We start from the raw sequence: 55286 nt of genomic DNA, 5'->3' as shown, positions 1-55286 counted from the left end.
CGCTCATAGAAGCTCTTGCCGAGACCCAGGCCGCGCTGTTCCGGATCGACGACGACGCGATCTATGTAAAGAAAATCGTCGTAATTATCCTGGAACCACAGATAGTTAGCACTGTCATAGCTGGTTCCCGGCCGGAACGCGATCAGGCCGCCGGCCGGCTCGCCGCCGGCCAATACTGTCCATGCCAAGGCTGCCTCGGCCAACATCGCTTCCAGATCATCGGCTTTGAGCGCGTTGACATGCGGCACGGCGTCGTTGTTGAGCGGCAGGAACCAACCGGCGTCCGCCATCGTCATCTCGCGTAGGCTCACGCTTTAGCCACCGAGCGCACGTGCGACGGCATCGAAGCAGCGCATGGAATCGAGGGAAACATTGTCGTCGGTCGGCAGGGGCTGTGACGAAAAGACCGCGATAACAGTCGACGCCTTCGGGTCGATGTAGAGCCACTGACCGAAGACACCGATGCCAGTATAGGCGCCGTGGTCGTTGCCGATGATCCACCACTTGTTGCGGTAACCGCCGGCCGGCATGGTCTCCGCATACTCGCCGGCGGCCCAGGCGGCCCCGTCGTGGTTGTTCACCGTGTCCTCGATCCAGGCGCTGGGCACGATCTGGCGCCCGTTGCCGTGGCCGCCCTCCAGCAGCATCTGACCAAAGCGCGCGAGGTCGCGCAGGGTGACGCAGATACCGCCGGCGGTGCGCTGGCCGCCCAACCGGTCGACCGTGATGTAGGCGTCGAACTCCGCGCCCATGGGCTGCCAGATCATGTCGGAGAACATGGCATGGAACGGGCGGCCGCCGACCCGCTCCAGGATCCAGCCGAGCAGGTCGGTGCAGGGCGAGACATAGTGGAACGCAGCGCCATGATCGCCCTTCTTCTTGACGCTGGGCAACCAGCTCCTGAGATCGCCATCAGCGGTTTCGGGCGTCACCGGTTTCCAGCCGGAGACCTCGCGGTACTCGGTGATGGCGCCCGCGTTGGCCAGATAGTCCTCGTCGAAATCGGCGCCGACGGTCATGTCCAGGATGTGCTGGAGCGTGCAGTCTTCAAACGCCGAACCCTTGACCTCCGGCATGAAATCGATGACCGGCTCGGCCGGGTCGAGCAGGCCGCGCGCCACGAACATGCCGGCCAGCGTCGCGGTCAACGACTTCGACACCGACATCAGAATGTGCGGGCGGTGTTCGGTAAAGCCGCCATAGTAACGCTCGGTAACGACGTTGCCGCGGTGAAGCACGAGCAGGCCGTCGACCTGGGTCGAGGCGACAAACCGCCTGAGGTCGGACGCCGCGCCCGTGTGGTCGGTGAACGCGATGTCCATCAGATCCACCGGCTGGCGGCCGAGTTCCCAGGTCGGGCCCGCGCCGCGCCATATGTTGGCGGTCGGGATCAGCTCGCGCACATGCTGGAACGCCCAGCGGTTGTAGGGTGGCGTCCGCCAGTTATCCAACGTCACCTGGCCTGCTTCCGGTGCCGGAAACTCCGCCATCAGGGGCGTTCCTGTCATTTTTCTTTTCCCTTCCTTAGAGACACAGTGATCCCTGCATGTACTTGACCGCCGATGACGTCAACCAGACGCGATCGCCGTGCAGCGCACAAGGAAGCGTCGCGCCGCGCGGCGAAGGCTGGCGCGCCATGAGCTCGGTCTTGTTCAATCGCTCGGCCCAATACGGAACCAGAGAACAGTGGGCCGACCCGGTAAAGCCCGTGTCTTCGCCCTCGCCATGCTTGACCGCGAACCAACGCGAGACAAAGTCGGCGTCATCGTCCGGCGCTGTCACGATGACGGCGCGTAGTGGCAAGTCCGCGAGCTCTTCGTTATCCGGCACAAAATCTGTCACGTCGCGCGCTGAGGGCAAGACAGCGATGAGGTCAAGCGCGCCGAGCACCTCTGTCGGCCGGGTTCCGAAGACATCGACGTTCGACTCCGGCAGCGTGATGGGGGCTGGAACCAACGCCGGTAGGTCCAGAACATATTGGCTATCCTGCCGCCTGACACGAGCCTCGCCTGCCTCGGCGTGGAACACGATCTCGTCGGAACTGTCGCCAAGCTCTTCGGCGGCGACATAGCCCGCGGCCAGCGTGCCGTGTCCACACCACCCCTCGATCTCTGTCTTCGGTGCGAACCACCGGATGTCGTAGCGCCCATTGCCGCCGACAAAAAACGCCGCGGTCAGTCCGTTCTCCGCCGCGATCGACTGCATCACCGTATCGTCAAGCCACGCATCCAACGGCACGACGAGCGCCGGATTGCCGCGAAACAGTTCCGACGTAAACGCATTGACCTGAAAGAACGGCCGCACGGCGCTATCGGTTCCTACGATCCGGCAAACGAGTCGCCGATCGCATAGAAGGCGCGCATCAGGTCACCCCACAAGGCGTCTTCCCCGGAACCGCCGGGGAAACAGCTCAGCTTGGCCATGACCAGTTCGGCCACCGGGTCGACAAACACCGTCTGACCGAAGGCACCAAGCGTGAAGAACGGCTTATGAGGATGCTGACGGTTTGTGTACCACTGGGACCGGTAGTGATGTCCGGGGAACGGGCCGGCCATCGTGCCCTTGTCCCAGGCATCGGCGTCGCCATTCTCGCGCATATCCTTGATCCAGGCCTCCGGCACGACACGCCGGCCGTCAACGATGCCGCCCAGGCGGTGCAGCTCGCCGAACCGCGCGAGATCACGCAGCGTCACATTCAGGCCGCCTTCGGTCTGTGAGCGTCCCTGGCGGTCGACCGCCAGGTCAGCATCGAACTCCGCCCCCATCGGCTGCCAGATTAAGCGCGACAAAAGATCGGCGAACGGCTCGCCGGCAACCGCCTCCAACACCCAACCAAGCACGACCGAGTTGGCGGAGACATAGTGGAACGCGCCGCCATGGGGCGGTTCGGCGCGAATAATACGCATGAAATCCAGAAGATTGTCCGGCGCGTCCGGCCTGATCGGCGGACGCCAACCGCTGGCGGCATCCAGATAGGCGAAGTCGCTCTCGGGGTTGTCATAGTCCTCGGAAAAGTCGAGACCGACCCGCATGTCGAGAAGATGGCGCACGGTCGCACCGTCATAGGCCGTCCCGTCGAGCTTCGGCAGCACGTCGGTGACGCGCGCTTGCGTATCCAGCAAGCCCTGATCGGCCAAAACGCCGGCCAGCGAACCGGTGAACGATTTGGTCGTCGACATCAAGATATGGGTGTCCTGGGGCCGCATGCCGTTGCCGTACGCCTCGGCGACAATGACGCCGCGATGCAGCGCGATGAACCCGTCGAGATGGTCGCCACTCAGCATGTCGGCGACCGTTCGCGTACCGCCATCACCGGCCTGGTAGGCTATCGCGCCAATGTCGCGCGGCTCATTCATCAGCGCCCAAACCGGGCCTGGCCCGCGCCAAACCTTGGCCGTCGGTTGGCGTTCGCGCACGTGATGAAACCCCCAGGCGCTGTGTGGCGGGTCCTGGAAGTTGGTCGCGGTGACCGCGTTCGGATCAGTCGGAGAGGGCATGGGCGATCGCCTTGAACGCACGTTCCATGTCATCGAAGAACTTGTCGTCTGCTGGCGCGGGATGGCTGGAATGGCGCGCGATGACCACGCTCGCGGCCGGATCAACGAACAGCATCTGGCCGTGGATGCCGATGCCGAGATAGGGCCGGTGGGCGTCGTTCAGATCCGTGTACCACTTCGACCGATAGTGACAACCAGGCATGAACTCCGCGAAATTGCCGCGGTCCCACGCTGCGGCATCACCGTTCTCGCGGAAGTCGCGGATCCAGGATTCAGGCACAATGCGCCTGCCGTTCAACACACCGTTTCGAAGATGCAGCAAGCCAAAGCGCGCGAGGTCGCGGGTCGTCACGCACAACCCGCCATCGGTCTGCGGCGCGCCAAGCCGGTCGAGCGTGATATAGGCATCGGCCTCCGCCCCCATGGGCTGCCAGATCTCGCGCGACAGCAGGGTCGCGAAGTCTTGGCCGGAGACGCGCTCTAGGATCCAACCGAGCAGGTCCGTGTTCGTGGACACATAGTGGAACGCGGCACCGTGCTCACCGGCCGGACGCATGGTCGCAATGTAGTCGCGAAGATTGTCGGGCGCGCCCTCGCGCGACGGTCGCCATCCCGCCGCGACATCCAACAGTGCGACATCGCTGTTCGGGTTCTCGTAATCCTCGTCGTATTCCATGCCCACGCTCATATCGAGAACGTGGCGCACCTTGGCGCCGTCATAGGCCGACCCCGCGACCTCCGGGATGATGTCGGTGACGGTATCATCGGGCGATACCAGACCGCGTTCGACAAGGATGCCGGTTAGCGAACCGGCAAATGACTTGGTCACCGACATCAGGAGATGGGGTTCGTGTGCCTGAACGCCATCGCCATACCGCTCGGTCACCATGGCGCCTTCGTGCAGCACGACAAAACCGTCCGTATAGCCGGTGTCGAGATGCTGTTTGACGGTCTGCGTCTTTCCGTCGCGATCCTGAAACGCGATATCGTCAAAACAGGTTGGGGCAGCCGGCAAGTCGGTCACCGCCCCATCGCCACGCCAGACGTTGGCCGTCGGCAGCAGCCGTCTCAGGTTCCTGAAGGCCCACCGGTTGAAAGGACCTTCCTGCATGTTGGCGATCGTCACCTGTTCGCCGGCGCCGGCGGGAAACCGCCGCATCAGCGAAAGCTCGTTACCCATGATCTCCCCCACTAAGCTTATCGGCGCAAGCTAGCAGGCGCCTTAACGGACCAGAAGGGCTTTGAGCGGGTCGGGCCGAATCATCGACGTGATGGCCAGGCGCTCGACAGCCGGCGCGCTTTGCCAGAGGCTATCCGCGACACCGTGCGCGACAGCCTCCTGAGCCTCGTCGTCGGCCATGTTGATGACCGGCACGATGCGCGCCGATGTCGTGGCACCGATGGTCGCGACCTGATGGCCCAGGGCGTCAGCAAGATGGGTCTGGGTGATGACATCACCAACCGTCGCGCCCGACAGCCCCGCAAAGATCTCCGGATGATGCACCGTCTCCTCATCCAGTGTCCGCCCGACGACGTGGACCGAGGCGAACAGCAGGACGGTTGTCGTGCCCGGAACCAGGATGGGCTCGCCCGGTTTATGCCCCTTGGCCAGGCGCATGCGCGCGCCATCGACCTTGACATAAGTCGCGTCGAATTCGCCGGTCTTGTGGATGGCCGCAATCGTCTCGGGCGCGATACCCTCCAGACGGAACGAGCGGGTCTTCGGCCCGGCGTAACCGACGATCCGCTTGCCGGCGAACGTCGCCAAAGCGGTCTCGACATCAGTACCCTCATCAAGCGGTATCAGGTCGTCGGACTCGCGCTTCAGGCGAAACGGAACCTTGATCGTGTTGGTCAGGCCCACGCGGCCGTCATGAAGCGCGGCCAGATGAACCATGCTCGTCTTCTTGCCGCCGGCGCCCGCGAAACAGACGATACCCTCGCGCGCCTGCAACTGGTCGAGCAGGTCGTTGTCACCCGTCATGGCCGGCGGGTTCCCTTTTCTTTCTCAGAGTTCACGATCAGCCGCCGGCCATGCGCGGCAGCAGAAAGATCTCGTTGTCCGGCGTCAGCGGGTGATAGGTCGCTTCGCGCTGAAGCCGGCCATCGACCGACACGGTGACGCCTTTCTCCAGCACCGGCTTCAGGGCAGGACAGAGTTCGCCGAGGTTGCGCAACATCTCGATGACGTTGCGCCCCTCGACGTGGAACTCGGTCTGACCGCCGGCCTGGCCGGCAAGGGAGCCGCCCAGCTTGACCAGCAGCATGCTTTAGTCCGCGGCCTGCCGCATCTTGTTGTTAAGCGCGGCCAGGATCTTCGGCGGCGACATCGGCAAGGTCGTCGCCCGCACGCCCATGGCGGCCGACACCGCGTTGGCGACGGCGGCCAGCGGCGGCACGATCGACGTCTCGCCGACGCCGCGCACGCCATAGGGATGGCCGGGGTTCGGCACCTCGACGATCACCGTGTCGATCATCGGCACGTCCGAACAGACGGGGATGCGGTAATCCAGGAAACCCGGATTCTGCAGCCGGCCATCCTCGCCATAGATGTACTCCTCGTTCAGCACCCAGCCGATGCCCTGAACGGCGCCGCCCTGGAACTGACCCTCGACATAGGACGGATGCACCGCCTTGCCGGCGTCCTGGACAACCAGATAGCGCAGCACTTCCGTGGCGCCGGTTTCCGGATCGACCTCGACATCGACCACGTGGGTGGCGAAGCTGGGGCCCGCGCCGTCGGCGTTGACCTCGTAGTGTCCGGCGACGGGGCCACCGGTCGCGGCGGCCTGTTCGGCCAGATCCGCCAGCGTCAGGGGATCGAAGTTGCCGGCATTGGCGCCGGCAGGACGCGCGGCACCGTTCTCCCAGTCCACCGCCTCCTCCGGGATGCCCCAGATGGTCGCCGCGCGGGCGCATAGCTTCGCCTTCAGATCGCGGGTCGCGTAGATGGTGGCGAGACCACTGGCGAACGTCACCCGGCTTCCGTCGGTCACGTCGTTGTAACCCAGCGACGACGTGTCGGCGATGATGGTGCGCACCTGATCATAGGGGATGCCGAGTTCCTCGGCCGCCATCAGGCACATGGAGGCGCGGCTGCCGCCGATATCCGGCGTGCCGACCGCAAGACCCAGGGTGCCGTCGATGTTGAGGTTGATCGTCGTGCAGGTCTGGCCGGCGAAGTTGAACCAGAACCCGCTGGCGACGCCGCGGCCCTGGTTCTTGCCCAGCTTCACCTTGTAGTTCTTGTGCTTCTTCGCCGCTTCCAGCGTCTCAACCAGACCGACCGGACCGAAGGTCGGACCATAGGATGACACCGTGCCTTCCTTGGCCGCGTTCTTCAGTCGGATGTCGATGGCATCCATGCCCAGCTTTTCCGCCAACTCGCCGACGCAGCCCTCGACCGCAAACGCGGACATGGGCGCGCCGGGCGCACGATAGGCCGCCTGTTTGGGCCGGTTGGTGACGACGTCGTAACCGACGATCTTGACGTCCTTCAGGTCATAACAGGCAAAGGCGGTCATCGCGCCCATTTCGACCGGCGAACCGGGGAAAGCGCCACCCTGATACTTCAGGATAGCCTCGGCGGCGGTGAACGTGCCGTCGCGCTTGGCGCCAATCCGGACCTTCATGCTGGCCGACGATGTCGGGCCGGTCGCCCGGAACACCTCGTCGCGGCTCATCACCACCTTGACCGGCCGGCCAGCTTTGCGCGACAGCGCAAGCGCCACCGGCTCGATGAAGACGGTCGTCTTGCCGCCGAAACCGCCGCCGATCTCCGATGCGGTGACACGCAACCTGGAGACGTCCAGGCCCAACAGGCTGGCGCAGGTATCGCGCACCATGAAGTGACCTTGCGTGCAAACCCAAAGCTCGGCCCAGCCGTCGCTGCTGACGTTGGCCAGGCAGGCATGCGGTTCGATGTAACCCTGGTGGGTCGCTTCGGTCTTGAACTCGTGCTCAACAATGACGTCGGCTTCACGGAACCCCTTCTTCGGATCACCATGACCGAACTGATAGCGGCCTGCGATGTTGGAGGGGCGTTTGCCGGGCGGCAGCGTCTTCTCGTTCTTGCCCTTCACATGGTCTGCCGTTTCCAGCATGTCCTGGTGATAGTCGTGCTCGATATGCTTGTGCAGCACCGGCGCGTCCGGCTTCATCGCCTCGTCGACATCGGTGACGTGGGGCAGAACCTTGTAATCGATCTCGATCAGCTTCAGCGCCTTGCGCGCCACCGACATATCGACCGCGGCGACGGCGGCCACCGCATGACCGTCGTAGAGCGCTTTGCCGCGCGCCATGACATTGACCAGGATGTCCATGTCGCAGCCCGGCTGCGCTTTCAGATCCTTCGACGTGATGACCGCCTTGACGCCGGCAAGAGCCTCCGCCTTCGACGTGTCGATCTTGCGGATCCTGGCATGGGCGTGAGGGCTTCTGAGGATCGCGCCCACCAGCATGCCGGGCGCCGACATGTCGGCGCCGAACCGCGCGCGTCCGGTGACCTTGTCCATGCCGTCGGGCCGGACCGGGCGGGTGCCAACAGTCTTAAATTCGGTCGGCACGATCGTTTTGTTCTCGGAATCAAGCGGCATTGCGATGTCCCTTCCTCATGTCTTTGGCGGCGTCCATGACCGCGCGAACGATTTTGTCATAACCGGTGCAGCGGCAAAGGTTGCCGGCCAGCCAATAGCGAACCTCGGTCTCGGTGGGGTTCGGGTTGTTTTCCAACAGGTTCTTGGCGGCGATCAGGAAACCCGGCGTGCAGATGCCGCACTGCAACGCGGCATGATCGAGAAACTTCTGCTGCAGGGGATGTAGATCTTCGCCGTCGGCCATGCCTTCGATCGTTTCGATCTCATGGCCGCCAGCTTCGGCTCCGAGCACCAGACAGGAGCAGACGAGGCGACCGTCCAGCGTGACCGAACAGGCGCCACAGTCGCCGGTGCCGCAGCCTTCCTTGCTGCCGGTCATGCCAAGCCGGTCGCGTAGCACATCGAGCAGCGATTCGTCAGGACGGCAGACAAAGTCGACCTCGTCGCCGTTGATCATTGTGGAAACGTGAACTGAGCTCATGACTTAACCCTTTGCCCGCTTGAGTGCGATGGCAGCGGCGCGTCGCGCAAGCACGCCGGCCACCTTGATGCGAAACTCCTTGGTGCCGCGCTTGTCGTCGATCGGCTTGGCGGCGGCCGCGCAGATGGCGGCAAGTTCGTCCAGCGCCGCCTTGTCGACCTTGGTGCCGATCAGCGCGTCGGCCGCATCGTCGACCACCAAAGCCCGCGCCGCGACGGCACCCAACGAGACCCGCGCATCCGAACACACGCCCTTGGTGTTCAGCGTCAGGCTGACGCCGGCACCAACCACGGCGATATCCATTTCCGTTCTCGGGATAAACCGCAGATAGGCCTCGCCCGTGCGCCGCTTCGGCTTGGGCAGGAAGACGGACGCAACAAACTCGCCCTTCTTCAGCGATGTCTTGCCGGGCGCGATCGCGATGTCCTCGACCGCTACGTTGCGTGCGCGCTTCGGTCCGACGACGCGGGCAACGGCGCGCGCAGCGATCATCGCCGGCACACTATCGGCGGCCGGCGAGGCGTTGCACAGGTTGCCGACCATGGTGGCGCGCCCCTGGATCTGGGTCGAGCCAATCAACTCGGTCGCCTCGACGACGCCGGGCCACAGTTCCTTGACCTTGGGATGCTCGCCAAGCTCGGCGCCCGACACCGCCGCGCCAATTCGGTAGCCGTCCTTCTCCTTGGTGATGTCGAACATGCCGGGGATGTTCTTGATGTCGACGATCAGATCCGGCTCAAGCATGCCGGAGCGCATCTGCACCAGAAGATCCGTGCCGCCCGCAAGAATGCGCGAAGTGCCCCTCGCTTTCGATAGCAGGCCGACCGCGGCCTTGATCGTTTGTGGTGATTCGTAGCGCATGCTGTCCTTCTCAGAGTGCTGTCCATCCATGTTGGCCCGACGCTCGCCCGGTGCAATCGCCATGGAACCACATCGCCACGCGACCAGCGGAACCTATTCCGCTATTGGGCAAAAAGCCGCCGCCCGATCAGGTCCCTGCACACCGCGCCATGCGACGCCGCAGGTGCGTTTAACCCTGGCGCCAGACGACGAGCATCGTGAACCGTTCTGCCGATGGAATGAAATGTAGAGGGCGAAACGAAAGTCGGTCAATTCCGCATTGGAAGCAGCGACGTGCAAAATCCCGCAAGACACGCATCGGATCAGCGCAATCGGGGGATGTGACCGGCCTGACGATGCCCCGCCGGCGCCTACTTTCAACGCCCTAGCAGACGAAGGCAATCGGTGTGCAACTTACTCATCCCAAACGATTTTCTCCAGTCGAGGACGGTAGCGACAGATGCTGAATTGACTATTCGAGCGGGCCGCTTTGGCTTTCGACCACCTGCGAAACCCGCTTCTGCTCCTGCGGCGGCTCATTGTGGAGCCCGATTTTCTTTGGCAGGGCATTCCGAAACTCGCGAACTACGGCCAGACCGCCAGTTCCATGGCCAGCCACGACCTGCCCATGTTCCTGCTTCCCGCCGTGGTCCCGCGTGAGACAGTTGGCGCGATCTTTTCTTAGCCTGGGGCTGCTGACGCGACTGGTGAGACTGGAATTCACGATGTTCGACCTGGTGTCCAACATCACCTAGAGCGCCGGCGACTGGTCGCTGGACGCCCTGCGCAAGCGCCGGCAGTCTGCCTAACGCGCCGTCAGCTGTTTTCGTTGTAGATCGCCAGCGCCCGCGGCATGGCGGCTTCCAGCTCGGCAATCCGGTTGCCGGTCGAAGGATGGGTCGACAGGAACTCCGGCACGCCCGGTCCGCCATACGCCTGCATGTTCCTCCACAGGTCCACCGCCGCGCGCGGGTCATAGCCGGCGCGTGCCATGTAGATCAGCCCAATCTCGTCGGCCTCGGCCTCCTGTTCGCGGCTGAACGGTAGGATGACGCCGAGCGTCGCGGTCTGGACCAGAAGCTCGATGTTCTCCGCCGCATACTCCGATGTCGCGCCGGCCGCATCCAGACCGTATTGGAGCGCCATCTGCTGGGACATGCGCTCGGCAGAGTGGCGGGCGGTGGCATGGGCGATTTCATGGCCGATGACGGCAGCAAGCTGAGCGTCGTTTTCGGCGACCTGGAACATGCCGGTGTGCACCGCGACCTTGCCACCGGGTAGGGCGAAAGCGTTGGGTTCTGGATCCTCGATGACAACGAACTCCCAGTCGTAGCCGGAAAACCCGGTCACCGCCGCGATCCGCTTGCCAATCCGCTGCACCGTGTCATTCATCTGCGGGTCGCGTGAGATCGTGCTCTGAGCGAGAATCTCCTGGAACGCTTGCGCACCCAACTCATTGGCCTCGCTATCGGAGACGACGATGAACTGCTGGCGTCCGGTGACCGGTGCGGACTGACAGGCGGCAAGCAACAGGACGGCGGCGATGACGCAGGCGACGTGGCGCATTGATGATGAAACAGCAGGCATGGTGCTCCCTCGTCTACCTAAAGAAATCGGCCGGTGTCTGCGCCCCGTAACGACAACGACATCGGTTTCGACTAGTCTTGGGCCATGACATCACATCCGAAGCTAGCACCGACGCTTTACGACGACATTAAGGCGCTTTTGGGGGATCGCGTCAGCACTGCCGAAGCCGTGCGCGAACAGCACGGCCATGACGAGGGCTGGCATCCGACCGAAGCCCCGGCCGCCGTTTGCTTCCCGGAGAACGCCGAGGAAGTGGCCGAAATCGTCAAGCTGTGCGCCGCCAGCGGCACGCCTGTCGTGCCCTTTGGCACCGGCACTTCGCTGGAAGGCCATGTTCAGGCCGTCAAAGGCGGCGTCTCGATCGACATGATGGCGATGAACCGCGTGCTGGAGGTCAACGCCGAGGATCTGGACTGCCGGGTCGAACCGGGCGTGACCCGCAAGCAGCTCAACGAACACCTGCGCGATAGCGGTCTCTTCTTTCCCATCGACCCCGGCGCCGATGCCTCGCTTGGCGGCATGACCGCGACCCGTGCCTCGGGCACCAACGCGGTGCGCTACGGCACCATGCGCGAGAATGTCCTGTCGCTGAATGTGGTCTTGGCCGACGGCCGCCTGATCCGGACCGCCAGGCGCGCGCGCAAATCGTCGGCGGGCTATGACCTGACCCGACTGTTCGTCGGGTCCGAGGGAACGCTTGGCATCATCACCGAGATCACCTTGCGGCTTCACGGTATTCCCGAGGCAATCAGCGCCGCGGTCGTAAGCTTCGACACCATCGAAGGCGCCGTCGACGCCGTGATCGCGACTATTCAGATGGGCATTCCCGTCGCGCGCATCGAACTGCTGGACGAAGTCCAGCTAGACGCCATCAACCGTTACTCTGGCCTCGACTACAAGGTGGCGCCGACACTGTTCCTGGAGTTCCACGGCACCGAGGCGGGTGTCACCGAGCAGGCCGAACGGTTCGGCGACATCGCGCACGAGTTCGACGGCGGTGATTTTCAGTGGACGGCGCATCAGGAGGACCGCAACAAACTGTGGCAGGCCCGTCACGACGCGGTCTATGCCGACAAGGCGCTACGGCCGGGCTGCTCGTTTTGGGCGACCGATGTTTGTGTGCCGATTTCCAAACTGGCCGCCTGTATCGTCGAGACCAAGGCGGATCTTGCCGAGAGCTTTTTGATCGCGCCGCTCGTCGGCCATGTCGGCGACGGCAACTTTCATCTGGCCTTTCTGCTCGATCCCGACGATCCCAAGGAGCTGGCCGAGGCAGAGCGGCTCAACGAACGCTTGGTCATGCGCGCGTTGGCGATGGGCGGCACCTCGACTGGCGAACACGGCATCGGGCTCGGCAAGATGAAGTACCTGCAGGCCGAACACGGTGAAGCCGTGGCCGTCATGCGCCAGCTCAAGCAAGCGCTCGATCCTCAGAACATCATGAACCCCGGGAAGATCATCCCGGCCTAGGGGCGAGGGAGACCTACGCCTTGCTGCAGGAGCCGCCGCCGAGGACGCAGAACTTGGCGCAGTGGGGGTGGTTAAGCTTCACCGAGCGCTTGGCATCGGCCAACGTCGCGCCCAGTTCGAAGTCCGGCTCGTAGGCCAGCAAGGTGCAGGCGACGACCGCTGGCTGTTCGGCACCCTTGCGCTTCACCACCATGCGCGAGCTCGAGCACATCATGTCATCGGGGTGGACGCCCAGAATGCCCCAGCAGGCTTCGGTGATTTCCGGCACTTCGGCGGCAAGGTCCATTTCCGGGAACAGGACCATGGCCGCGGGATCGTCGGCGTCGACCGGGATGCCGTTCTCGGCAAACAGCTTACGGAAGCCGTCGCGCAGACGGGCTTCTTCCTCACCCCACATGGTGCGGCCGGCGACGTGAATGCTGAACCCGTTGCGCGCCAGCCAGATCAGCCCGTTCAACGTTGTCTGCCACGCACGCGCACCGCGCTCCAGCTCGTGAAGATCCTGGGTGTAGTGGTCGACCGAAACCCGCACGATGAGGCGATCGCCGAAGCGTTCCTTTAGCGCCAGCAGCTCGTCGGCACATTTCATCATGGGGCGCATGGCGTTGGTCAGGATCAGGGCCCGGAAGCCGCGCACGAGCGCATCCTCGACCATGGTCATGAACTGCGGGTTCATGAATGGCTCGCCGCCGGTGAAACCGATCTCCTCGGTCGCCAGGCCGTCTCGTTCGATCTCGTCGTAGTAGGCGGCGACCTCGTCGGCGGTGATGTAAACCAACCGGTCGTTGCGCGGGCTCGATTCGATGTAGCAGCCGGCACAGGCCAAGTTGCACAGCGTGCCCGTGTTGATCCAAAGGGTCTGGAGTTGGTTGAGAGCGACATGCGCCCTGCGCTCGCCCTTGGCGGTGATATCGGGATCGGTGAACTTCGCGCCGGGCGGCGGGACGACGTCTAAGACGGACATAAAAGCTCCCAAAACGATAAACCGATCCCACGGGCGAACGTGGCGACGGCTGACCGGCCGGTCAATGCGCCGCGCTGCCTGCTCACGAACAATCTATCGACCGATGAAGCCACGTAACCACCGCCTCTACGTTGTGCTGGACGCTATTCGTGCTGTCCAGTCTCAGAATGGGACAGGTCTGTTCGGCAAGCCAGCGTTCGTGCGCGATGCGGTTCCGCCCGACCGTCTCGGCCTCTTCATAGGCCGCCGCCCAGGCGAGAAAATCGACGGACTCCTGATATTGGGCGCCGTTCGGCTCCAGGGCTGCCGCGCCATAACGCTCCTCCTCGCGGGCTCTCAGGCGCGCCATTCGAACGTCGCTGGGCAGACTGAGGAAAATCACCAGATCGAAGCCGGGCGGCTCCAGTCTGCTCCAGCCCATGATCGAGCCCGACAAGACCCAAGCTGGCGCCGCGCCCAATGCCGCCAACAGTGAGTCGGTTCGTTCCTGCGTGTCCCGCTTCGTCTGAAACGGCGGATCGGTCTTGACCCAGAAGAAGTCGTCGCTGTCGAGATGCGCCCACCCCAGCCGTTCGCCAAGCGCGCGGCCAAGTGTCGTCGTCCCGGATCCCGACGCACCGGTGATGTGGATTTTGCGCATGTTGTCCTAGAGGCCGCCTGCCGGTCGTCCATAGCACAGTCCCGACGGCGAAGCGCCACTAGCACGGCGTAGCCGCTACCTCAGTGAAGGGAACCGCCAGCCAACGAAAGCTGCGGCTGCCAGGTTCCTTCCGCTGGCGTTCTCGCGCGATAGGGCAGATGCAGGTCGTGGCGCAACATCATGTAAGCCAGACGGCTGCCTGCCTCGACAAGGCCATCGGAGGCCTCCGGCGCGACCATCCAGGCGGCAAGGTTCCGGGTCAATTCACCCTGACGATGCTGACAGGACGCGACCAAGTTCACCAACCACGCCTCGTCAGCGCCCAGGCATGGGCAGCAGGGGTGGTGGTGTTGGATCTGGCGGCGGGCGTGGAGCTGCAATGCGCGGATCAGCTTGGCCAGGTTGGCCAAGGCGACAGGGCCATCCGGCTGTTCCATGCGGCCATCGAACTCACGCCAGACGGCGTTCCAGTGAGAGCCGTCGTTTTCAGTCAGGCCAAGAACCCAGCGGCGAAACGACCAAACCAGAAAGCGTTCGCCAAGAACGAGCTCCGCCATCAACTCTGGCCAGCCTGTCTCGATATCCTCTTGCGGCATGGGCTGCACGTGATCATTCCCCAATTTTCTTATGGCCTTCCGACCACCATACTGAGAATAATTCGCATTCGCAATACTCAGAAAAAGGCTATCTGAAGGCGCCCTCGCAAAACAGATGGCCAGGCCATGACGGGCCGGCGACAATTGAAACAGAAACGACGAGGCGGGGAAAACACTATGGCAGCGGTCGAAGGTGGGTTGGCGGCGGAGATGGACAAGAAGACGGCGCCGCCGCCGTTTGAGCGGTTGCCCACGGACACGCCGGACAGAGCGTCGCTGGAGCACGTTCTGTCCGACCAGATGATCGCCATGCGCGACGGCGTGCGCCTGGCAACTGACGTCTACCTGCCCGAAGGCGACGGCCCGTTTCCGGCGGTGCTGACCCGCATGCCCTACGGCAAGACCGAACCCTATTGCTACATGCCGATCATCGGCGCCTACTTCGCGTCCAAGGGCTACGCCTATGTCGCCCAGGACGTGCGCGGCAAGTGGGCATCGGAAGGCACGTTCGATCCCAATGTCGGCGGGGTCGAGGTCAACGACGCCTATGACACCATCGACTGGATTGCCGGCCAGACCTGGTCGACCGGCAAGGTCGGCATGTGGGGCGAATCCTATTTCGGCTTCACCAGCTACGCGGGCGGCGTCAGCGGTCATCCAGCACTTGTCGCCATAGCGCCCGGCGACATCACCATGAACCGCTGCACGGCGACGTTCCGCAATGGCTGCCTGCAGATGAACACGGTCGGCATGTGGGCGATCTCCATGATGGCGCGCGAGTACCAGGACCTCTCAAAGATCGATCCCTGGCATCTGCCGCTGGCCGAGATGGCCAATGCCGCCGGCATCCCCAGTAGCTATTTCGATCAGGTCATCGCCAACCCGGTGCCCTCGCCGTTCTGGCAGGAACGCAGCCTGCTGGCCGGTTATGAGACCATCCGCATCCCGGTACTGCACTGGGACGGCTGGTACGACAACTATCTGGGTCCGATGCTGGCGGACTGGCGCAGGCTGGCCGACGCCAACGCGCCAGCGGGTCACAACCACGTCCTGATCGGTCCGTGGGATCACGAGTGCAGCGCCGACAAGTTGGGCCGCGCCGGCCTGATGCCGGTGCCCGCGTCAGCCTTTCCTCACCGATGGGATCACGTCGTCGCGTTCTTCGACCACTACCTGATGGGGCTCGACAACGGCTTCGGCAAGAACGGTCCGATCCACTATTTCACCTTGGGCGCCGACACCTGGCGCGATGCCGAGGACTGGCCGCTACAGGGAACGGACTACCAGGCCTGGTATCTGCATAGCGCGGGACAAGCGAACACGGCCGATGGCGACGGCACCTTGACACCGGAGCCGCCCGGCGACGAACCAGCCGACCGCTTTGTCTACGACCCCGACAATCCGATCGCGGCGAGCCTCGAGTGGGATTGCTGGTCGCTCGCCGGCGCTATGGGCGACCGGCGTCCGATCGAGGCGCGCGACGATGTGTTGGTCTACACGAGCGCGCCGCTTGACGAACCGATGGAACTGACCGGTCCCGTCACCGCGACGCTGCACGCAGCGTCCAGCGCGACCGACACGGACTTCACCGTCGTGCTCTGCGACGTCTTTCCTGATGGCAGCGTCAACATGATCCAGGACGGCATCTTGCGCACCGGCTTCCGCGACCCCGATAAAGCACCGCAACCGATTGACCCTAGCGAGGATTATGCGCTGCCCATCGATCTGTGGGCGACCAGCTATCAGCTGGGGAAAGGCCACCGCCTGCGCGTCGAGATCTCCAGCAGCGACTTCAACCGCTACGACCGCAACCCCAACACGGGCGGCACCTATGGTCACAGCGCGACCACCATCAAGGCCGAGCAGACAATCCATCATGACGGCGCGCGGCCGTCGCACATCGTCCTTCCGGTAATCCATCGCTAGGCGCGGCGTGATGGACACCACCATGGTCGCGATGCGCGACGGCGTCGATCTGGCGACGGATGTTCACCTGCCTGACGGCGACGGTCCGTTTCCCGCCGTTCTGTCGCGGGTGCCCTATGGCAAGGCGACGTCGTTCGGGACCATGCCCGATCTGATCGATCGCCTGCATGACGCCGGCTATGCCTTTGTGGTGCAGGACGTGCGCGGCAAGTGGGGCTCCGGCGGCACCTTCGACGCCAGCGACATTGACGCCGAGGCCAAGGACGGATTCGACACCGTGCAGTGGATCGCCGATCAGCCGTGGTCGAACGGTCGTGTCGGCATGTGGGGCAATTCCTACTACGGCTATACCTGCTTTGCCGCGGCTTCGCTCAAACCACCCGCGCTGGTCTGCATCGCGCCGGGCAATCAGGGTTTCGACCGCTACAACTGGAGCTACCGTTCGGGCTGTCTGAAGCTCGCCAGCGAGGGGATCTGGGGCATCTACATGCTGGGCCGGATCGCGGCTGACACCGACGTACTCGATCTGCGCCACCTGCCGCTTGCCGAGATGGCCGAGCAGGCCGGTCTTCCCTGCAGCTACTTCGACGATGTCATCGCGCACCCCGAACGCGCCATGCGCTATTGGACCGCGCGCAACCGGCTGGACGCCATGCTGGCGATCGACATACCCGTCCTGCATTGGACGGGCTGGTACGACAACTTCACCGGGCCCATGCTGGAAGAGTGGCAATGGCTGCGCGACGCCGACCCGTCGGCCCGCCGCAACCACCTGATGATCGGGCCGTGGGATCACTACTGCACCTCCGACACGACACAGCGGGTCGGCCTCAACCGGCTCGGAGAAGGCAACCGCGAGCATCGCTGGCAGGTCTTTCTTGGCTTCTTCGATCGTTATCTGAAAGAACAAGAGAACGGTTTCGGCGCAGCGGGTCTGGTTCACTACTTCACTCTCGCCGACAACGGATGGCGCGATGCCGATACCTGGCCGCCCGAGGGCTGCGCACTGCAGACCTGGTACCTCCACAGCGCCGGCTCGGCCGGGGACAGTTTGGACGACGGCCGTCTGGACCGCGACGCGCCGGATGACGAGCCAGCCGACCACTGCACCTACGACCCCGCCGACCCGGTCGCGTGGAGCGAAGGGACAGATGCGTGGCGCGTCTGCCAGGCAATGGACGATCGTCAGTCGATCGAGGCGCGGCCCGACGTCCTGACCTTTACCAGCGAACCGCTGAACGAACCGTCCGAGATCACCGGCCCGCTCAAAGCCACCCTCCATATCGAGAGCGACGCGCCCGACACTGACTTTATGGTCGCCCTCGTTGACGTCTTCCCGGACGGCCGGGTCAACCTGATCCAGGATGGCATCCAGCGCGCCGCATTGCGCGATCAAGATGCGGGCCGCCAGCTTCTCGAACCCGGTAAGGTCTACGTCATTGATGTCGACATGTGGTCCGTCAGCTACGAGGTTCCCGCCGGGCACTGCCTGCGGATCGAGATCTCAAGCAGCGATTTCCCGCGCTATGACAGGAACCCCAACACGGATGCGCCATTCGCTCACAGCGCGACGACGCGAAAGGCGCAACAGACGATTCACCACGACGCGGCCAGGCCTTCGCATATCGTGCTGCCGGTGATCTCGCGCTGAACGTCAGGTCTTGGGCACCGGCCGGTTGCCGGGGTGATTTTCGACGTCGGGATCGTCGGCTATCCAACCGACCGCGCTGTCGGTCCATATATCCATGACGAGATTCAGGTCCGCCTTGTCATCCAGCGTGCCCGCCTTGATCACGATCATCTCCGGCGTTTCCTTGCGCTGGGAGAACAGCGGCGACCCGCAATCGCCGCAGAACGTACGGATCAGCGTCCGCCCGCTGTCGACGACCTTGGCATAGGTCTTCGGCTCGCCGCCGGTCACCTCAACGTTCGCCGCTTTGACCACAACGTTGTGGGACGCACCGGCACCCGCGGCCTTCTGACAGTCCGTGCAGTGGCACGCGATGATACCGCCCAGCTGCTGGTTCACCGCGTAGGTCACGACGCCACACAAACAGCTGCCGGTCACAGGTTCACCCATTGCCCTAGTCCTTTCCCGCCGGCGGCGTCACGCCGCCGCTGTTGTCGTTGGTGACGATCCCGCCAAATCTTAGCGCGCCTGGGATGCCATGCGATCGGCAATAGCCAGGATCCGGTACATCTCGCGCAAGACCGGTTTCTCGATCAGCTTGCCGTCGACCACGACAAGGCCCGTATCGGCTTCCTCGAATGCCGTTGTGATTCGCCTGGCGCGCTCGACCGCCGCCGCGTCCGGCGTGAAGATGTCATTGAGCGCGGCGATCTGTTTGGGGTGGATCGCACCCTTGCCGCTGAAGCCGAGGTCGCGCGCCAGCGCGGCCTCCCGCGCCATGCCGTCGGGGTCTTCAAGGTCCAGAAACGGCACGTCGACCACATCCAGTCCCGCATGGGCAGCGGCGTGCACGACGCGCGAGCGGGCATAGAGCAGCGGCCGCCATGCGTTCTTGCAGCGCAGTTCCGCCGCCATGTCGACGCCGCCGAAAAACAACGCCTCGATCCGTGGGCTGGCGCGCGCGATGTCGTGCACGACCTCCAGGCCGGCATTGGTCTCGATGATGACGTGCAATCGCGTCTCATGGCCACGTTCGGTCAGGAGGTCGTCCAGCCATATGACCTCGTCCGGTGTCATGACCTTGGGCAGCATGAGTGACGGCGGTGGCGTGTCGGTGGCGAGCACCGCTTCGACATCCGCCAGGCCAAAGGCCGAGCGCACGCTGTTGATGCGCACGATGCGTTCGACGCCGTCATCGGCCTGGGGCTCGGCGAACAGCGCAAGCGCCCTCGCGCGTGCTGCGTCCTTGTCTTTCGGCGCGATACCGTCTTCCAGCTCGACGCAGACAATGTCGGCGCCCGAGGCAAGCGCCTTGGGGAACATGTCGGGCCTCAGGCCCGGCGAGAAGATAAAGCTGCGGCGCGGTTTGATCATGCACCCCTCGGCGTCAAGACAACGATGCGCATTGTCGCCGAAACCGGGTCGGCAGCAAGGTCATGTGCCGAACCATCAACATCGAGAAGGGAAAGCAAGGAGGATCTGGTGGAGCTGAGGGGATTCGAACCCCTGACCTTCGCATTGCGAACGCGACGCTCTCCCAACTGAGCTACAGCCCCGTTCCGGCCAGATCCGTCGAAGTGGCGACCATGTAAGAGCCGGTCCCCATGCTGTCAAGCGCGACGGCGGGCGCCTATGGCGCAGCGGCCATCGGCGTCCACGCGGCGCGGCGGCGTGCCAGTCGGGCCTCCGCATCCTCCGCATCGTAGACGCGCGGGGTCTCGGCGGTCGGAAAGGCGGCCTCATCAGCCAGCATGCGGATGTTGACGATGCCGTAGGCCTTGTCGCCTTCGTTCATGACCGCCGCGACGTAACAGCCGCAGTCCGGACAGACCAGGAAGTCGGTAACGCCGAGGCCAAAACGATAGGCCTTGGCTTCGCGCCCGGCCTCGGCCGTGACGGCCATAAAACCCTCAGGGTCGGATATCGCACGGGCGCCGTGGCGGCGGCAGAACGCGCATTGGCAGGTCCGCACTTCAAGGGAGGCCGGTGCTTTGTTGGTCTCGAACCGGACGCTGATCCGGCCACAATGGCAGGACCCTTCGAAGCTGCGCCGCATCTGTGTCATGGTCTTGTCCCTCGTGCTTGTCGTCCCAATCTCTCGGCCACGCCAAAGGGCTGACCGGCGGCGGCGCTTGCACTAGAATTGTCGCATAGGTCCGTCTAACGCGCGACGAGCATTGGATTCTCGGTCTTCAACTTCTGTTACTTGAGGTCATATGGGCGCTGTACATTGGCTAATCGACGAAATCCTGTTCATCTACATGTTGATATTGATCGCTCATGTCATCATGAGCTGGCTGGTGGCGTTCAAAATGGTGAACACCCAGAATCAAATCATTTATCAGATCGGGACCGCGCTTTATCGCATGACGGAGCCGGTCCTGGGGCCCATCCGCCGTTTCCTCCCCAACATGGGCGGCATCGACCTATCACCCCTTGTCGTTCTGATTTTGATCATCTTCATCAGAAAGCTGCTTAACGAGCTCTTCGTCTCGATCACTTGACGCCTTGCCGGCCTCACCTCTTAAGGCGGTCCAGAACGGCGCCCGGCTGGTTGTCAGACTGCAGCCCAAGGCGGCGCGCGCCGGCATTGACGGCATTGGCCTTGACGCCGGGGGTCGTGCCTTTTTAAGAGTGCGCGTTACCGAACCGCCGGAAGGCGGCAAGGCCAACCGCGCCCTGGTCAAACTCCTGGCCAAGGCCATCAAACTGCCGCCCTCCGATCTCGCCATCGTGGGCGGCCAGAAGGACCGCAACAAGGTCGTCGCCATCGACGGCGATCCGACCACCATCAAACACCTGACAACCTGGCTGGGGACATTCCATGAGTGAGGCAAAGATTATCGACGGCAAGGCCTTCGCCGCCGGCGTACGCGAAAAGGTCGGCCGCCAGGTTGCCGCCCTGACCAAGGCCCACGGTATCAAACCCGGCCTGGCGGTTGTTCTGGTCGGCGAGGATCCGGCTAGTCAGGTCTACGTCCGCAGCAAGGGCAAGGCGACGACCGAAGCGGGCATGGAAAGCTTCGAGTTCCGCATGCCCGATACCGCAAGCCACGACGAGGTCCTGGCTAAGGTCGAGGAACTGAACGCCGACGACCGGGTTAATGCCATCCTAGTACAGCTTCCCCTGCCCGATCAGGTCGACGAGGCCGCCATTATCAACGCGATCAACCCGGCCAAAGACGTCGATGGTTTCCATGTCATCAACACCGGCCTGCTGTCGACCGGTCAGGACGCCATGGTGCCGTGCACGCCGCTGGGCTGTCAGATGATGCTGCGCGCCGAGTTGGGTGATCAGCTCTCTGGAGCGAACGCCGTCGTGCTGGGACGCTCCAACATCGTCGGCAAGCCGATGGCGCAGCTTCTGTTGCAGGACAACTGCACCGTCACCATCGCCCATTCGCGCACCCGCGATCTGCCGGACGTGGTGCGCGGCGCCGACGTTCTGGTCGCCGCCGTCGGCCGGCCGGAAATGGTGAAGGGCGACTGGATCAAACCGGGCGCCACGGTCATTGATGTCGGCATCAACCGCATCGAGCGTGACGGCAAGATGAAGCTGGTCGGCGATGTCGACTTCGCCGAGGCGGTCAAGGTCGCCGGCGCCATCACGCCGGTCCCCGGCGGCGTCGGGCCGATGACCATCGCCTGCCTTCTGGTCAACACCCTGACCGCCGCTTGCCGCCAGCATGGCGTCGACGTGCCGGAAGGCTGAAACCGGCCCATAAGCCGTGGCAGGAGCGCGAAACACACCCATATGAGATAGAAGGCGTTCGTTGGCTCGATCCTGCCAGAGAGCGGCTCCTTGCGCGGGCTTACTGGGTGAAGCAATGACGCAGACCATGCTCATGCTGATCGTTGCGGCGATCGCATTTGTCGGCAGCCATTTCCTGTTGTCGGGCACGCCGCTTCGCGGGGTGCTGTCGCGCTCCTTGACCGAAGCCGGTTATCTCGGTTTCTTCTCCGGCCTTGCCCTGGCCACCATGATCTGGTTCGTCTGGGCCTATGCTGATGCGCCTTACGAGGGGCTCTGGGTCGCCGGTCCGTGGCTGAAGATGTTGACCTGGGTCATCATGATACCGGCCGTCCTGTTCGCTATCTTGGGCTTCGCCACACCCAACCCGACAGCGGTTCAGGCCGAGCGCTTGTTCTCCGAACCCGATACGGTCACCGGCATTCTTCGCGTCACCCGCCACCCCGTCTTCTGGGGCATCGGGCTATGGGCCATCGCCCACTTCATCTCGAACGGCGATGTCGCCTCGCTGATCTTCTTCGGTGCGCTCGCGCTCCTGGCCTATGCCGGCGCAGCGAGCCAGGAAGCGCGCAAGCGCCAGCAGCTAGGGCGGACCTGGGACGGCTTCGAACAGACGACCAGTTTCATACCCTTTGCCGCCATCATCGCCGGGCGCAACAAGTTCGTCTGGCGCGAGATCGGCCTGTGGCGCGTTCTCCTGGCTGTCATCGCCTATGTCGCGTTGATCAAGTTCCATGAACTTGTCATCGGCGTCGACCCGATCCCGCATTGAACCCATGCTGACGATCTGGGGCCGGCGCAGCGCGTTCAACGTCCAGAAGGTTCTGTGGCTGATCGGCGAGCTTGAACTGGACCACCACCATATCGACGCCGGCGGCGCGGCGGGCGGCCTGGACGCGCCGGACTTCCTGGCGATGAATCCGACCGGGCGCATCCCGGTGATCGACGACGACGGCACGGTCGTTTGGGAATCCCACACGATCCTTCGTTACCTGGCCGCACGCCATGGCCCCGACCGCTTTTGGCCGACCGACCCGGCGCGCCGGTCCGAGATCGAGCGATGGATGGACTGGGGCCACACCCGGCTAGAGCCCGACTTCATGGATCTCTTCTGGGGTTACTACCGCACGCCCGAAGACCGTCGCGATGCCAACTTCATCGCCGACGCCATGGCGCGGTGCACAGCCTGCTTTCGCCTGCTCGACGGTCAGCTAACGCACAGCGCCTACCTTGCCGGTGATCGCCTGACGTTGGCCGACATCCCCGCCGCGACATCGCTTTACCGCTACTTCGAACTGGATATCGATCGGCCCGACCTTCCCGCCGTCGAGGCCTGGTATGCCCGCCTTCGCGAGCGCCCGGCGTTTCGCCAGCACATCATGCTCGACTTCGCCGATCTTAAGGGCCGGCTCGACTATTGATCCGATTGCGTTGGCGCCGGTCAGCCCTGGCGGCGTCGGTCGAGGCGCAGGCGCAGCGCGTTGAGTTTGATGAAACCCTCGGCGTCGCGCTGGTCGTAGACCGCGTCTTCCTCGAACGTCACGTGCTCAAGGCTGTAGAGCGAGTTCGGCGAGGCGCGCCCGACCACGGTCGCGCTTCCCTTGTAGAGTTTGAGACGCACGGTTCCGGAAACACCTTCCTGGCTCTTGTCGATCAGCGCCTGCAACATGCGGCGTTCGGGCGAGAACCAGAAGCCGTTATAGATCAGCTCCGCATAGCGCGGCATCACCTCGTCTTTGAGGTGCGCCGCACCGCGGTCGAGTGTGATCGACTCCATCGCGCGATGTGCGACCGCCAGCACCGTGCCCCCCGGCGTCTCGTAGACGCCCCGGCTCTTCATGCCGACGAACCGGTTCTCGACCATGTCGAGCCGGCCGATGCCGTGCGCGCCGCCCAGCTCGTTAAGTCGCGTCAAAAGGGACGCCGGCGACAGCGGCTCGCCATCGACGGAAACCGGATCGCCGGCCTCAAAACCGATCTCGACGATCTGCGGCGAGTCCGGCGCATCCTCCGGCGCGACCGTTCGTGAATAGACGTACTCCGGCGCCTCGTCGGCCGGGTCCTCCAGCACCTTTCCTTCGGCAGAGATGTGCAGCAGGTTGGCGTCGACGGAGAACGGCGCCTCGCCGCGCTTGTCCTTGGGGATCGGGATCTGATGTTTCTCGGCGAACTCGATCAGGCGCGTGCGTGAGGTCAGATCCCAGGTGCGCCACGGAGCGATGACGCGGATGTCGGGGTTAAGGGCGTAGTAACTGAGTTCGAAACGAACTTGGTCGTTGCCCTTGCCGGTCGCGCCATGGGCGACCGCGTCGGCGCCGGTTTCAGCGGCGATCTCGATCTGACGTTTGGCGATCAGCGGTCGTGCGATCGAGGTGCCGAGCAGATAGACGCCTTCATAAACCGCGTTGGCGCGGAACATCGGGAACACGTAGTCGCGCACAAACTCCTCGCGCAGGTCTTCGACGAAGATCTCCTTGATCCCCATCATCTCGGCCTTCTGGCGTGCCGGCTCGACCTCCTCGCCCTGCCCGAGGTCGGCAGTGAACGTCACGACCTCGCAGTCATAGGTGTCCTGCAGCCAACGCAGAATGACCGATGTGTCGAGACCGCCGGAGTAGGCGAGTACAACTTTGTTAACCTTTTCCATGGCCGTCCTTCCGCCCAAAACGCCAGGGTGTCTGATCGTGCCGCCATGACCCTGGCATAGTATTTCCCATTTAAATCAACGTGTTAATGCCCGGGATCGGTCTTTTATCCAGACTGCGCACCCGGCGCGGCTGTTTAAGGGAAGCGCTTCGTGACCGCAAGCACAGTGGACTGGCACAGCGCTTGCTCAACTCATCACCAGGGACGGCCGATGGCGCGATCGGTTGTCAGGGTAAGTCAGGTTTAGGGACCAGTATGTACCAGATTGAGACAATGACCGAGGCACAGGCGCGCAAAACGGCCCGGCGCTATATCGCCATCATCGGTTCCACGTTGGCGATCGCGACTATTGCCTCCGTCTCCATCGCACAATCGGTGGCCGGCGACAGCCAGCCACAAACCGAGGCGTTCCGCATCCTCCACAACAGCGAGGACGGCGTTTGGCGCCTGAACGAGACGACCGGTGAGGTCACCGTATGCACCGCCGAGAATGACGGGACACTGAGCTGCGCAGTGTCTCACGGGCTACCCCCCGTTGAGAATCTCCCGTCTACCACCTGATCCCCAATCTGCGGTATCGGCGGTGTTAGAAGGGCCGGGGATCCTCAGGGGTTCCCGGCCCTTTGCTTTTCTCCATAGGGAACACGTCCCGTCCTGACGCGCGGGGCTTGCCGTGAGCGAGCGTCTGGCCGAAATTGGCACAGATGGCTCAACCAGCGGACCAATCCGACCACACGAAACCGGCGCGCCAGGGGGTCCTGCTGGCGGTGTGGCGCCCTGTCTGGCGCGCCATCACCAACTTCTTTGCCCACGAGGCACCATCGTCGGCTGGCTACATGGCCTTCAGCGCGCTCCTGGCGATGTTTCCTTTCATTGTCTTTCTGGTCTCCCTGTCAGGCGTCATCGGGCAGACCGAACAGGTGCGCGAGTTTGTCGACTACGCCTTCGAATACCTGCCTGACGAGGTCGGACAGGCGCTCTATCCGGTGATCTCAAGCATCATTCAGCAGCCGCCGCGCGAAGGCATTTTGACCATCAGTATTCTCGGCACGCTGTGGGTTTCATCATCGGGTGTGGAGGCGCTGCGCACAGCCATGGACCGAGCCTATGGCGCGCCCGACCGCCGACCATTCTGGTGGCGCCGCCTGCAGGGGCTCGCCTTTGTCGTAGTCGGCGCCATGGCCATTCTGGTCGTCATGATCACCATCGTGATCGGGCCGCTGATCTGGCAAGCCGTCAACTACCTCTTCGAAATCCCTGAGGATCTGTTCGGCCTCTACAACACCGTGCGCTATGCGACGGGCGCGCTTGGCCTGTTCATCGTGATCTGCGTGCTCTACCGGTTCTTGCCGAACGTGCGGCAAAGGTGGTTTCACGTTTTGCCGGGCGCGTTCTTTGCCTGTGTGTCCTGGCTCGTTATCGCGACGCTTTACTCGCTCTACCTCAGCAATGTCGGCAACTACTCGGTGACCTATGGCAGCCTGGGCGGTGTCATCGGGGCGCTGATGTTCTTCTTCGTCAGCGCCATGGTCTTCATTTTCGGCGCCGAGCTGAACGCGTCGATCATGCAGGCGTTGCGCGACAGGGCAGCCAAGGAATCGTGACCGCCAATCTGCCGGTGCGCCGTTCGGCCCGCGTCATCCTGCTGGATGGCGCCGCGAACACGCTGCTGCTGCGCTATGTCGACGACAGCTACTATGTCGACCCCAACGACCCGGATCTGGTCGACTACTGGGTGACGCCGGGCGGCGGCGTGGAAGGCGACGAAAGTCTGGAGCAAGCCGCCAGCAGAGAGCTGTTCGAAGAAACCGGGTTCGCGGACATCGCGATGCGCGGTCCGGTCCTGCGCCGCCGCTACGAGTTGCTCATCGACGGTGTCCACACCGCTTGCATCGAACACCTGTTCATCGCGCGGCATCACGAGGTCGAGCCGGCGTTTGACATTTCGCGCCAGCATGCTGACGAGCTTGAATTGTTGCGCGACGTCAGGTGGTGGTCGCGTGACACGTTGGCGGCGACCAGCGACGTTATTCTGCCGACCTGCCTGGCGCAGACGATCGAGGGCTGGCTCAACGGATCGCTGGGCCCGACACCGCGCGACGTCGCCTAGAGCGGTTTCAGTCCTTTTCCTTCATGGCAAAGATATCGATCTCGATAACCATCGAGGGATAGGCGAGTGCCGGTAGCGGGATACCGGTAGTCGCAGGTCCGGGATCGGAGAAGTACGACGCGCGGACCGGCAGGTTGGCGTGCAGCGCATCGGGCCCGCAATCGCCCTGATAAAACGCCAGCACCTTGCAGACGTCGTCATAGTCCGCGCCCAGCTCGTTCAGGATCGTGCCGATATGCACCATCGCCTGATGGGTCTGGGCCGTCAGGTCGTCGGGATGGACCGCTTCGCCCTTCTTGTTGAGCGACACCTGACCACCCAGGAAGATCATCTCCTCGCACTTGAGCCCATGTTTGTAGGGCAGGTGGACGTGCCAGTCCCACAGACTGTCGGGCCACACGTGTTTGCGCGGCAGGTGGCTGCCGTCCTCGCCCAGCATGGCGACGACGCCGATCTTGATTTTGACGTCGCCGTTGGCGTGGCGCGGCACCGGAATGCCGGTCGCGGCGGGGCCGGGCTCGTTGAAGTGGCCGGCGCAGGCGAGCGCCGCCGGTTCAAAGTCGTCGATGCCGACGTTGCCGGCATACCAGCGGCTGATCTTGACGACGTCGTCATAGCCGGCGCCAAACGCGCCGAGCGCCTCGCCAACCTGTTTCATGACCTGTTTGGTCTGGGCGACGATATCGCCTGTGGCCATCACCGCGCCCGTCTCGTCGACAGGCGCCTGGGCGCTGACAAAGATCATCTTGCCGCAGCGAACGGCGCGCGCGAAGGGCGCCGGCAAGGCGCCCGGGCCCTCGTCCGGCGCGTAAGTGCGCGGCAGCTTGGCGCCGTCCTTGCCCAGCATGGCATAGCCTTCGATCTCAACACGCATCCCCGCATAACCGAGATAGGGAACCGGTACTGCGGAGACCGCCGGCTTGGCGCCTTCGGGCAAGGTGTCGCCGACCATCTTGAGAAAGGCGGTCTCATCGACAGAGCCGTCGTTGACGTAGAAACAATGCAGGGTGACGAGGTCGGCGAGATCGGCACCGAGGTCGCGAAGCACCCGGTCGAAGTAAGCCATGACCTCTTTCGTCTGGGTTGCCAGATCATCAGCGTGCCTGACCGCCCCTTCCGACGTCAGGTCGACCTGGCCGCCGACCCAGATCATCTCGCCGCAACGCACCCCGTGCTTGTGACAGATCGTGATCGGCCAGTTCCAGTGATCGTCCGGCCACACGTGCTGCTTCTCCATGATGTCCCCCGAGTTTTTGATCGCACGCAGCATGGCGTTGACCGAAATGTCTGGCAAGGCGCGCACCGGCGGACCGCCGCACGGTCATGTGAAGCGGCTTCACATGACGGCGGCAAATCCCCCCAATTGGATTAATCGGCAGGTTCGCACAGATGCCGCGATCGTCAGGAATCGCGGAAATGCTGGCGTTCTCGACGCGGGATCGTGATCTGAAAAGACTTCACATGAGACCGGCGAATTAACCTTTTATCAGGCCGCCAGGTTAGCCGCGCCGCGCACGCTTTCCATCAGCGCATCCGCGAGCTTCTCGGTCGCCTCGGTGCGTGCGCCCGGCGCGCGCTTCAAGCCGACGTCGACCGGCGGCATGGCAGGAAACCCTTCCGCCTCCGTCAACACCCGCATCTCCGGTGTCACCGAACTCTCGGCAACGGCCGCGACCGCCAGACCGGTGCCGACGAAGACCGCGAGGCCCGTGTAACTGCGGCTGGAATAGGCGATGCGATAGGGCCTGCCCACGCTGTCGAGCGCGGCAAGCGCGTGGGAACGCATCTGACAGCCCGGCTCCGTCAACGCCAAGGGCACTGGGTCGACGTCATGCACCAGATGCTTGGCCGAGACGACCCAGGCCATCGGTTCGCGATGGATCAGCTCGCCGGGATCCTCGACCACGGCACAGCTGATCAACGCCAGATCGAGCTCGTCGCGGCGCAACATTTGATCCAGCACGATGCTGTTTTCGGTGCTGACCTCGACCTCGACCATCGGATACTCGTTGGCGAAACGCACGAGAACGGTGGGCAGAAAACGCGCGACATAATCATCGGGCACGCCGAGCCTGACGCCACCCGTCAACTCCGGTCCGGCGAACCGCGCCACCGCCTCATCGTTCAGGCGGATCAGGCGCCGCGCGTAGCCGACCAGTGTCTCGCCGTCGCTGGTCAACACCATCTGGCGGCCGTTGCGGGAAAACAGGGTCTTGCCGACCGCCTCTTCCAGGCGCCGGATCTGCATGCTGACCGCCGACTGGGTGCGATGCACCTGCTCTGCCGCCCGCGTCACGCTGCCGGAGTCCACGATGGCCAGGAAGCTCCTGAGGAGATCCGTATCCAGGTTGTTCATGGCGCCACGCCTCTATCAACATTCTTGATAGATAGTATCTATTCAATTCGTTGGATTGATCAAGGTAGATGCCCCACTTCTAGCCCACGACATGAGGCCGGAAGTGGAGAAAGGCTATGCGAATCCTGACCTTAAGCGACCATGGCCAGAGCGAAAGACGCGGCGGCGGTATCACCGCCTCGATCGGCCAGCGGCTCCTGCGTTGGCATGAGCTGTCCCGTCAGCGGCGCCAGCTTGCCCGCCTTGACGAACGCACTCTGCGCGATATCGGCATCACCCATTACGATGCCCGCCAGGAAGCGCGCCGCTGGTTCTGGGACGACCCGCTGGCTTAAGTTGCCGCGGCCGCCTCGTGCAGCAGGTCGCTTTTGCGTTTCTTGACCGTGTCGGATTTCAGCTGGCCGCAGGCCGCGAGAATATCGCGGCCGCGCGGCCGGCGCACGGGAGCCGACAGACCGCCGTCGTTGACGATGCGAGAAAACGCGTGAATGCGGTTGTTCGATGAGCACTCGTAGGGCGCGCCGGGCCACGGATTGAACGGGATCAGATTGACCTTGGCCGGAATGCCCTTCAGCAGACGGACCAGCGCGCGAGCGTCGGCGTCGCTGTCGTTGACGTCCTTCAGCATGACGTATTCGAAGGTGATGCGCCGCGCGTTGTTGGCACCCGGATAACGCCGGCACGCATCGAGCAGTTCCGCGATCGGGTACTTCTTGTTAAGCGGCACCAGTTGCGTGCGGATGTCGTCGGTCACCGCGTGCAGCGAGACGGCGAGATCGACGCGCAGTTCGTCGCCGCAACGCTGCATCATCGGGACGACGCCCGACGTCGACAGCGTGATGCGCCGGCGCGACAGCGAGATACCCTCCTCGTCCATGACGATCTGCAGCGCCTGTTTGACGTTCTCGAAGTTATAGAGCGGCTCGCCCATGCCCATCATGACGATGTTGGAGAGCTGGCGCGCATCACCGGTCGGCGACGGCCATTCGCCCAGGCTGTCGCGGGCCAGCATGAACTGGCCGACGATCTCGCCGGGCGTCAGGTTGCGCACCAGGCGTTGGGTGCCGGTGTGGCAGAACGTGCAGGTCAGCGTGCAGCCGACCTGGGACGACATGCAGAGCGCGCCGCGATCGTCTTCCGGGATATGCACGCTCTCCACCAGATGACCGTCGGCTACCTTCAAAAGCCATTTCTGGGTCCGGTCCTCGGACACTTGATGGCGCGCCACATGAGGTCTATCAAGGCAGTAGTGCTCGGCCAGGCGCGCGCGCAGCGGCTTGGAAAGCGTCGTCATCTCGGCGAAATCGGTCACGCCGCGAAAGTAGATCCAATGCCATAACTGCTTGACGCGAAACGATTTTTCGCCGAACGCCGCCATCTCGTCGGCGAGCTCGGCGCGCGACAATCCGATCAGGTTCTTGCGTTCGCTCAAGTTATGGCCCGCGTCTTCCATGACGCGACATATAGAGATGATCGCGGCTTAAGCCAAATGCCTGTGAATCAGCACCAGACGCAATGAAGCATCCCGGCCGGAGAGCCGGGATGCGAGCGCATTGGTTCCTTGCTGGGCCTAACCCGTGCAGGCCGTCGTGATCGCCTCGTAGGCTTTGGTGAAGCCGGAGAGCGAATAGGTGTCCTTGGTCTCCGTGCCGCGCCACGACACGCCGCGCACCTCCATGCGACTGCCCGCCTTCATGGCCGCGACCAGCGAGGCGTCGTCGGCCTCGACCCGGGTCCACGCGGTATCGCCCTGGGTGAACAGGCTATAGGTGTTACTGCCGATCTTGATCGAGACGTCGGAGTTTTCCTTGAAGTTGTAGCCGATGATGATGCTAACCACGCCCTTGGTGCCGGGACTGCGGTGCGTCACCAGGGCCCAGATGTCACCGCGCTCGGTATAGTTGCCTTCATCCGTCGTCGGCTGGCTGCCGATGTAACAGACCTTCTCGCTGCCGGCCTGGTAGGTGTAGGCGACCCAATCGTTAAAGACGCCGATGGCGCGCGGCTCCTGTGCCCGCGCGACGGCGGCCGCCGTCACCATCGCCGCCAAAACCACCACCAGAATAAGTCCACGTTGCTGCATCGTGTCCAACCCGTTTGTCGATATCCCCTGGAGAGTAGTCTTACCAGCATGTCCGAAACAGGGCAAAGCTAAGGCGCTTTGCCGTATTTGTGGTGTGTCGAGCCCAAGGGCTCGACGCCAGGCACCACCGGCCCTCTCCCCCTCCCGACCACCCACGAGGATGCTGCCATGGGTGGTCGGGAGGGGGAGAGGGCCGGCCACGCCGCGCGCCATTAAGCGCACAAAACTACCGATCGCGCCGTGGCGGGCGTTTGCGCGAAATCGGATCGCCGTGCACGTGGTGTGGCAGGGGTTCGGCCGGCATGATCGGCGAGACCGGGCGGTGGGCGAAACGGCCCAGCGCACGCATACGGTCGTACATGACGATGGCGCCGGCGGTCGCGACATTGATGCAGAAGCTGGTCGGGATGCGCACCACATGTTCGCAGCGTTCCAGCATGGCCGGCGACAGGCTGCCCCGCTCCGGCCCCAGCACATAGGCCGCGCCGTGGGGGTGATGGAAGCTGGGCAGGTCGACTGCGTCGGCGGTCAGTTCGACGCCAACCAGCTGGCAACCCTCCGGCAGGCGCATGTCGTCGATGCCGGCATAGGTATAGACGGGCAGGCTGCGCTGGCTGGCGGAGGTATCGCTGGGAAACTCCATGCGCGGATCAGGCGCGACCAGAAACAGGAAGCTCGCGCCGAAGCCATGGGCCGAGCGAAACAGGTTGCCCACGTTGCCGGCTTTGCTGATACCTTCGACGCCAACACCAAAGAATCCGCGCATAATCCCGGACCCTGACGTAGAAACCGACCCGAAGGCAAGTACCCATGGCGCACGAGACGCCGATCCTTGTCGAAGTGACCCGTGGTGGCATGGTCGAAAGCCACCACCGCGGCTCGATCGTTGTTGTTGATAGCCGCGGCAACGTGAAGCTGGCACTGGGCGACGTGGAACGCCTCATCTATCCGCGTTCGGCAATCAAGCCGATCCAGTCGGCGCTCGTCATGGCCGAAAGCGGCGCCGCCCAGGCCTTCGACGTCAGCGACGAGGAGCTGGCGCTTGCCTGCGCCAGTCATGATGGCGAGACGGTTCATGTCGTCGCCGTGCGCGAATGGTTGCTGCGTCTGGGTCTCTCGGTGACCGACCTCGAATGCGGCACCCACGATCCCTACGACGTCGACGCGATGCACGATCTCTATCGCGCCCAGGGAAGCGCCGGGCCAGAGCACAACAACTGCTCGGGCAAACACACAGGCTTGCTGACGATCTGCCGCCACAAGGATGTCGCGCCCACGGGCTACCTGGATATCGACCATCCGGCCCAGGCCGAGGTGTGCGCCACCAAGGCGGCCATGTGCGATGTCGATCTTGCCAACGCCAATATCGCCATCGACGGTTGCGGCGTGCCAACCATCGCCATGCCGCTCCATGCACTCGCGCTTGGCATGGCGCGCCTGGCCGACCCGAGCGGTTTGTCGGATGCGCGCGCCGATGCCTGCCGCGCCGTCGTCAGGGCGATAGCCGACCACCCGGTCATGGTCGCTGGCACCAAACGGTTCTGCACCGCGTTGCTGCGTGCCGGACGCGGGCGTTTCGTCAGCAAGACCGGCGCCGAAGGCGTTTACTGCGCGGCGTGGCCGGAACATGGTCTGGGTGTCGCCATCAAAATCGACGACGGCGATGCCGAAGGGCGTGCCAGGGCGATCACCATCGCCCACGTCCTGCGCCAGCTCGGCGCGCTCGACGATCAGGGCTGGCAGACCTTGAAGGGCCTTGGCCAGTCGACCCTGCGCAACTGGGCGGGTACCGGCGTCGGCGCCCTTCGACCCACCGAGGCGCTGAGCGAGCTCGGTTTGTCTTAGGCGGCTGCCGCCAGCGTCGTTGTCGACAACTGTTTCAGTGGGCGCATGGCGGCCTTGATCCGTTTCTCGAGTTCAGGGATCCGGTTGAGCGGTGTGACGATGCGGTCGGTACGGCCGATCGCCTTGACCGCGCGGGCCAGCGGCGCCACCGCCTTCTTCAACGGCGCGAGCTTGGCGGCGAGTGGGTTAAGTGCGCGCTCCAGCTTGTCGACCAGGCGCTTCAAACCGACGGCCTTCAGGATCTCGTTGACGATGGGGTCGATGACCTTGTGCATGACCCACTTGACCGCGTCGAGCGCCCAGCGCACGGGCTGCAGCGCCTTGCGCAGTTCCCGCAAGGGGCCTTCCAGCGGCCGCAGTTTCTCCGTGACGTCTCTTGCGGCTTTGAGCGCCGGGTCGATGGGTTTCATGGCGGTCGCGACGCCTTCGAGCGCGCCACTGACGACATCCAGGTTCTTTTGCAGGCCGGATTTCGCGTTCGCGATAGCCTTGATGTCGGGCGCCAGGGACAGGTTCATGGTGGCGCAGGCCGATTCAACCTCCGGCGGCGGCGCTTCGCCGAACCGCCGTTCAAGCTCGGTGACGATCGCCAGCCAGCCCTGCAGCAGCGCTTGCGCGCGGTCCAGCGACATCTTCGCCTTGTTGACCGGCGGCAGGATCTTGGCGACCGCCTTCTGCGCGGGCTTGCTGCTTTTGTCCATCTTGTCGGCGGTGCGTTTGATCTTCTCCGCGGTCGACTTCACCTTGCGCATGATCGTGCCGATGCGGCTCGCCAGTGTGCCGATCACCGGAAAGGGCGTCAGGACGACGGCCGAGTTGGCGAGCGTATCGGCCTTGGTGATCAGCCCCTTCATCGCGCGCGACAGTTGTCCGGGTTTGGCCAGCACCGACTTGGCCGTCTTGGTCGCCATATGCGTCCGGTTCACCGGCACCTGAACCTCGGCGACATCGTTCGACAGCCCGGTCAGGCCGACACGAAGTTTGGCCAGCTCGCTCATGATTTCCCCAATCCTATGATAGCTGCGTGACGAAGCGCCCTAAGAGCGGATGAGACTAACCGCTCAGCCGAGCCGTTACACCTGAAGTTCGGCGATGCTCTCGAACAGTTTCAACGCTTCCGGGTTGGCGAGCGCTTCGGTGTTCTTGACCTGGCGGCCGTGGACGATGTCGCGCACGGCTAGTTCGCTGATCTTGTTGGAACGGGTGCGCGGAATGTCGGCGACGGCGATCACCTTGGCTGGCGTGTGGCGCGGCGAGGCGTTGTCGCGGATCTTCTTGCGGATCGCCGCGACCAGATCGTTGGTCAATTCGTGACCGGGACGCATAACGACAAAGAGAACCACGCGCACGTCATCGTCCCAATCCTGACCGATGCAAAGAGCATCGAGCACCTCGTCGAACTGTTCGACCTGCCGGTAGATCTCCGCCGTGCCGATCCTGACACCGCCGGGGTTCAACACCGCGTCGGACCGGCCATAGACGATGACGCCGCCATGCTCGGTGATCTCCGCCCAGTCGCCGTGTCGCCAGACGTTGTCGTAAACGTCGAAGTAAGCGGCGTGGTACTTGGCGCCGTCGGGATCGTTCCAGAAGCCGATCGGCATCGACGGGAACGCGGCCGAACAGACGAGTTCGCCCTTTTCGCCGGTCGGCAGCGCCTTGCCGTCGTCGCCATAGACCTCGACCTTCATGGCGAGGCCGCGGCATTGCAGCTCGCCCTTGAAGACCGGACCGGTCGGGTTGCCCAAGGTGAAGCAGGAGATGATGTCGGTGCCGCCGGAGATGGACGAGAGCTGTACGTCCGTTTTGATATCGCGGTAAACGTAATCGAAGCTCTCGTGCGCCAGCGGCGAACCGGTCGACAACACCGCGCGCACGGCGGAGAGATCGTGGCTCTCGCGCGGTTTGACGCCGGCCTTCTCGATCGCGGAGAGGTACTTCGCCGAAACGCCGACGACGTTGATGCGTTCTTCTTCGGCGAACTGCCACAGGATGTCCGGCCCGGGGTGCGCGGGGTTGCCTTCGAACAGCATGACGGTCGCTTCGCAGGCCAGGCTCGAGACGAGCCAGTTCCACATCATCCAGCCGCATGTCGAAAAGTAGAAGATGCGCTCGCCCGGCTTGAGGTCGGTATGCAGGCGCAGCTCCTTCACGTGCTGCAGCAGCGTGCCGCCGTGACCGTGCACGATGCACTTGGGCGCGCCGGTGGTGCCCGACGAATACATGATGAAGAGCGGGTGATCGAACGGCACCTGGGCGAAGTCGATATCGCCGGCGGGCACGTCCGCCGTTGCCTCGGCCCAAGACGTCGCGTTGTCGAGCTCGCTCAGATCCGGTGAGTCGTTGACATAGGGCACGACGAGGATGTCGCCGACGCTTCCCAAGCCGGCGGCGATCTCCTTCACCCGCGCCAGGCTGTCGAAAGTCTTGCCGCCGTAGAAGTAGCCGTCGGCGGTGACCAGGAGCTTCGGTTCGATCTGGCCGAACCGGTCGAGCACGCCGCGCACGCCGAAATCCGGCGAGCATGAAGACCATGCCGCGCCCAGGCTGGCGGCAGCCAGCATGGCGGCGATGGTCTCCGGCAGATTGGGCATGAAACCGGCGACCCGGTCGCCCTCGCCGATGCCCCTGGCCGCCATCCAGGTCCTAAGTGCGGCGACGGTGTCGTAGAGCTCGGCATAGGTCATGGCGCTGCGCGTGCCGTTCTCGCGCCAGCACACAATCGCCTCGTTCCGGTCGCGCCGGCGCAGCAGGTTCTCGGCATAGTTCAGGCGCGCGCCGGTGAACCATCTGGCGCCCGGCATCTTGTCGCCGTCGACCAGCACCTGGTCCCAGGTCTTGGACGCGCGGATGTCGCAGAAGCGCCATAGGGTCTCCCAGAACGCCGCCCGGTTCTCCACCGACCATGACCACAGCGCGGCATAATCTGGCAGCGTGACGCCGTGGGTCTCTGCCACGACGTTGCGGAAGGCCGTCATGTTGGTGGCCGCCGCGCGGGCGGGATCCGGGGTCCAAAGAGGTTCAGTCATCGTGATAAAACCCGTGCCTGTTCGCCTTGACCTCCTATCACACATGGCTGCGTCCACGGAACCGCACTGGTCCTCGCCCCGGCGGGCGCCTAAGCTTGTGGCTCGATGCGTTTCCCGCGCGCTCTCACAATCTCGCCCTCACCACCGGTCAAGGCCGCCGGGCTGCTGATCTTCGCCTGCGTCTTCTTCGCCTCGATGAATGCGATCATCCGCCATGTCTCGACCGAAGTGGACCCGCTGGAGATCGTGTTCTTCCGCAACTTCTTCGGTTTCCTCGCCATGATGCCGTGGCTGATCAGCCATGGTCTGGGCGCCATGAAGACCGAGCGGTTCGGCATGATCCTGTTGCGCTCGTTCTGGGGCTTCCTGGCCATGGCGACGTGGTTCTCGGCACTCGCCGTCGTGCCGCTGGCCAACGCCGTTGCACTCAGTTTCACCGCGCCGCTGTTCGCCGCCATCGCCGCGGTGGTGATCCTCAAAGAGGTCATCCGCGTGCGGCGCATCACCGCGCTGGTCATCGGCTTCCTGGGCACGCTGGTGATCCTGCGGCCCGGCGTCGACACCATCGGCGAGGGCGAGCTGCTGGTCATCGCCTCGGCCGTGACCATGGCGCTCTCCATCGTCACCATGAAAATGCTGACCCGCACCGAGGACTCGGCCAGCCTGGTCGCCTGGCAGACACTCTTGATCACGCCGATCTCCCTGATACCGGCGCTCTTTGTCTGGAGCTGGCCAAGTCCGGAGATGTGGATCTGGCTGATCGTGCTCGGCATCTTCGCCAGCATCGCCCATGTCGCCTTCACCCACGCCTTTTCCATGGCCGACACGACCTACCTGATGCCGTTCGACTACACGCGCCTGCCCTTCGTTGCGCTGTTGGGTTGGATCGTGTTTGGCGAGGTTACGGATATCTGGACCTGGGTGGGTGCGGCCATCATCGCCGCCAGCTCGGTCTACGTCGCCCACCGGGAAGCCCAGATCCGTGCCCAGCGTGCCGCCAGCGGCGCCGCGGCCAGCGCCGCCGGCCCCTTGGCCGAAACACAACGCAGCGACAAGAATTGAGGCGTGTCGTTGCGCCGTCGTGGTCCGACTAGTTTGTGCGATAGCCTCTAAGCCCAATCGCGATCGAGATGGCGCCGACCACCGTATAGCCGGCGAAGATCAGGCAGACGGCGTCGGTCGACAGGCCAAGATCCATCAGCGCGCCCATGATCACCGGGCCGAGCGCGGAGGCAAAGACGCCCAGCGCGGCGGCCAGGCTTTTGATCGCGCCCAGATGGTCGACGCCATAGACCTCCGCCCACATGGCCGAGATCGCCGTGTGGGCGATGCCGGTGCTGACACCGGCCAGAATGAAGTAGGGCCACACAATGAAAGGGTTGTCGACGACCGCGATGGCGATCATGGAGAGCGTCAGCGGCGCCATCATGAAGGGCACCAGGCGCACCGCGCCCAGCCGGTCGATCAACGGACCAGATGCCAGCGACGTGATGACGGTCGCGACCGCGTAGACAACGTAGTTACCGGTGATCCAGGCGTCCGACCAGCCTTTGGCGGCAGCCACGTTCAGGTGGTGAAAAAACATGGCGGTCAGGATCAGCGCCGGTGCCAGAATGCCGACCAGCAGATAATAGAAGCGCCGGTCACGCATGACTTCTCCGCGGGTCCACGACGTCGCGCTTTTTGTCGCGGCCGCGTCGCCCAGGCGGCGCATCAACGCCTGATGCCGTTCGCCGTGACCGCGCAGCAACCAAAGGAGCGCCGGGATCAGCAGAACCGCGAAACCGATGGCGACGCCGCCATAAGTCCAGCGCCAGCCGACCATAGCGATGGCGATGACGGCAAGAAACGGCAACAGCGCCTCGCCGGCCGAGAAGCCGAGTGTCGAGATGGCAATGGCGCGCCCGCGTCCGACGTCGAAGTAACGCGCCATGCTGGTCAGCGCGATATGGCTCATCAGGCCCTGTCCCGACTGGCGCAACAGGAAGATCGCCAGCACCAGCATGATCGGTCCGACGGTCGTCGCCATCACAACGCAGGCGACGACCAACAGCATGCCGGTCAGGGCCGTGTAGACGCGCAGATCCAGCCGGTCGATCTGCTTGCCGGTCCACGGCAGCGCCAGCGCGCTCGCCAGTGTGCCGATCATGTAGATGGTGCCCCAGGCGGTGTGGCTCAGGCCGAACTCCGCCTGGACACCGGGACCGAAGATGCCGATGAAATAGGTCTGGCCGAAGCTTGAGCCGAACGCGGCCAGGAAGCCGAAGGCGACGAACCTCCGGTTCGCGGCGGCGAACCTGACATAGGATTGAAACGGCATGAAACCCGGCGGACGAGTTAATCGATGGCCGCGGACCCTACGCCCGCCATCGACGGTGGTCCATGGCCTTGTCGCGTGTTTCCCGCCCGGGTCGGGAAGTGGGCTGGTGATGCCGACCGATCAGCGGCCGGACTAGTTCCCCGATGGCTCCGCCTGCAAGGCGAGCGCTTTTCTGGCCTTGTCGAAATGCTGCGGCTTGATGTGGCCGGCAACACTGGAGACGGCGGTCGCCAGGACGGTCGCGTCGTCGATCAGGCCGGCGCCCAAGATCACGTCCGGCACGATATCGGCGGGCACGACAAAATAGGCGAGCGCGCCCATCAGGATCGCCTTGACGTGCGCCGGCGTCGTCCGGTCCATGGCGCAGTACCAGGCAGCGGAGAGGTCCATGGCAAAGGGAATGCGCCCGGCAAGCCGCCGTGCCTTGGCCCAGAACCCGTGCTCCACATAGCTGACGTCGCGCGCGTAGGGCCCGGCATCGCCCGCGGAGATATCGCGGGCGGCACGGCGGATCATGGCATAGGCCGGGAGCGCGCGCGCCAGGCGAACAAACCCTGCGGTGGCATGAAAGTTCATGACGTCTGTTTCTCCGTGCGGGCGGCCGCCTGGTCGATGAAACGGGCCATGGCGATGTCACGCTGCGAGATGCCGCCGACATCATGGCTCGTGAGCGTGATATCGACCCGGTTGTAGACGTTGAACCATTCGGGGTGGTGATCGACCACGTCGGCGTAGACCGAGACCCGACCCATGAAGCCGAATGCGGTCAGAAAGTCGTTGAATTTAAAGGACTTAGCAATTGCGTCGCGGCCCTCGACCGGCTGCCAGCCATCAAGGCTCTTGATTGCGCCGTCACGCGCCGCACCATCGAGTTTGTCACTCATGGAACCCATGTTAACCGCCAAACCGAGCCCTTAATGTGGCGGCGGTTGGACCGCATCGCAAGGCAAGCTAGGTTCGCGCCCATGACAAGAGCATTTGGTTACGCACCCAGCGCTGAGGACATGCAGCGCGTCGCAGAGCAGGTCTTCGCGGACATACCGGAAGGACTGCGCCGCCATGTCGACGGCGTCGCGATCCTGATCGAGGAGTTCGCCGAGGCCCAGACCTTGAACGACATGGGGATCGATGACCCATTCAACCTGCTGGGGCTCTATCACGGCGTCTCGATCGACCACAAAAGCGTGCTCGACGCGCCCGGCGACATCGACCGCATCTTCCTCTACCGCCGTCCGTTGCTCGACCTGTGGGCGGCAGGCGAGGACACCCTGGAAGACATCATCAAGAACGTTCTGATCCACGAGATCGGCCATCACTTCGGCCTTTCCGACGATGACATGCACAGACTGGAAGACGAAGTCTGACGACCCCTGCGTTGTGGGTTCAATCGCCGGCGGCGCGATCCGCGGCCAGCGCGCCGACATCGACAACAACGATGTCGCCATCGGCAAAGGCCGTCGCGTAAGCATCTTGCAGCAGAACCGCGGGCGTACCGTTCAATCCGTTCTCGCCGGCCGCAATCGCCTCGTCGAACGGCTTGAAGTACTTCGGATCCTCGCGACCGTAGAAGCGCCTATCCACAATAAAATGGGTGACGCCCCATGTGTCGTGCAAGGCGATCAAAGGATCGGTGTTGTCCGCATAAAGCGCGTCGACGACCGTCATCATGCGTCGGCGCATCTCGTCGACATAGCCTTTGTGAAATGCTTGATGCACCTCGAAACCGACCAACGAACTGCGGCCCGTCAGGTAGGACATGTTGTCGATCAGGTCACCGGGAGAGCCCGCGATCATCACATCGGCCGGTAGGCCAGCGACGTACTCGTAGACGGGTTCATCTGCGGCCTCGTATTGATTCAGCGCGACCACGGTGTTGCGACCACCCATCAGGAAGATGACGACGAGAGAGAGCGCGATGACGGTCGGCGCCACCAGACGATGGTGTCGTCTGCCGCCATAGATGCGGCGCAGAATCGCGATGAGCGCGGCTGGAAACAAAATGCCCGTCACGATGGGGAAAGTGAGACCGACCGGACGGTTGGGGAAGTAAAGATAGGGCGACAAGGCATAGGCCAGGAAGAACAGGAGCAGGCCAACCGCTGGAACAATCAATAGCCGCCGGACCGCCGCATTGCCGAGCGAGAGCAACGTGCCGACGGCCGTCAGCGACATGACGATCACCGTGATCACCACCAGGTTGGCCTCCGCGAAGTTATAGAGGCCCTGGCCGCCCAGAGGATCGCCACTGCGGAACGCTTCGCGTGCGCGAAACGCCCGCATGGTTACGGCTGCCGCGTCCACCAAGTTCTCGAGACTTGGCAAACCGAACGTCGGCGGCATGGGATAGGTCTTGTACCTGCCGCCTATGCCCGCCTCTGGATAGGCATCAGCCTGCTCGACATTGAGCGATGGCCCATAGGCACGCGCTTCGATGAGCGTCGGCGACACAATGACAATCGCAAGCAGACCCGTGATGCCGACGAGAACAAGGCGTCGCGTCCATGACCAAGTGCCGCCGTCGCTGCGCCAGGATGACGGGAACAGAATCAGATACGTCGCCAGGCAAAGGCCAGCGACGGCACCAGCGGTGAAGTAAAATGCTGCGCCGATCAACGTCGCGGCAATCAGCAAGGCGGTGTTGCCGTAGACAAGGCCCAAGACAACCATGGCCATGACCGGCGCACCGAAGGCGCGTGGCAGGCCGCCGACCATGCCGCCGAGATAGACATCAGCCGCCAAACAGAAAGCGGCGGCACACCATGCGGCCGTGGCGCCGCTCACCTTGTGAGCGGCCGCAGCCACCATGGCCGTGGTCAGGGCGAGCAGAATGTAGGGAAGAACGATGGAGACGTTTCGCGGATCGAAGACCTGTGCCAGCACGCCATAAAACAGCGAATAGCCGTGGGGAAGCATGACGCCCAAGAAGTAGTCGGCAACGTAGTCCTCCTGCAGCAACGCCCCGTCCCAATAGCGAAGCAGCGGGAAAATCTGCATCCGCGCATCGTTGTTGAAGGCGTATGGGTCCGACGCGTTCTGCATGTGCTCGACCAAGCCGGGCCCAAACAAGACGGCGAGAGACAGCAGCGAAACCAGCAGAATGAGCCAGCGCGGAAGTCCGGTGATAAACGCCTTGTCGGGCCGGGTCGCCAGCGACGTCGTCGAATCAGAAGCCATGATTGCCCGCAATCTGACAAGCTCATAGATGACCTATACTCATAAGGTTGTAGATAAAAATCAACAGTACTAGCGATAGTGGTATTTTCTGTACTTGGCGGCGGGTCGTGATGCAGCTGACCCGCCTCTACCCCAGGGGGTAGCTGTGCTCGATGCGGTAGACGGCGCCGTCGTGGCCGCGCATGGAGGCGTAGAGGTGGAACTGGCGCACCTCGAAACGCTCGGTCATCAGCATGCCGTGGTGCTCCAGAAACCGGCCGACACGGTCCTGGGGCGCGCGCTTAAGGCGCGCCAGGGTGACATGCGGGGTATAGCGGCGTTCATCCGCCTGCATGCCGAGGCGCTGCAGCATGGTCTCGATCTTGTCGCGCAGGTGCTTGAGCGGTTCGCGCGGCACAACGCCGGCATAGATCACGCGGGTGTCGTTCTTGCCGCCGAACCGGTCGACGCCTTCGACGGCGATCTCGAACGGCGTGCCGCCGATCTGGGCCAAGCCGGTCGCGATATCATCCGCCATCGTGCCGTCTACATCGCCGATATAGCGCAGCGTCACGTGCATGTTCTCCGCCGGCACCCAGCGCGCGCCGGGCACGCCGCCGCCAAGACCGGCCAGCCGCTCCGACACGCCGGACGGCAAATCGATACCGATAAAGAGCGGCAGGCTCATGACCCCTCCCCCATCAGCGCATCCAGCATGGCTGTAACATCGGGCAGAATACCGTCGACGATGATCGCGACACCCGACGCATTGGGATGAATACCATCGGGCTGGTTCAGTTCCGGCTCGGCAGCGACACCTTCCAGGAAAAACGGATAAAGCGGGACGTCGTACTCCTCGGCCAGCTCGCCGTACATGCCGTCGAACGCGGTGACGTAATCGGCGCCCAGATTGCGCGGCGCCAGCATGCCGGCAAGCAGCGTCGGCAAGTCACGAGCCTGGAGCTCGGCCAGAATGGCGGAAAGGTTCGCGCGGCTCGACGCCGGATCTATGCCGCGCAGAGCATCGTTGGCGCCCAGTTCGACGATCACGATATCGGGCGCATCGGCCAGGGCCCAGTCGAGGCGGGCGAGGCCGCCTGCCGTCGTGTCGCCGGAGACGCCGGCGTTCAGCACCACGGCATCATAACCCGCTTCCTGTAGGGCTGCCTGTAGTTGATCCGTAAAACCATCACCCTGGGGCAGGCCGTAGCCGGCCGTCAGGCTGTCGCCCAGCGCCAGAATGCGCATTTGATCGGCTTGGGCCGGCATGGCGTAAGCTAGGGCAAGGGTGAAAATCAACAGGCTCGCGTTGATCACGCGGCGCCAGGGCCCATATCGCTGAGGTCCCCCGAACCGGAAAGCATGCATGTCCGAAGCCACCCCAGAAACTCCACCTAACGCGCTCGTCGCACTCGACGACGTCCACCTTAATTTGAGAAGCGCGGCGGGCGTCGTCAACATCCTGCGTGGCGTCAGCCTTCTGGTCGACCGTGGCGAACATGTGGCGGTGGTCGGGCCATCGGGCTCCGGCAAGTCGACCATGATGGCGGTTATCGGCGGCCTGGAGCAGGCGACGTCCGGCCGCGTCGAGGTCGCTGGACGCGATCTTGCCGGCATGGACGAGGATGCGCTTGCCGCCTTCCGGCGCGACCATGTCGGCATCGTCTTTCAAGCTTTTCATCTGGTGCCGACCATGACGGCGCTGGAAAACGTCGCCCTGCCCCTGGAACTGGCGGGTGCGGACGACGCCTTCGAACGGGCCCAGACGGCTCTGGGCGAAGTCGGTCTCGACGAGCGGGTCGAGCACTTCCCGGCGCAGCTCTCCGGCGGCGAACAGCAGCGCGTGGCGCTGGCCCGCGCCATGATCGGCGAACCCGGTCTGCTGCTGGCCGACGAACCGACGGGCAACCTCGATACCTCAACCGGCGATGAAGTCGTCGAGCTGCTGTTCGGCCACGCCCAGGAGGCCGGCGCTGGCTTGATTCTGATCACCCATAACGAGGCGCTCGCCGCGCGCTGCGACCGGACGGTCCACATGCGCGACGGCCGCCTGGACGGCGACGTCGCCGCGTGATTGGACTAGCACTCAGACTCGCGCGCCGCGACCTGCGCGGCAGCCTGAAGGCCTTCCGCCTGGCGCTCGCCTGCCTGGCGCTCGGCGTCGCGACCATTGCCGGTGTCGGTTCGTTTGGCGCGGCGATCGTCGATGGCTTGCGGGAGAACGGCAAGGTCATCCTGGGCGCCGACGTCACCTTGCGCACGACCATGGTGGTGCCGAGCGAGGAGCAGGTGGCCTGGCTGGCCGAGCGCGCGGAGATTACCCGGACCTACGATATGAACGCCATGGCCCAGGTCGACGGGCGCGAGCCGCTGCTGGTCAGCCTGAAGGCGGTCGGCGAAGCCTATCCGCTCTATGGCGACTTCGGGCTGGAAGACGGTAGCGCACTTGACGATGCGCTGGCCGAGAAGGATGGCGTCTGGGGGGCGGTCGCGGTCGAGGAATTCCTGCTGCGTCTCGGCCTGGAGCCCGGCGATCGTTTCCGCCTGGGCGAGGCGGAGGTGGAGCTGCGCGGCATCATCGCCGACGAGCCGGACCTCGCCAGCTCGACCTTCCAATTGGGTCCGCGACTGATCGTCGCCATCGATGCGCTGGACGCGACGGCGCTGGTCCAACCCGGCAGCATGATCCGTTACGACACCCGGCTGAAGCTAGCCGAGGATGTCGACGCCGCCGTGTTCCTGGACGAGCTGGAGGAAACCTTCCCACTCGCTGCCTGGCGCGTCAGAAGCTACGAAAACGCCAACCCCCAACTCGCCCGTTTCCTGGAACGCCTGCGCCTCTTCATCTCGCTGGTCGGCCTGACCGCGCTCCTCATCGGCGGCATCGGCGTCGCCAGCGCGGTCAACGCCTATCTGGGCGGCAAGGTGCCGACCATCGCCATTCTTAAATCCCTTGGCGCGCCGGCCAGGCTCATCTTCCGCACCTATCTGATCGAGATCGCCGCCGTCGCGACCGCCGGCACCGCGATCGGCCTGGTCGCCGGCGCCATCCTGCCCGGTGTGGTCGGCTGGGCGGTGTCCGGGGCGCTGCCGGTGCCGGTCGAACCGTCGCTGCATCTGGCGCCGCTCGGCGTCGCCGCGGCCTACGGCATCTTGACCGCGTTGGCCTTCGCCATCTGGCCCCTGGCCCGGGCGCGGCTGGTGCCCGCCGCCGCCCTGTTCCGCGATCAGGTGTCGCGGCGCGCCGCGCGCCGGCCGGGGTTCGCTACCATCGCCATCGCCGGCACGATAATCGCGGCGCTCGCTTTGCTCACCGTCTTCTCATCGCCCGACCGCTATCTGGCGGCTGGCTTCGTCGTCGGCGCGGCGGCGACGCTGCTGCTGTTCCGCGTCGCCAGCGCCGGGTTCACGCGCCTGATCCGGCGCGTCGGGCGGCCACGGCGTCCCGGCCTGCGCCTGGCGCTGGCCAACCTGACCCGTCCCGGGGCCGCGACGGGTTCGGTGGTCGTGGCACTTGGTATCGGCCTCACCGTCTTGATCGCCATCGTCTCGGTGCAAGGCAATCTGACCGAGGAGATCGCCGACAACCTGCCGGCCGATGCGCCGTCCTTTTTCTTCGTCGATATTCAGCCCGACCAGGTCGCGACCTTCGACACCATCCTGGCCGACACGCCGGGCGTGCACGCGGTCGAGCGGGTGCCGAGCCTGCGCGGGCGCATCACCGCGATCGACGGCGTTGTCGTTACCGAGGCGGAAGTCTCGCCGGATGCGCGCTGGGCGATCGAAGGCGACCGCGGCGTCACCTACGCGACCGACGTGCCGGAGAACGCGGAAGTCGTCGCTGGCGAATGGTGGTCCGCCGACTATGCGGGACCACCCTTGCTGTCCTTCGAATCCGACCTCGCCCAAGGTTTCGGCATTGGTGTCGGCGATACGCTGACCATCAACGTCCTGGGCCGCGACATCACCGCGACCGTCGCCAACCTGCGCGACGTCGACTGGTCGACCATGGGCATCAACTTCACCCTTGTCTTCGCGCCCGGTCTGCTGGAGGCCGCCCCGCACACCTTCATCGCCACTGTCCATGCCGACCGCGAAACCGAGACCGGCCTGCGCGCGGAGATCGCCGAGACCCTGCCCAACGTCTCGGCGATCGGCGTACGCGACGTGCTGACCGACGTCGTCGCGATCCTGCGCAAGATCGACGCGGCGGTCGGCGGCATCGGCGCGCTGGCGCTGGTCGCGGGTCTGCTCGTGCTCGCCGAATCCGTCGCCGCCGCCCAGCGCCGCCGGGTCTATGACGCGGTGGTGCTGAAGGTGCTGGGCGCAACCCGGCGCCAGCTGTTCCGCGCCTACCTGCTGGAGCACCTGTTGCTAGGCACCGCGACAGCGCTATTGGCCGCCTGCGCTGGCACGCTGATCGGCTGGATCGTGACCAGCTTCGTGATCCAGGCGCCCTGGTCGTTTCAGCCGGTTCTGATCGTGGGCACCGCCGCCATCGCTGTCCTGGTCACCTTGGTTTTCGGCTATTGGGCGACCTGGCGGGCGCTGAGACACAAAGCCGCCCCGGTCCTGCGCAGCGAATAGGGCGGAAAACCGCCATTTCCGAATACCGGATTTGCTTGATTCCGGCCCCGCTGTTCCCCAAATATCCAGGGAATGGTACGGTGACGTACCTACCGTTCTGCACGAGTTTTACCTAGAGGAAACCAAACATGGCCTTTGGCAGCTCAAATCCGCGCACCGCGGCCCGTACGCAGACAACCGCCGTCTACGACGAGGGTCTGCGCGCCTACATGCTGCGCGTTTACAACTACATGGGCAGCGCCCTGGTCATCACCGGGGTGTTGGCCTTCCTCGTGGCGCAGATGTCCGTGGTCACCGGATCGTCCGGCGAAGTCATTGGGCTTACGTCGTTCGGCGCGACTTTGTTCGGCAGCCCGCTTCAGTGGGTTGTGATGCTGGCACCGCTCGCCCTGGTCTTCTATTTCTCGTTCCGCATCCACAAGATGTCGGCGGCGTCCGCACAGATCGTCTTTTGGGTCTTTGCCGCGCTCATGGGCATATCGCTCTCGACCATCTTCATCGCGTTTACGACCGAGAGTATCGCACGGGTGTTCTTCATCACCGCGGCGACCTTCGGTGCGATGAGCCTCTACGGCTACACGACCAAACGATCCCTGGCTAACTGGGGCTCGTTCCTGTTCATGGGCCTGATCGGCATCATCATCGCCATGGTTGTGAACATCTTCGTCGGCAGCTCGGCGATCCAGTTCGCGATCTCGGTGATCGGCGTGATCGTGTTCGTCGGCTTGACCGCCTACGACACACAGCGGATCAAAGAAACCTACAGCGCAAGCATGGATGGTGAGATGGCGACCAAGAGCGCCGTTCACGGGGCCCTGCGTCTCTACCTCGACTTCATCAACCTGTTCATCATGCTGATGCAGCTTCTGGGCAACAACCGCTAAGCGTTGTGGCCGACATGATCGAAGGGGCCCGGCGGGCAACCGCCGGGCCTTTTCTTTGAGCTACTGCGCCATCAGCGTGAGGACCTCGCCACGCACCTGATAGCCACCGATGCGGCTCAAGAACGACATGCCGAGCAGCGAGCGGTCCATCGAGGCCTCGTTGACAGAGGCTTGCACGTTGGTCACGAACACCGGACCGATGGCGACGCGATTCAGTCGGACGGGCGCACCGCGCACCAGACCGTTGGCGGTGCTGAAGACCTGACTGTAGTTCAGGCGTGCCGGATCGAAGCCCAAGCGCCGGGCGTCTTCCTCCGTCAAAATGACATCGCTGGCGCCGGTATCGACAAGGAACAGGACTTCAACCCCGTCGACCAGAGCCGTGACATGGAAGTGACCGTCCGGGCCCAGGCGGAAGCTCACCTGGTTGTCGTCGGCATCGAAACCGTAGCCCGGGACGTGGTCGGCGATGACGCGGTCGGTCACGAATTGGATCTGGTCACGAAAGCTGTAGCCGACCACCAAGACAGCGCCGATGACGACCCAGACTGCGGCATGGCGCAGGCTGCGCGAGAGATTGCCGCGCATGAAAGCCCACCAGACCCCGGCGCCGACAAAGAGGAGCAGAATAACCAGATAAACCAGCCGGAGCGCGTTCTCGCCGGCCACCGCATCGGCGACCAGGATCACGACGCCGGCGCCAAGGCCGAGCAGGATCCAGGGCCACCAGCGGCCGCGCCGACGCCCCCTGTCGCCTTGCTCAGGGCGGTTTTGCGGATCGTCCCCGGTCAACGCCGGCCGCCTGTTTTGCCTGACATCCCATGCATGGTCGTCTACATATCGGCCCGAACCGCTAGAAGGGAACCCGTTTGTCTGATGAAACCGATGATGCCTTGCTCATGCCCTGGCGCATAGCCGCCGCCGCGATCGCGGGCTACGGGCTATTCGTGGGCGGCATGTTCCTGGCCCAGCGTCACTTTCTCTATAACCCCGGCAGCGACCTGCCGGATATCACCCAGTCGCAGATCGCCGATATCGAAGCGGTCACCTTGACCACCGAGGACGGACTGGAGCTACTGGCTTGGTACAAGCCTGCCGAGGACGGCAAGCAGACCTTTGTCGTCACCCACGGCAATGCCGGCCATATCGGCCACCGCACCGGCAAGCTCGCCGTCTTCGCCGAGGCCGGCTATGGCATGCTGCTGGTCGAGTATCGCGGTTTTGGCGGTAACCCGGGCAAGCCGACAGAGGAAGGTCTCTACCGCGACGCCGAGGCGGGTTTTGCCTTTCTCGCAGAACGCGGCATCGGCGCGGAACAGGTGATCGCCTATGGTGAATCCCTGGGCACCGCCGTCGCCGTCCAGATGGCGGCGCGCCACCCGGTTGCCGCCGTCGTGCTGGAGGCACCGTTCAGCTCGATCGGCGACGTCGCGGCAACGCACTACTGGTATGTCCCGATGGCGCGCTGGATGGTGTTGGACCGTTTCGCGTCCGACCAGCATGTCGAGCGGGTTGAAGCGCCGCTTCTGATCCTGCATGGCGGCGACGATGGCGTCGTGCCGACCCGCCTGGGCAGGAAGCTGTTCGACGCGGCCGACGAGCCGAAGGTCCACTGGTTGGCGCCCGACGCCGATCACAACGACCTCTACGACCACGGTGCAGGCGATGTCGTACTCGACTTTCTGAAGACCCACGTGCACCAGAACTAGAGCGCGCGTTTCTTCGTCCTCCGAACCCTTCCATGACGAAACGACAAGCACATATGGCTTATCAGACGTGACCCCGATCGGAGATCAGCCCGCATGATGTCTTGGCGAGTTCGCGTGGCCGGCCTGGTCGACCACCGCTATTTCACGCGCAGCATCACCGGCATCATCATCCTGAACGCCGTCCTGCTGGGCCTGGAAACGGTGCCGACCGTCATGAGCCATTGGGGCGGTCTGATCTATGCCCTCGATGAAATCATCCTCGCTATCTTCGTCGTCGAACTCGCTCTGCGCATGTTCGCCCACGGCAAGGCGTTCTGGCGCGATCCCTGGAGCCTGTTCGACACGGTCATCGTCGGCGTCGCGCTGATGCCCGAGAGCGGCGCGTTCTCGGTTCTGCGCGCGCTTCGTGTGCTGAGGGTGCTGCGCCTGGTCTCGACCATGCCCAGGCTGCGCCGCGTCGTCGAAACCCTGTTGCGCGCGATCCCGGGCATGGGCTCGATCGCGCTGCTCATGATGCTGCTGTTCTACGTCTTCGCCGTCATGGCGACGAAGCTCTTCGGTGGCGAGTTCGACGCATGGTTCGGCACCATCGGGCGCTCGATGTACTCGCTGTTCCAGATCATGACACTGGAAAGCTGGTCGATGGGCATCGTACGTCCGGTGATGGAGGTCTATCCCTGGGCCTGGGCGTTCTTCGTGTCGTTTATCCTGGTCGCCAGTTTCACGGTGCTGAACCTCTTCATCGCCGTCATCGTCGACTCCATGCAACGGCTGCATCTGGAGGAGCAGGACGTGTTGGCGCGCGAGATCGAGGATCAGGCGCAAGCCGAACGTGAGCAACTGCGCCAGGACATAAGCACGTTGCGCGAGGAAATCCGCTCGCTGAGAAGCGACCTGTCCGCCGGCAAGTCACAGCCGGGCGACTAGGCCGTTAGAGCAGACCCTGTTCTGGCGGAATCGCTTTGCGATCCCGTCAAGGCAGGAAAATCTGCTCTTCTCATAGAAGGGGAGCGGATTCACATGGTCAGGTGCAACCGACAAGCGGTTTTACCTGACGATGATCCGCTCCAGGTCAGCTCTTCACCCGCGTGTTCTTGGGATCGTAGAGCGCGGCCATGTGCAGCTTGGCCGGCACCATCTCGGTCGCGACCTCAAGCTCGTAATCGCCTGATTCCAGGAACGCCTTGTCGACGCCGTCGGCGCGGCGGACATAGCCATAGCCGATGTTGCTGCCGACCGTGTAGCCCCAGCCACCACTGGACAACCAGCCGACCCGCTCACCGTTGCGATAGATGGTTTCGCGGCCAAGCAGCACGATCTCAGGATCATCGACGGTGAAGCAGGCAAGCCGTTTGGCGGTGCCGTTTTCGGCCTGGCGCGCGACCGCGTCTCGACCGCGGAAATCGGTGTTGCTCTTGAGCTTCACCGCCCACGTCATGCCCGCTTCGACAGGCGTGTAGTCCGGGCCGATATCGCTGCCCCAGGCGCGGTAGCCCTTCTCCAGACGCAGGCTCTCGATAGCGCGGTAACCGGCCAGGCGCAGGCCGTGCGGCTCGCCCGCGGCGACCAGCGCGTCGAAGACCTCCGGCGCCGCTTCGACCGGCATATGAAGCTCCCAGCCGAGCTCGCCGACATAGGTAACGCGGATGGCGCGCACGACGCGGCCCTCGATGGTGATCTCCCGGCAGCGGCCGAAAGGGAAGGCCTCGTTTCCGAGGTCGCTCTCGGTGACGGCGCCCAGCACATCACGCGCCTTCGGCCCCATCAGTGTCAAAACCGCCATGTCATCGGTGATTTCGGTCAGCGCCGCATCGGCATCATCTGGAATGTTGCGGCGGATCCAGTCGGCATCATGGGTCGCGAACCCGGTGCCGGTCACGACGTAATAGGTCGAGTCGTCGAGCCGGCTGACGGTCAGATCGCATTCGATGCCGCCGTGGTCGTTGAGCATCTGGGTATAGGTCACCTTGCCCGGCGGTCCTGACACATCGTTGGCGCAGATCCAGCCGAGCGCACGTTCGGCGTCCGGACCGCTGACCAGGAATTTGGCGAAAGACGACGCGTCGAACAGGGCGGCTGCCTCGCGGCAGGCACGGTGTTCGGCACCGACCGCGTCGAACCAGTTCTGCCGGCCGAACGAACAGACGTCCTCAGGCTTGTCGCCCGGCAGGGCGAACCAGTTGGGACGCTCCCAGCCGATCTTGGAGCCGAAGCAAGCACCGGCCGCCTTCAGGCGTTCGTAGAGTGGCGAGACCCGGTCTGGCCGCCCGGCGCTCGCCTCTTCGTGCGGCCAGCCCATGGTGTAGTGCTTGGCGCACGCCTCGACCGTTCGGGCGCGCACCCAGTCGATATCGTGATGGGGCGGCCCGAAGCGCAGGATGTCGACCGCACCCAGATCCATCGGCGCGGCGCCGCCGACGATCCACTCCGCCAGCGCCCTGCCCGCGCCGCCGGCACTGGCGATGCCGAACGCATTGAAACCGGCGCCGATGTAGAAGCCGCGCACCTCTGGCGCTTCGCCCAGGATGAAGTTGCCGTCCGGCGTGAAACTCTCCGGCCCGTTCAAGAGCTGCTTGACGCCCGCCTTGCCGAGTGCCGGCACGCGCGCCAACGCCTGTTCCATAAGTTGGCCAAAGTGACCCCAGTCGCTGTCCAGCAGCGTGAACTCGAAGCCGTCGGGAATGCCATCCTCGGCCCACGGTTTGGGATTGAGCTCGTAGCCACCCATGACGAGGCCGCCGACATCCTCCTTGAAATAGATCAGACGGTCGGGGTCGCGCAGGGTCGGCATGTCCGGCTCCACGCCCTCCACCTTCTCCGTGATCATGTACTGGTGCTGCATCGAACACAGCGGCACGTTGACTCCAGCGAGCTTGCCGATATCGCGCGCCCATTGGCCGGCGCAGTTAACGACGACGTCGCAGGCGATGGCGCCATCACGCGTTACGACACCGGTCACACGGCCATCTTTCACCGTGATCGCCTCGACCGGACAATCTTCGATGATGGTCACGCCGGCATTGCGCGCGCCGCGCGCCAGGGCCTGTGCGGTGTCGGATGGGTTGGCCTGGCCGTCGGTCGGCAGGAACGCCGCGCCGACCAGATCCGACGCGTCCATGATCGGCCACATGTCCGCGGCTTCGCCCGGCGACAAGAGATGCATTTCCAGCCCGAAGCTGCGCGCCATGGTCGCCTGGCGTTTGATCTCGATCAGTCGGTCCGCGTTACAGGCCAGACGCAAACCACCATTCATCTTCCAGCCGGTGGCCTGACCGGTTTCGGCCTCCAGCGTGTCGTAAAGTTCGACGCTGTACTTCAAAAGCTGGGTGATGTTGGCACTGGATCTCAGCTGGCCGACCAGACCGGCCGCGTGCCACGTCGAACCGCTGGTCAGTTTGGCGCGTTCCAAAACGACAACATCGGTCCAGCCATTCTTCGCAAGGTGATAGGCGGTCGAACAGCCGATGATACCGCCGCCGATGATGACGACCCGGGCTTGTGTCGGCGCGGTGCTCATGTTGTCTCTCGCCATTCGTCATAGGCGCGTTCAAAGCGCGCCAGGTTCTCCGCCGTATAGGCGACATAGTCCATGTCGAGGCTGGAATGATGCTCCTGGATCATGCTCCAAACGGCTTCGCGTAGCAGCGACGCGCACTTCATGGCGCCGTAGCGGTACCACTGCCGGTCACCCAATGGCGTCTCGTAGTACTCTTCCAACAGCCAGCGTTCCTGGCCGACGGAAAGCTGGTTGTTTGACGCCAACCCACCGAGATCGAACAGCGCGCTGTTGAAGCCCGCGTACTCCCAATCGATGATCCAGATGCGCTCGCCGTCATCGATGAAGTTGGCCGCCAGCAGATCGTTGTGACCGAAGATCAACTTGACCCTGTCGACGGCGGTCTCCAATTCGTCGGCGATCGCGCGGTAGCGGGGGACGTCACCAAGCAGGCGATGGTCCTCGTCCTCCATGCGACCGAAGTAGTCGCGCAGCGTGTGGAACACCCAGAAGAGCGGGGCGCGTCCACGCAGATACCTTGGCGTCTCTCGATGCAGACGTTTGATGATCGGCAGCAGCCGTTCCAGGTTCGCCTGGTCGCGTACGTCCTCCTCGCCATAGGTCTTCCCGTCGACAAACCGCGTCACGATGACACCCTTTTCCGTGTAGACGACCTCTGGCGCGACGCCGGCCGCGTGCGCCGCACGCGCACAACCGATTTCGGCCGTGCGCCGAATACCGTGCTGGGGAATGTTGCCGCCAATCCGGACCACGAAGGCCTCGCCGCCGTCGACCACCTTGAAGTTCACGTTGGTGATCCCGCCGCTCAATGCGACCGGTTCGACCGCTCCTTTCCAGATCGGCAGCGACGACGCTTTCTGGCGTGCCTCGTCGGTCATGGCATCTCCTCGGAGTTTCGCATCAGGCAAGGCCCAGTTCTTGTTTGCGGCGGCGCGCCCAGGCCGAGATGAGGCGATCGGCGATCATGGCGATGAACGCGACGCAGACGCCGGCGACGATGCCGCGTCCGGTGTCGGCCTTGGTCAGGGCGATATAGACCTCCTGGCCCAGATCGCGGGTGCCGACCAGCGCGGTGATCACCAGCATGGATAGCGCCATCATGATGGTCTGGTTGACGCCCAGCATGATCTCCGGCAGGGCCAGCGGCAGCTTCACCTTGCGCAGGATCTGGCCACGGCTGCAGCCTTGGGCGCGCGCCGCTTCGATCAAATGCTCGGGAACCTGGGAGAGACCGTGGATGGTGTAGCGCGTCGCCGGTGCGGTGGCGTAGGCGACGATGGCGATCATGGCGGAGAAGTCGCCGACCCGGAACAGCATGACGACCGGGATCAGATAGACGAATGACGGCAGCGTCTGCAGCGTATCAATGACTACCTGCACCACGCGGTTGACGCGCGGGTTGCCGGCCGCCCAGGTGCCGATCGGGAAACCGATGGAAAACGCGATGAGGACGGAGAGCCCGGTCAAGTAGACCGAGATCATCGCCTTTTCCCAGTTGCCGGTGATCAGGATGAAGGCGGCCAGACAGACGACGATCAGCGCCAGGCGCCAGGCGCCCAACTGCCAGCCGGCCATAGCGACGACGATCAGCGCGAGCGGCCAGGGGACGGCCAGCAGGAAGCGTTTGATCGGAATCATGATGTTGACCAGCAGCCAGGTCTTCACCACCTCGATCGAGTCGAAGAGGTGGATATTCACCCACTCAACGACGCGGTCGAAGAACGTGCCGGTTGTGACGGTCCAGGCTTCGGGATAGGCCTCGACAAAGGGTAGGACGGCGCCCAGCGCCATCGAGCCGACGATCAGCGCCAGCGCCGCCAAAAGGTAGGGGTGCCGGCGCACAAACGACATCGGACGTTCTTCGCCGTGCCGGGGCGGCGGCTTCGTGGCATAGGCCTGGCTCAGCCGGTCAAGCGCGATGGCGAGCAGCGTGATCGCGATACCGGCCTCCAGCCCCTCGCCGATCGCCAGACGTCGCAGCGCATGCAAGACGTCGAAGCCGAGACCACCGGCACCGATCATCGAGGCGATGATCACCATGTTGAGCGACAGCATGATCACCTGGTTGAGGCCCACCATCAGGCCAGGCTTCGCCGCCGGCACCATGACCTTCCAAATGTGCTGGCGCGTCGAACAGCCGGCCATGCGGCCGTATTCGCTGATCTCGTCCGGCACCTGCTTCAACGCCAGCATCGTGATGCGCACCATCGGCGGCATGGCGTAGATCATCGTTGCAATCATCGCGGCGACCGGCCCGAAGCCGAACAGGAAGAGGATCGGGACCAGATAGGCGAACACCGGCACCGTCTGCATGAGGTCCAGAAACGGCGTGATCGCGCGTTCGAACCAGGGCCGCCGGTAGGCCGCGATGCCAAGCAGCAGGCCAAGCGACGCGCCCAGCGGAACGGCGATAACGATCGAGGCCAGCGTCACCATGGCGCTGTCCCATTGGCCGAACACCGCGAGATAGGCGAAACACAGGCCGACCAGCAGCGCCAGGCCACGGTCGCGTACGCGCCACGCGAAGAAGGCGAGGACCGCGATCAGCACGATCCAGGAGATGCGCGGAACCAGCAGCACCCCGCCCGACCCGTCGGGGATCTCGAACCCGGTGGCCAGGAAGCCGTAAGCCGCGGTGAGGAACCAATCGAGCAGCCAGGCGATCGAGCGGGTGAACTCCTGAAAAGTGAAAAGGCCAAAGGTCGCGTCGTTGATCAGCCACTTCATGGCGTCGCTGATCCAGCCCTGAAGATCCCATCGCCATGCGCGCGGGTACTCGACCGACCATTCGGGAACACTGCCGAAGGCCGACACGGCGAAAACGGCGATCAGAACGATGAGCCATGCGGCCGTCGCCGGTTTCGGTCCACGTCCCGGCGCCAAGCTGGTGGCGGTAAGCTCCGTCATGACTTGAGCTCGCGGCCGAGCAGGACGTCGAGCACCGCGTCGCGGTCCAGCGCGCCGACGGTCGTGCCGTCGGCATCGACGACACCAAGCGGTTCGTCGTGATCAAAGACCATGGCCGCCACGTCGGCGATGCGGGCGTCCGACCTGATGGTCGTTGTTCCGT

At 64.0% G+C, this 55286-nt stretch carries 56 protein-coding genes and 1 tRNA gene (1 of these 57 running past the window's edge); 21 read left to right on the top strand and 36 right to left on the bottom strand.

From position 1 onward, the window contains the following. The 10 genes in view from AAF563_12980 to AAF563_12935 are tightly spaced (at most 42 nt apart) and all read right to left on the bottom strand, a layout consistent with a single transcriptional unit that may run on beyond the window. On the bottom strand, nt 1–311 hold the 5' portion of the coding sequence (locus tag AAF563_12980; protein ID MEM7122190.1) for a GNAT family N-acetyltransferase. The gene continues 172 nt to the left of window position 1, outside the view; only the first 311 of its 483 coding nucleotides appear in the window; the start codon lies at nt 309–311; its stop codon lies off the left edge, out of view. Between the two features lie 3 nt (nt 312–314). Beyond that, nucleotides 315–1508 carry a serine hydrolase gene (locus AAF563_12975; protein ID MEM7122189.1) on the bottom strand — a complete coding sequence of 398 codons (1194 nt, stop codon included), beginning with the start codon at nt 1506–1508 and terminating at the stop codon, nt 315–317. A gap of 16 nt (nt 1509–1524) precedes the next feature. After that, nucleotides 1525–2304: a PhzF family phenazine biosynthesis protein gene (locus tag AAF563_12970; protein MEM7122188.1), complete on the bottom strand. Its 780-nt coding sequence runs from the start codon at nt 2302–2304 to the stop codon at nt 1525–1527. Nucleotides 2305–2318: 14 nt separating this feature from the next. Next, nucleotides 2319–3497: a serine hydrolase gene (locus AAF563_12965; protein MEM7122187.1), complete on the bottom strand. Its 1179-nt coding sequence runs from the start codon at nt 3495–3497 to the stop codon at nt 2319–2321. Beyond that, the gene (locus AAF563_12960) at nt 3481–4677 is read right to left on the bottom strand and encodes a serine hydrolase (GenBank protein ID MEM7122186.1); all 1197 of its coding nucleotides are present in this window, start codon (nt 4675–4677) and stop codon (nt 3481–3483) included. The genes AAF563_12965 and AAF563_12960 overlap by 17 nt, the downstream gene beginning before the upstream one ends. 42 nt (nt 4678–4719) lie before the next feature. Continuing rightward, nucleotides 4720–5481 carry a selenium cofactor biosynthesis protein YqeC gene (gene yqeC / locus AAF563_12955; GenBank protein MEM7122185.1) on the bottom strand — a complete coding sequence of 254 codons (762 nt, stop codon included), beginning with the start codon at nt 5479–5481 and terminating at the stop codon, nt 4720–4722. Nucleotides 5482–5518: 37 nt separating this feature from the next. After that, nucleotides 5519–5764 (bottom strand): MoaD/ThiS family protein, encoded by a 246-nt coding sequence (locus tag AAF563_12950; GenBank protein ID MEM7122184.1) that lies wholly within the window; start codon nt 5762–5764, stop codon nt 5519–5521. 3 nt (nt 5765–5767) lie between these two features. Continuing rightward, nucleotides 5768–8092, bottom strand: a complete 2325-nt coding sequence (locus AAF563_12945) for a xanthine dehydrogenase family protein molybdopterin-binding subunit (protein MEM7122183.1) — start codon at nt 8090–8092, stop codon at nt 5768–5770. Then, complete coding sequence (locus AAF563_12940; GenBank protein ID MEM7122182.1) at nt 8082–8573, bottom strand: (2Fe-2S)-binding protein; 492 nt, start codon at nt 8571–8573, stop codon at nt 8082–8084. Before AAF563_12940 ends, AAF563_12945 begins: the two co-directional genes overlap by 11 nt. Nucleotides 8574–8576: 3 nt before the next feature. Then, the gene (locus AAF563_12935; GenBank protein ID MEM7122181.1) at nt 8577–9434 is read right to left on the bottom strand and encodes a xanthine dehydrogenase family protein subunit M; all 858 of its coding nucleotides are present in this window, start codon (nt 9432–9434) and stop codon (nt 8577–8579) included. Between the two features lie 469 nt (nt 9435–9903). On the opposite strand from AAF563_12935, the gene AAF563_12930 reads away from it, so the two are divergent. After that, nucleotides 9904–10098 carry a hypothetical protein gene (locus AAF563_12930; GenBank protein MEM7122180.1) on the top strand — a complete coding sequence of 65 codons (195 nt, stop codon included), beginning with the start codon at nt 9904–9906 and terminating at the stop codon, nt 10096–10098. A 131-nt stretch (nt 10099–10229) separates the two neighbouring features. On the opposite strand, the gene AAF563_12925 is transcribed toward AAF563_12930, so the two are convergent. Beyond that, entirely contained in the window at nt 10230–11000 is a 771-nt protein-coding gene (locus AAF563_12925) for a M48 family metallopeptidase (GenBank protein ID MEM7122179.1), read from the bottom strand. Nucleotides 11001–11084: 84 nt separating this feature from the next. On the opposite strand from AAF563_12925, the gene AAF563_12920 reads away from it, so the two are divergent. Beyond that, nucleotides 11085–12470, top strand: a complete 1386-nt coding sequence (locus AAF563_12920) for an FAD-linked oxidase C-terminal domain-containing protein (protein ID MEM7122178.1) — start codon at nt 11085–11087, stop codon at nt 12468–12470. Nucleotides 12471–12483: 13 nt separating this feature from the next. Here AAF563_12920 and AAF563_12915 read toward each other — a convergent pair whose 3' ends face one another. The 3 genes from AAF563_12915 to AAF563_12905 form a co-directional block, all read right to left on the bottom strand. Next, entirely contained in the window at nt 12484–13434 is a 951-nt protein-coding gene (locus tag AAF563_12915) for a radical SAM protein (protein MEM7122177.1), read from the bottom strand. An 82-nt stretch (nt 13435–13516) separates the two neighbouring features. Further along, on the bottom strand, nt 13517–14074 hold the full coding sequence (locus AAF563_12910) for an AAA family ATPase (GenBank protein ID MEM7122176.1): 558 nt from the start codon (nt 14072–14074) through the stop codon (nt 13517–13519). Between the two features lie 80 nt (nt 14075–14154). Then, nucleotides 14155–14670, bottom strand: coding sequence for a hypothetical protein (locus AAF563_12905; protein ID MEM7122175.1), 516 nt, complete (start codon nt 14668–14670; stop codon nt 14155–14157). Nucleotides 14671–14847: 177 nt separating this feature from the next. On the opposite strand from AAF563_12905, the gene AAF563_12900 reads away from it, so the two are divergent. Beyond that, entirely contained in the window at nt 14848–16596 is a 1749-nt protein-coding gene (locus AAF563_12900) for a CocE/NonD family hydrolase (GenBank protein MEM7122174.1), read from the top strand. 10 nt (nt 16597–16606) lie between these two features. Continuing rightward, nucleotides 16607–18247, top strand: coding sequence for a CocE/NonD family hydrolase (locus tag AAF563_12895; GenBank protein MEM7122173.1), 1641 nt, complete (start codon nt 16607–16609; stop codon nt 18245–18247). A 3-nt stretch (nt 18248–18250) separates the two neighbouring features. Here the strand turns inward: AAF563_12895 and AAF563_12890 are convergent, their stop codons facing one another. The 4 genes from AAF563_12890 to AAF563_12875 all read right to left on the bottom strand — a co-directional run bounded on the left by AAF563_12890 (nt 18251) and on the right by AAF563_12875 (nt 20291). After that, nucleotides 18251–18676, bottom strand: coding sequence for a GFA family protein (locus AAF563_12890; protein ID MEM7122172.1), 426 nt, complete (start codon nt 18674–18676; stop codon nt 18251–18253). A gap of 69 nt (nt 18677–18745) precedes the next feature. After that, on the bottom strand, nt 18746–19600 hold the full coding sequence (locus tag AAF563_12885; protein MEM7122171.1) for a CoA ester lyase: 855 nt from the start codon (nt 19598–19600) through the stop codon (nt 18746–18748). A gap of 106 nt (nt 19601–19706) precedes the next feature. Then, nucleotides 19707–19782: transfer RNA gene (locus AAF563_12880), tRNA-Ala, on the bottom strand. A gap of 74 nt (nt 19783–19856) precedes the next feature. Next, the gene (locus AAF563_12875) at nt 19857–20291 is read right to left on the bottom strand and encodes an aldehyde-activating protein (protein MEM7122170.1); all 435 of its coding nucleotides are present in this window, start codon (nt 20289–20291) and stop codon (nt 19857–19859) included. A gap of 151 nt (nt 20292–20442) precedes the next feature. On the opposite strand from AAF563_12875, the gene AAF563_12870 reads away from it, so the two are divergent. From AAF563_12870 to AAF563_12850, 5 genes are all read left to right on the top strand, one after another. Continuing rightward, on the top strand, nt 20443–20730 hold the full coding sequence (locus tag AAF563_12870) for a YggT family protein (GenBank protein MEM7122169.1): 288 nt from the start codon (nt 20443–20445) through the stop codon (nt 20728–20730). A gap of 4 nt (nt 20731–20734) precedes the next feature. Then, entirely contained in the window at nt 20735–21058 is a 324-nt protein-coding gene (locus AAF563_12865) for a DUF167 family protein (protein ID MEM7122168.1), read from the top strand. Beyond that, a complete protein-coding gene (gene folD, locus AAF563_12860; GenBank protein MEM7122167.1) occupies nt 21051–21938 on the top strand; it encodes a bifunctional methylenetetrahydrofolate dehydrogenase/methenyltetrahydrofolate cyclohydrolase FolD in 888 nt (295 codons plus the stop codon). The genes AAF563_12865 and folD overlap by 8 nt, the downstream gene beginning before the upstream one ends. Nucleotides 21939–22053: 115 nt before the next feature. Then, entirely contained in the window at nt 22054–22749 is a 696-nt protein-coding gene (locus AAF563_12855) for an NnrU family protein (protein ID MEM7122166.1), read from the top strand. 4 nt (nt 22750–22753) lie between these two features. Beyond that, nucleotides 22754–23398, top strand: coding sequence for a glutathione S-transferase family protein (locus AAF563_12850; protein ID MEM7122165.1), 645 nt, complete (start codon nt 22754–22756; stop codon nt 23396–23398). Nucleotides 23399–23418: 20 nt separating this feature from the next. Here AAF563_12850 and AAF563_12845 read toward each other — a convergent pair whose 3' ends face one another. After that, on the bottom strand, nt 23419–24624 hold the full coding sequence (locus tag AAF563_12845) for an argininosuccinate synthase (GenBank protein ID MEM7122164.1): 1206 nt from the start codon (nt 24622–24624) through the stop codon (nt 23419–23421). 254 nt (nt 24625–24878) lie between these two features. Here AAF563_12845 and AAF563_12840 point away from each other — a divergent pair, with 254 nt between their 5' ends. The 3 genes from AAF563_12840 (at nt 24879) to AAF563_12830 (ending at nt 26733) form a co-directional block, all read left to right on the top strand. Then, on the top strand, nt 24879–25184 hold the full coding sequence (locus tag AAF563_12840; GenBank protein ID MEM7122163.1) for a hypothetical protein: 306 nt from the start codon (nt 24879–24881) through the stop codon (nt 25182–25184). 143 nt (nt 25185–25327) lie between these two features. Next, on the top strand, nt 25328–26227 hold the full coding sequence (locus AAF563_12835; GenBank protein ID MEM7122162.1) for a YihY/virulence factor BrkB family protein: 900 nt from the start codon (nt 25328–25330) through the stop codon (nt 26225–26227). After that, nucleotides 26224–26733, top strand: coding sequence for an NUDIX domain-containing protein (locus AAF563_12830; GenBank protein MEM7122161.1), 510 nt, complete (start codon nt 26224–26226; stop codon nt 26731–26733). Before AAF563_12835 ends, AAF563_12830 begins: the two co-directional genes overlap by 4 nt. A 7-nt stretch (nt 26734–26740) precedes the next feature. On the opposite strand, the gene AAF563_12825 is transcribed toward AAF563_12830, so the two are convergent. Then, nucleotides 26741–28027 (bottom strand): Rid family hydrolase, encoded by a 1287-nt coding sequence (locus tag AAF563_12825; protein ID MEM7122160.1) that lies wholly within the window; start codon nt 28025–28027, stop codon nt 26741–26743. Nucleotides 28028–28219: 192 nt separating this feature from the next. Further along, the gene (locus tag AAF563_12820) at nt 28220–29089 is read right to left on the bottom strand and encodes a LysR substrate-binding domain-containing protein (GenBank protein ID MEM7122159.1); all 870 of its coding nucleotides are present in this window, start codon (nt 29087–29089) and stop codon (nt 28220–28222) included. 116 nt (nt 29090–29205) lie between these two features. On the opposite strand from AAF563_12820, the gene AAF563_12815 reads away from it, so the two are divergent. Further along, the gene (locus AAF563_12815; GenBank protein ID MEM7122158.1) at nt 29206–29424 is read left to right on the top strand and encodes a DUF1127 domain-containing protein; all 219 of its coding nucleotides are present in this window, start codon (nt 29206–29208) and stop codon (nt 29422–29424) included. On the opposite strand, the gene rlmN is transcribed toward AAF563_12815, so the two are convergent. The 3 genes from rlmN to AAF563_12800 form a co-directional block, all read right to left on the bottom strand. Next, the gene (gene rlmN / locus AAF563_12810) at nt 29421–30542 is read right to left on the bottom strand and encodes a 23S rRNA (adenine(2503)-C(2))-methyltransferase RlmN (protein MEM7122157.1); all 1122 of its coding nucleotides are present in this window, start codon (nt 30540–30542) and stop codon (nt 29421–29423) included. The genes AAF563_12815 and rlmN overlap by 4 nt on opposite strands. Before the next feature lie 117 nt (nt 30543–30659). Next, entirely contained in the window at nt 30660–31172 is a 513-nt protein-coding gene (locus tag AAF563_12805) for an invasion associated locus B family protein (protein MEM7122156.1), read from the bottom strand. Nucleotides 31173–31398: 226 nt separating this feature from the next. Then, complete coding sequence (locus AAF563_12800) at nt 31399–31938, bottom strand: RNA methyltransferase (GenBank protein ID MEM7122155.1); 540 nt, start codon at nt 31936–31938, stop codon at nt 31399–31401. 44 nt (nt 31939–31982) lie between these two features. Between AAF563_12800 and AAF563_12795 the strand changes: the two genes are divergently transcribed. Then, nucleotides 31983–33017, top strand: coding sequence for an asparaginase (locus AAF563_12795; protein ID MEM7122154.1), 1035 nt, complete (start codon nt 31983–31985; stop codon nt 33015–33017). Here the strand turns inward: AAF563_12795 and AAF563_12790 are convergent. Together AAF563_12790 and AAF563_12785 are read right to left on the bottom strand one after the other, a co-directional pair. After that, complete coding sequence (locus AAF563_12790; GenBank protein MEM7122153.1) at nt 33014–34015, bottom strand: hypothetical protein; 1002 nt, start codon at nt 34013–34015, stop codon at nt 33014–33016. The genes AAF563_12795 and AAF563_12790 overlap by 4 nt on opposite strands. A gap of 75 nt (nt 34016–34090) precedes the next feature. Then, nucleotides 34091–36046 carry an acetoacetate--CoA ligase gene (locus AAF563_12785; GenBank protein MEM7122152.1) on the bottom strand — a complete coding sequence of 652 codons (1956 nt, stop codon included), beginning with the start codon at nt 36044–36046 and terminating at the stop codon, nt 34091–34093. Between the two features lie 105 nt (nt 36047–36151). Here AAF563_12785 and AAF563_12780 point away from each other — a divergent pair, with 105 nt between their 5' ends. Continuing rightward, entirely contained in the window at nt 36152–37108 is a 957-nt protein-coding gene (locus AAF563_12780) for a DMT family transporter (GenBank protein ID MEM7122151.1), read from the top strand. Between the two features lie 28 nt (nt 37109–37136). Here the strand turns inward: AAF563_12780 and AAF563_12775 are convergent, their stop codons facing one another. The 3 genes from AAF563_12775 to AAF563_12765 all read right to left on the bottom strand — a co-directional run bounded on the left by AAF563_12775 (nt 37137) and on the right by AAF563_12765 (nt 39250). Beyond that, nucleotides 37137–38366, bottom strand: a complete 1230-nt coding sequence (locus AAF563_12775; protein MEM7122150.1) for an MFS transporter — start codon at nt 38364–38366, stop codon at nt 37137–37139. A gap of 132 nt (nt 38367–38498) precedes the next feature. Further along, nucleotides 38499–38942: a YkvA family protein gene (locus tag AAF563_12770; GenBank protein MEM7122149.1), complete on the bottom strand. Its 444-nt coding sequence runs from the start codon at nt 38940–38942 to the stop codon at nt 38499–38501. Next, nucleotides 38939–39250 carry a 4a-hydroxytetrahydrobiopterin dehydratase gene (locus tag AAF563_12765; protein ID MEM7122148.1) on the bottom strand — a complete coding sequence of 104 codons (312 nt, stop codon included), beginning with the start codon at nt 39248–39250 and terminating at the stop codon, nt 38939–38941. Before AAF563_12765 ends, AAF563_12770 begins: the two co-directional genes overlap by 4 nt. Nucleotides 39251–39331: 81 nt before the next feature. Between AAF563_12765 and AAF563_12760 the strand changes: the two genes are divergently transcribed. Continuing rightward, on the top strand, nt 39332–39730 hold the full coding sequence (locus AAF563_12760; GenBank protein ID MEM7122147.1) for a metallopeptidase family protein: 399 nt from the start codon (nt 39332–39334) through the stop codon (nt 39728–39730). 19 nt (nt 39731–39749) lie between these two features. On the opposite strand, the gene AAF563_12755 is transcribed toward AAF563_12760, so the two are convergent. The 3 genes from AAF563_12755 to AAF563_12745 form a co-directional block, all read right to left on the bottom strand. Further along, nucleotides 39750–41540, bottom strand: a complete 1791-nt coding sequence (locus AAF563_12755) for a hypothetical protein (protein ID MEM7122146.1) — start codon at nt 41538–41540, stop codon at nt 39750–39752. 127 nt (nt 41541–41667) lie between these two features. Further along, nucleotides 41668–42207: an RNA 2',3'-cyclic phosphodiesterase gene (thpR, locus tag AAF563_12750; protein ID MEM7122145.1), complete on the bottom strand. Its 540-nt coding sequence runs from the start codon at nt 42205–42207 to the stop codon at nt 41668–41670. Next, complete coding sequence (locus tag AAF563_12745) at nt 42204–42788, bottom strand: arylesterase (GenBank protein ID MEM7122144.1); 585 nt, start codon at nt 42786–42788, stop codon at nt 42204–42206. The genes thpR and AAF563_12745 overlap by 4 nt, the downstream gene beginning before the upstream one ends. A 97-nt stretch (nt 42789–42885) precedes the next feature. Between AAF563_12745 and AAF563_12740 the strand changes: the two genes are divergently transcribed. The 3 genes from AAF563_12740 (at nt 42886) to AAF563_12730 (ending at nt 46990) form a co-directional block, all read left to right on the top strand. Then, a complete protein-coding gene (locus AAF563_12740; protein ID MEM7122143.1) occupies nt 42886–43593 on the top strand; it encodes an ABC transporter ATP-binding protein in 708 nt (235 codons plus the stop codon). Next, complete coding sequence (locus AAF563_12735) at nt 43590–46106, top strand: FtsX-like permease family protein (GenBank protein MEM7122142.1); 2517 nt, start codon at nt 43590–43592, stop codon at nt 46104–46106. The genes AAF563_12740 and AAF563_12735 overlap by 4 nt, the downstream gene beginning before the upstream one ends. Before the next feature lie 128 nt (nt 46107–46234). Beyond that, entirely contained in the window at nt 46235–46990 is a 756-nt protein-coding gene (locus tag AAF563_12730; GenBank protein MEM7122141.1) for a Bax inhibitor-1/YccA family protein, read from the top strand. A gap of 60 nt (nt 46991–47050) precedes the next feature. Here AAF563_12730 and AAF563_12725 read toward each other — a convergent pair whose 3' ends face one another. Further along, nucleotides 47051–47782 carry a TIGR02281 family clan AA aspartic protease gene (locus AAF563_12725; GenBank protein MEM7122140.1) on the bottom strand — a complete coding sequence of 244 codons (732 nt, stop codon included), beginning with the start codon at nt 47780–47782 and terminating at the stop codon, nt 47051–47053. A 77-nt stretch (nt 47783–47859) separates the two neighbouring features. Here AAF563_12725 and AAF563_12720 point away from each other — a divergent pair, with 77 nt between their 5' ends. Beyond that, nucleotides 47860–48699 carry an alpha/beta hydrolase gene (locus AAF563_12720; GenBank protein ID MEM7122139.1) on the top strand — a complete coding sequence of 280 codons (840 nt, stop codon included), beginning with the start codon at nt 47860–47862 and terminating at the stop codon, nt 48697–48699. A gap of 93 nt (nt 48700–48792) precedes the next feature. Then, nucleotides 48793–49626, top strand: coding sequence for an ion transporter (locus tag AAF563_12715; GenBank protein MEM7122138.1), 834 nt, complete (start codon nt 48793–48795; stop codon nt 49624–49626). Nucleotides 49627–49771: 145 nt separating this feature from the next. Here the strand turns inward: AAF563_12715 and AAF563_12710 are convergent, their stop codons facing one another. Genes AAF563_12710 through AAF563_12700 form a run of 3 tightly spaced genes read right to left on the bottom strand, consistent with a single transcriptional unit; the run spans nt 49772 to nt 55123 of the window. Further along, nucleotides 49772–52216, bottom strand: coding sequence for an FAD-dependent oxidoreductase (locus AAF563_12710; GenBank protein ID MEM7122137.1), 2445 nt, complete (start codon nt 52214–52216; stop codon nt 49772–49774). Then, a complete protein-coding gene (locus AAF563_12705) occupies nt 52213–53094 on the bottom strand; it encodes a phosphotransferase (protein ID MEM7122136.1) in 882 nt (293 codons plus the stop codon). Before AAF563_12705 ends, AAF563_12710 begins: the two co-directional genes overlap by 4 nt. Before the next feature lie 22 nt (nt 53095–53116). Further along, entirely contained in the window at nt 53117–55123 is a 2007-nt protein-coding gene (locus AAF563_12700) for an ABC transporter permease subunit (protein MEM7122135.1), read from the bottom strand. Nucleotides 55124–55286 lie beyond the last annotated feature (163 nt).

The organism is Pseudomonadota bacterium (assembly GCA_039028155.1).
GTDB lineage: Bacteria > Pseudomonadota > Alphaproteobacteria > SP197 > SP197 > JANQGO01.
The sequence above is the reverse complement of the archived record's forward strand: the minus strand, read 5'-3'. Positions and strand labels throughout refer to the sequence as shown.

What these genes read in the sequence shown, in the direction of transcription:
- AAF563_12760 (MEM7122147.1), top strand. Translation starts at nt 39,332, where the DNA reads ATGACAAGAGCATTTGGTTACGCACCCAGCGCTGAGGACATGCAGCGC.
- AAF563_12715 (MEM7122138.1), top strand. Translation starts at nt 48,793, where the DNA reads ATGATGTCTTGGCGAGTTCGCGTGGCCGGCCTGGTCGACCACCGCTAT.
- AAF563_12935 (MEM7122181.1), bottom strand. Translation starts at nt 9,434, where the DNA reads ATGCGCTACGAATCACCACAAACGATCAAGGCCGCGGTCGGCCTGCTA.
- yqeC (MEM7122185.1), bottom strand. Translation starts at nt 5,481, where the DNA reads ATGACGGGTGACAACGACCTGCTCGACCAGTTGCAGGCGCGCGAGGGT.
- AAF563_12795 (MEM7122154.1), top strand. Translation starts at nt 31,983, where the DNA reads ATGGCGCACGAGACGCCGATCCTTGTCGAAGTGACCCGTGGTGGCATG.
- AAF563_12920 (MEM7122178.1), top strand. Translation starts at nt 11,085, where the DNA reads ATGACATCACATCCGAAGCTAGCACCGACGCTTTACGACGACATTAAG.
- AAF563_12965 (MEM7122187.1), bottom strand. Translation starts at nt 3,497, where the DNA reads ATGCCCTCTCCGACTGATCCGAACGCGGTCACCGCGACCAACTTCCAG.
- AAF563_12850 (MEM7122165.1), top strand. Translation starts at nt 22,754, where the DNA reads ATGCTGACGATCTGGGGCCGGCGCAGCGCGTTCAACGTCCAGAAGGTT.
- AAF563_12820 (MEM7122159.1), bottom strand. Translation starts at nt 29,089, where the DNA reads ATGAACAACCTGGATACGGATCTCCTCAGGAGCTTCCTGGCCATCGTG.
- AAF563_12700 (MEM7122135.1), bottom strand. Translation starts at nt 55,123, where the DNA reads ATGACGGAGCTTACCGCCACCAGCTTGGCGCCGGGACGTGGACCGAAA.
- rlmN (MEM7122157.1), bottom strand. Translation starts at nt 30,542, where the DNA reads ATGGAAGACGCGGGCCATAACTTGAGCGAACGCAAGAACCTGATCGGA.
- AAF563_12895 (MEM7122173.1), top strand. Translation starts at nt 16,607, where the DNA reads ATGGACACCACCATGGTCGCGATGCGCGACGGCGTCGATCTGGCGACG.
- AAF563_12960 (MEM7122186.1), bottom strand. Translation starts at nt 4,677, where the DNA reads ATGGGTAACGAGCTTTCGCTGATGCGGCGGTTTCCCGCCGGCGCCGGC.
- AAF563_12785 (MEM7122152.1), bottom strand. Translation starts at nt 36,046, where the DNA reads ATGACTGAACCTCTTTGGACCCCGGATCCCGCCCGCGCGGCGGCCACC.
- AAF563_12755 (MEM7122146.1), bottom strand. Translation starts at nt 41,540, where the DNA reads ATGGCTTCTGATTCGACGACGTCGCTGGCGACCCGGCCCGACAAGGCG.
- AAF563_12915 (MEM7122177.1), bottom strand. Translation starts at nt 13,434, where the DNA reads ATGTCCGTCTTAGACGTCGTCCCGCCGCCCGGCGCGAAGTTCACCGAT.
- AAF563_12745 (MEM7122144.1), bottom strand. Translation starts at nt 42,788, where the DNA reads ATGCCGGCCCAAGCCGATCAAATGCGCATTCTGGCGCTGGGCGACAGC.
- AAF563_12805 (MEM7122156.1), bottom strand. Translation starts at nt 31,172, where the DNA reads ATGCAGCAACGTGGACTTATTCTGGTGGTGGTTTTGGCGGCGATGGTG.
- AAF563_12940 (MEM7122182.1), bottom strand. Translation starts at nt 8,573, where the DNA reads ATGAGCTCAGTTCACGTTTCCACAATGATCAACGGCGACGAGGTCGAC.
- AAF563_12925 (MEM7122179.1), bottom strand. Translation starts at nt 11,000, where the DNA reads ATGCCTGCTGTTTCATCATCAATGCGCCACGTCGCCTGCGTCATCGCC.
- AAF563_12885 (MEM7122171.1), bottom strand. Translation starts at nt 19,600, where the DNA reads ATGATCAAACCGCGCCGCAGCTTTATCTTCTCGCCGGGCCTGAGGCCC.
- AAF563_12910 (MEM7122176.1), bottom strand. Translation starts at nt 14,074, where the DNA reads ATGCGCAAAATCCACATCACCGGTGCGTCGGGATCCGGGACGACGACA.
- AAF563_12790 (MEM7122153.1), bottom strand. Translation starts at nt 34,015, where the DNA reads ATGAGCGAGCTGGCCAAACTTCGTGTCGGCCTGACCGGGCTGTCGAAC.
- AAF563_12710 (MEM7122137.1), bottom strand. Translation starts at nt 52,216, where the DNA reads ATGAGCACCGCGCCGACACAAGCCCGGGTCGTCATCATCGGCGGCGGT.
- AAF563_12870 (MEM7122169.1), top strand. Translation starts at nt 20,443, where the DNA reads ATGGGCGCTGTACATTGGCTAATCGACGAAATCCTGTTCATCTACATG.
- AAF563_12775 (MEM7122150.1), bottom strand. Translation starts at nt 38,366, where the DNA reads ATGCCGTTTCAATCCTATGTCAGGTTCGCCGCCGCGAACCGGAGGTTC.
- AAF563_12845 (MEM7122164.1), bottom strand. Translation starts at nt 24,624, where the DNA reads ATGGAAAAGGTTAACAAAGTTGTACTCGCCTACTCCGGCGGTCTCGAC.
- thpR (MEM7122145.1), bottom strand. Translation starts at nt 42,207, where the DNA reads ATGAGCCTGCCGCTCTTTATCGGTATCGATTTGCCGTCCGGCGTGTCG.
- AAF563_12945 (MEM7122183.1), bottom strand. Translation starts at nt 8,092, where the DNA reads ATGCCGCTTGATTCCGAGAACAAAACGATCGTGCCGACCGAATTTAAG.
- AAF563_12800 (MEM7122155.1), bottom strand. Translation starts at nt 31,938, where the DNA reads ATGCGCGGATTCTTTGGTGTTGGCGTCGAAGGTATCAGCAAAGCCGGC.
- folD (MEM7122167.1), top strand. Translation starts at nt 21,051, where the DNA reads ATGAGTGAGGCAAAGATTATCGACGGCAAGGCCTTCGCCGCCGGCGTA.
- AAF563_12705 (MEM7122136.1), bottom strand. Translation starts at nt 53,094, where the DNA reads ATGACCGACGAGGCACGCCAGAAAGCGTCGTCGCTGCCGATCTGGAAA.
- AAF563_12815 (MEM7122158.1), top strand. Translation starts at nt 29,206, where the DNA reads ATGCGAATCCTGACCTTAAGCGACCATGGCCAGAGCGAAAGACGCGGC.
- AAF563_12770 (MEM7122149.1), bottom strand. Translation starts at nt 38,942, where the DNA reads ATGAACTTTCATGCCACCGCAGGGTTTGTTCGCCTGGCGCGCGCGCTC.
- AAF563_12975 (MEM7122189.1), bottom strand. Translation starts at nt 1,508, where the DNA reads ATGACAGGAACGCCCCTGATGGCGGAGTTTCCGGCACCGGAAGCAGGC.
- AAF563_12765 (MEM7122148.1), bottom strand. Translation starts at nt 39,250, where the DNA reads ATGAGTGACAAACTCGATGGTGCGGCGCGTGACGGCGCAATCAAGAGC.
- AAF563_12840 (MEM7122163.1), top strand. Translation starts at nt 24,879, where the DNA reads ATGTACCAGATTGAGACAATGACCGAGGCACAGGCGCGCAAAACGGCC.
- AAF563_12900 (MEM7122174.1), top strand. Translation starts at nt 14,848, where the DNA reads ATGGCAGCGGTCGAAGGTGGGTTGGCGGCGGAGATGGACAAGAAGACG.
- AAF563_12905 (MEM7122175.1), bottom strand. Translation starts at nt 14,670, where the DNA reads ATGCCGCAAGAGGATATCGAGACAGGCTGGCCAGAGTTGATGGCGGAG.
- AAF563_12730 (MEM7122141.1), top strand. Translation starts at nt 46,235, where the DNA reads ATGGCCTTTGGCAGCTCAAATCCGCGCACCGCGGCCCGTACGCAGACA.
- AAF563_12890 (MEM7122172.1), bottom strand. Translation starts at nt 18,676, where the DNA reads ATGGGTGAACCTGTGACCGGCAGCTGTTTGTGTGGCGTCGTGACCTAC.
- AAF563_12855 (MEM7122166.1), top strand. Translation starts at nt 22,054, where the DNA reads ATGACGCAGACCATGCTCATGCTGATCGTTGCGGCGATCGCATTTGTC.
- AAF563_12875 (MEM7122170.1), bottom strand. Translation starts at nt 20,291, where the DNA reads ATGACACAGATGCGGCGCAGCTTCGAAGGGTCCTGCCATTGTGGCCGG.
- AAF563_12780 (MEM7122151.1), top strand. Translation starts at nt 36,152, where the DNA reads ATGCGTTTCCCGCGCGCTCTCACAATCTCGCCCTCACCACCGGTCAAG.
- AAF563_12740 (MEM7122143.1), top strand. Translation starts at nt 42,886, where the DNA reads ATGTCCGAAGCCACCCCAGAAACTCCACCTAACGCGCTCGTCGCACTC.
- AAF563_12950 (MEM7122184.1), bottom strand. Translation starts at nt 5,764, where the DNA reads ATGCTGCTGGTCAAGCTGGGCGGCTCCCTTGCCGGCCAGGCCGGCGGT.
- AAF563_12835 (MEM7122162.1), top strand. Translation starts at nt 25,328, where the DNA reads ATGGCTCAACCAGCGGACCAATCCGACCACACGAAACCGGCGCGCCAG.